Annotated in this window: 53 protein-coding genes, 4 tRNA genes, 2 pseudogenes and 1 riboswitch; of the genes and pseudogenes, 41 read left to right on the top strand and 18 right to left on the bottom strand. The window is 43.1% G+C overall.

Annotated elements, in window-relative coordinates; genetic code table 11:
- Positions 1 to 91: 91 nt before the first annotated feature.
- Entirely contained in the window at positions 92 to 2,119 is a 2,028-nt protein-coding gene (uvrB, locus tag BM329_RS07120) for an excinuclease ABC subunit UvrB (protein ID WP_092550938.1), read from the top strand.
- A 117-nt stretch (positions 2,120 to 2,236) separates the two neighbouring features.
- On the opposite strand, the gene yvcK is transcribed toward uvrB, so the two are convergent.
- A complete protein-coding gene (gene yvcK, locus BM329_RS07115) occupies positions 2,237 to 3,145 on the bottom strand; it encodes a uridine diphosphate-N-acetylglucosamine-binding protein YvcK (protein WP_092550891.1) in 909 nt (302 codons plus the stop codon).
- A 279-nt stretch (positions 3,146 to 3,424) separates the two neighbouring features.
- Positions 3,425 to 3,581, top strand: a riboswitch (molybdenum cofactor riboswitch).
- Here yvcK and moaA point away from each other — a divergent pair.
- The 5 genes from moaA (at position 3,568) to BM329_RS07090 (ending at position 6,701) form a co-directional block, all read left to right on the top strand.
- A complete protein-coding gene (gene moaA / locus BM329_RS07110) occupies positions 3,568 to 4,551 on the top strand; it encodes a GTP 3',8-cyclase MoaA (RefSeq protein WP_177216210.1) in 984 nt (327 codons plus the stop codon). Its footprint overlaps the riboswitch before it by 14 nt.
- 34 nt (positions 4,552 to 4,585) lie before the next feature.
- Positions 4,586 to 5,065 (top strand): cyclic pyranopterin monophosphate synthase MoaC, encoded by a 480-nt coding sequence (moaC, locus tag BM329_RS07105; protein WP_092550885.1) that lies wholly within the window; start codon positions 4,586 to 4,588, stop codon positions 5,063 to 5,065.
- On the top strand, positions 5,062 to 5,307 hold the full coding sequence (moaD, locus tag BM329_RS07100; RefSeq protein ID WP_092550882.1) for a molybdopterin synthase sulfur carrier subunit: 246 nt from the start codon (positions 5,062 to 5,064) through the stop codon (positions 5,305 to 5,307). Before moaC ends, moaD begins: the two co-directional genes overlap by 4 nt.
- Entirely contained in the window at positions 5,307 to 5,762 is a 456-nt protein-coding gene (moaE, locus tag BM329_RS07095) for a molybdopterin synthase catalytic subunit MoaE (RefSeq protein WP_092550879.1), read from the top strand. Before moaD ends, moaE begins: the two co-directional genes overlap by 1 nt.
- 228 nt (positions 5,763 to 5,990) lie before the next feature.
- On the top strand, positions 5,991 to 6,701 hold the full coding sequence (locus tag BM329_RS07090) for a Bax inhibitor-1/YccA family protein (RefSeq protein ID WP_092550876.1): 711 nt from the start codon (positions 5,991 to 5,993) through the stop codon (positions 6,699 to 6,701).
- A gap of 266 nt (positions 6,702 to 6,967) precedes the next feature.
- Here BM329_RS07090 and BM329_RS07085 read toward each other — a convergent pair whose 3' ends face one another.
- From BM329_RS07085 to BM329_RS07060, 6 genes are all read right to left on the bottom strand, one after another.
- The gene (locus tag BM329_RS07085; protein WP_092550873.1) at positions 6,968 to 7,657 is read right to left on the bottom strand and encodes a hypothetical protein; all 690 of its coding nucleotides are present in this window, start codon (positions 7,655 to 7,657) and stop codon (positions 6,968 to 6,970) included.
- Between the two features lie 150 nt (positions 7,658 to 7,807).
- Entirely contained in the window at positions 7,808 to 8,914 is a 1,107-nt protein-coding gene (locus tag BM329_RS07080; RefSeq protein ID WP_092550870.1) for an ABC transporter permease, read from the bottom strand.
- 12 nt (positions 8,915 to 8,926) lie between these two features.
- On the bottom strand, positions 8,927 to 10,087 hold the full coding sequence (locus BM329_RS07075; protein ID WP_092550868.1) for an ABC transporter permease: 1,161 nt from the start codon (positions 10,085 to 10,087) through the stop codon (positions 8,927 to 8,929).
- Positions 10,084 to 11,820: an ATP-binding cassette domain-containing protein gene (locus BM329_RS07070; RefSeq protein ID WP_092550865.1), complete on the bottom strand. Its 1,737-nt coding sequence runs from the start codon at positions 11,818 to 11,820 to the stop codon at positions 10,084 to 10,086. The genes BM329_RS07075 and BM329_RS07070 overlap by 4 nt, the downstream gene beginning before the upstream one ends.
- Before the next feature lie 9 nt (positions 11,821 to 11,829).
- Positions 11,830 to 12,840: a secretion protein HlyD gene (gene hlyD, locus BM329_RS07065; RefSeq protein ID WP_092550862.1), complete on the bottom strand. Its 1,011-nt coding sequence runs from the start codon at positions 12,838 to 12,840 to the stop codon at positions 11,830 to 11,832.
- 81 nt (positions 12,841 to 12,921) lie between these two features.
- Positions 12,922 to 13,599, bottom strand: coding sequence for a transcriptional regulator (locus BM329_RS07060; protein WP_092550859.1), 678 nt, complete (start codon positions 13,597 to 13,599; stop codon positions 12,922 to 12,924).
- Between the two features lie 364 nt (positions 13,600 to 13,963).
- On the opposite strand from BM329_RS07060, the gene rhlE reads away from it, so the two are divergent.
- From rhlE to BM329_RS07045, 3 genes and pseudogenes are all read left to right on the top strand, one after another.
- Positions 13,964 to 15,400 carry an ATP-dependent RNA helicase RhlE gene (rhlE, locus tag BM329_RS07055; protein WP_092550856.1) on the top strand — a complete coding sequence of 479 codons (1,437 nt, stop codon included), beginning with the start codon at positions 13,964 to 13,966 and terminating at the stop codon, positions 15,398 to 15,400.
- 3 nt (positions 15,401 to 15,403) lie between these two features.
- Positions 15,404 to 15,880: pseudogene (locus BM329_RS07050) on the top strand (tRNA-dihydrouridine synthase); the annotation flags it as partial.
- Positions 15,881 to 15,996: 116 nt separating this feature from the next.
- The gene (locus tag BM329_RS07045; RefSeq protein WP_092550853.1) at positions 15,997 to 16,248 is read left to right on the top strand and encodes a GlsB/YeaQ/YmgE family stress response membrane protein; all 252 of its coding nucleotides are present in this window, start codon (positions 15,997 to 15,999) and stop codon (positions 16,246 to 16,248) included.
- Between the two features lie 113 nt (positions 16,249 to 16,361).
- On the opposite strand, the gene sseA is transcribed toward BM329_RS07045, so the two are convergent.
- Together sseA and BM329_RS14690 are read right to left on the bottom strand one after the other, a co-directional pair.
- Positions 16,362 to 17,201: a 3-mercaptopyruvate sulfurtransferase gene (gene sseA / locus BM329_RS07040; protein ID WP_092550850.1), complete on the bottom strand. Its 840-nt coding sequence runs from the start codon at positions 17,199 to 17,201 to the stop codon at positions 16,362 to 16,364.
- A 102-nt stretch (positions 17,202 to 17,303) separates the two neighbouring features.
- Positions 17,304 to 17,459 carry a hypothetical protein gene (locus BM329_RS14690; RefSeq protein ID WP_177216207.1) on the bottom strand — a complete coding sequence of 52 codons (156 nt, stop codon included), beginning with the start codon at positions 17,457 to 17,459 and terminating at the stop codon, positions 17,304 to 17,306.
- A gap of 238 nt (positions 17,460 to 17,697) precedes the next feature.
- Between BM329_RS14690 and dinG the strand changes: the two genes are divergently transcribed.
- Positions 17,698 to 19,845 carry an ATP-dependent DNA helicase DinG gene (gene dinG, locus BM329_RS07035; RefSeq protein ID WP_092550847.1) on the top strand — a complete coding sequence of 716 codons (2,148 nt, stop codon included), beginning with the start codon at positions 17,698 to 17,700 and terminating at the stop codon, positions 19,843 to 19,845.
- Positions 19,846 to 19,899: 54 nt separating this feature from the next.
- Here the strand turns inward: dinG and BM329_RS07030 are convergent, their stop codons facing one another.
- The 3 genes from BM329_RS07030 to rhtA form a co-directional block, all read right to left on the bottom strand.
- Entirely contained in the window at positions 19,900 to 20,121 is a 222-nt protein-coding gene (locus BM329_RS07030) for an alkylphosphonate utilization protein (protein WP_092550844.1), read from the bottom strand.
- 194 nt (positions 20,122 to 20,315) lie between these two features.
- Entirely contained in the window at positions 20,316 to 20,819 is a 504-nt protein-coding gene (gene dps, locus BM329_RS07025) for a DNA starvation/stationary phase protection protein Dps (RefSeq protein ID WP_092550841.1), read from the bottom strand.
- Positions 20,820 to 21,003: 184 nt separating this feature from the next.
- Positions 21,004 to 21,900, bottom strand: coding sequence for a threonine/homoserine exporter RhtA (gene rhtA / locus BM329_RS07020; protein WP_092550838.1), 897 nt, complete (start codon positions 21,898 to 21,900; stop codon positions 21,004 to 21,006).
- Positions 21,901 to 22,095: 195 nt separating this feature from the next.
- On the opposite strand from rhtA, the gene BM329_RS07015 reads away from it, so the two are divergent.
- A complete protein-coding gene (locus BM329_RS07015; protein ID WP_092550835.1) occupies positions 22,096 to 23,691 on the top strand; it encodes an ABC-F family ATPase in 1,596 nt (531 codons plus the stop codon).
- A gap of 42 nt (positions 23,692 to 23,733) precedes the next feature.
- On the opposite strand, the gene moeB is transcribed toward BM329_RS07015, so the two are convergent.
- Together moeB and moeA are read right to left on the bottom strand one after the other, a co-directional pair.
- The gene (gene moeB / locus BM329_RS07010) at positions 23,734 to 24,489 is read right to left on the bottom strand and encodes a molybdopterin-synthase adenylyltransferase MoeB (protein WP_092550832.1); all 756 of its coding nucleotides are present in this window, start codon (positions 24,487 to 24,489) and stop codon (positions 23,734 to 23,736) included.
- Positions 24,490 to 24,497: 8 nt separating this feature from the next.
- Positions 24,498 to 25,739 carry a molybdopterin molybdotransferase MoeA gene (gene moeA / locus BM329_RS07005; RefSeq protein WP_092550829.1) on the bottom strand — a complete coding sequence of 414 codons (1,242 nt, stop codon included), beginning with the start codon at positions 25,737 to 25,739 and terminating at the stop codon, positions 24,498 to 24,500.
- On the opposite strand from moeA, the gene BM329_RS15295 reads away from it, so the two are divergent.
- The 8 genes and pseudogenes from BM329_RS15295 to BM329_RS06960 all read left to right on the top strand — a co-directional run bounded on the left by BM329_RS15295 (position 25,738) and on the right by BM329_RS06960 (position 29,197).
- Entirely contained in the window at positions 25,738 to 25,932 is a 195-nt protein-coding gene (locus BM329_RS15295; protein ID WP_422643786.1) for a hypothetical protein, read from the top strand. The two genes, moeA and BM329_RS15295, sit on opposite strands and share 2 nt — an antisense overlap.
- 288 nt (positions 25,933 to 26,220) lie before the next feature.
- A complete protein-coding gene (gene nagB / locus BM329_RS06995) occupies positions 26,221 to 27,033 on the top strand; it encodes a glucosamine-6-phosphate deaminase (protein WP_092550826.1) in 813 nt (270 codons plus the stop codon).
- Positions 27,034 to 27,055: 22 nt separating this feature from the next.
- On the top strand, positions 27,056 to 28,213 hold the full coding sequence (gene nagA / locus BM329_RS06990; protein WP_092550823.1) for an N-acetylglucosamine-6-phosphate deacetylase: 1,158 nt from the start codon (positions 27,056 to 27,058) through the stop codon (positions 28,211 to 28,213).
- A 12-nt stretch (positions 28,214 to 28,225) separates the two neighbouring features.
- Positions 28,226 to 28,420 (top strand): annotated as a pseudogene (locus BM329_RS06985) (MarR family transcriptional regulator); the annotation flags it as partial.
- Positions 28,421 to 28,726: 306 nt separating this feature from the next.
- Positions 28,727 to 28,803, top strand: a tRNA-Met gene (locus BM329_RS06975).
- Between the two features lie 5 nt (positions 28,804 to 28,808).
- Positions 28,809 to 28,893, top strand: a tRNA-Leu gene (locus tag BM329_RS06970).
- A gap of 69 nt (positions 28,894 to 28,962) precedes the next feature.
- A tRNA-Gln gene (locus BM329_RS06965) sits at positions 28,963 to 29,037 on the top strand.
- 85 nt (positions 29,038 to 29,122) lie between these two features.
- A tRNA-Gln gene (locus tag BM329_RS06960) sits at positions 29,123 to 29,197 on the top strand.
- A gap of 198 nt (positions 29,198 to 29,395) precedes the next feature.
- On the opposite strand, the gene ubiF is transcribed toward BM329_RS06960, so the two are convergent.
- Entirely contained in the window at positions 29,396 to 30,583 is a 1,188-nt protein-coding gene (ubiF, locus tag BM329_RS06950; protein WP_092550935.1) for a 3-demethoxyubiquinol 3-hydroxylase, read from the bottom strand.
- A 220-nt stretch (positions 30,584 to 30,803) separates the two neighbouring features.
- Between ubiF and miaB the strand changes: the two genes are divergently transcribed.
- From miaB to ybeD, 20 genes are all read left to right on the top strand, one after another.
- The gene (miaB, locus tag BM329_RS06945; protein WP_092550814.1) at positions 30,804 to 32,234 is read left to right on the top strand and encodes a tRNA (N6-isopentenyl adenosine(37)-C2)-methylthiotransferase MiaB; all 1,431 of its coding nucleotides are present in this window, start codon (positions 30,804 to 30,806) and stop codon (positions 32,232 to 32,234) included.
- 93 nt (positions 32,235 to 32,327) lie between these two features.
- Positions 32,328 to 33,305, top strand: coding sequence for a PhoH family protein (locus BM329_RS06940; RefSeq protein WP_092550932.1), 978 nt, complete (start codon positions 32,328 to 32,330; stop codon positions 33,303 to 33,305).
- The gene (ybeY, locus tag BM329_RS06935; RefSeq protein WP_092550811.1) at positions 33,302 to 33,769 is read left to right on the top strand and encodes an rRNA maturation RNase YbeY; all 468 of its coding nucleotides are present in this window, start codon (positions 33,302 to 33,304) and stop codon (positions 33,767 to 33,769) included. The genes BM329_RS06940 and ybeY overlap by 4 nt, the downstream gene beginning before the upstream one ends.
- Before the next feature lie 71 nt (positions 33,770 to 33,840).
- Positions 33,841 to 34,719: a CNNM family magnesium/cobalt transport protein CorC gene (gene corC / locus BM329_RS06930; protein WP_092550808.1), complete on the top strand. Its 879-nt coding sequence runs from the start codon at positions 33,841 to 33,843 to the stop codon at positions 34,717 to 34,719.
- Between the two features lie 10 nt (positions 34,720 to 34,729).
- On the top strand, positions 34,730 to 36,259 hold the full coding sequence (gene lnt / locus BM329_RS06925) for an apolipoprotein N-acyltransferase (protein ID WP_092550805.1): 1,530 nt from the start codon (positions 34,730 to 34,732) through the stop codon (positions 36,257 to 36,259).
- Between the two features lie 494 nt (positions 36,260 to 36,753).
- Positions 36,754 to 37,641, top strand: a complete 888-nt coding sequence (locus tag BM329_RS06920; protein WP_143101217.1) for a glutamate/aspartate ABC transporter substrate-binding protein — start codon at positions 36,754 to 36,756, stop codon at positions 37,639 to 37,641.
- Positions 37,642 to 37,794: 153 nt separating this feature from the next.
- The gene (locus BM329_RS06915) at positions 37,795 to 38,556 is read left to right on the top strand and encodes an amino acid ABC transporter permease (RefSeq protein WP_092550799.1); all 762 of its coding nucleotides are present in this window, start codon (positions 37,795 to 37,797) and stop codon (positions 38,554 to 38,556) included.
- Positions 38,543 to 39,217 carry a glutamate/aspartate ABC transporter permease GltK gene (gltK, locus tag BM329_RS06910; protein ID WP_092550796.1) on the top strand — a complete coding sequence of 225 codons (675 nt, stop codon included), beginning with the start codon at positions 38,543 to 38,545 and terminating at the stop codon, positions 39,215 to 39,217. The genes BM329_RS06915 and gltK overlap by 14 nt, the downstream gene beginning before the upstream one ends.
- Positions 39,217 to 39,942 (top strand): amino acid ABC transporter ATP-binding protein, encoded by a 726-nt coding sequence (locus BM329_RS06905; protein WP_092550793.1) that lies wholly within the window; start codon positions 39,217 to 39,219, stop codon positions 39,940 to 39,942. The genes gltK and BM329_RS06905 overlap by 1 nt, the downstream gene beginning before the upstream one ends.
- Before the next feature lie 200 nt (positions 39,943 to 40,142).
- Positions 40,143 to 42,725, top strand: a complete 2,583-nt coding sequence (gene leuS, locus BM329_RS06900) for a leucine--tRNA ligase (RefSeq protein WP_092550790.1) — start codon at positions 40,143 to 40,145, stop codon at positions 42,723 to 42,725.
- A 57-nt stretch (positions 42,726 to 42,782) separates the two neighbouring features.
- Positions 42,783 to 43,328, top strand: coding sequence for an LPS assembly lipoprotein LptE (lptE, locus tag BM329_RS06895; RefSeq protein WP_177216209.1), 546 nt, complete (start codon positions 42,783 to 42,785; stop codon positions 43,326 to 43,328).
- Positions 43,325 to 44,356 (top strand): DNA polymerase III subunit delta, encoded by a 1,032-nt coding sequence (holA, locus tag BM329_RS06890; RefSeq protein WP_092550787.1) that lies wholly within the window; start codon positions 43,325 to 43,327, stop codon positions 44,354 to 44,356. The genes lptE and holA overlap by 4 nt, the downstream gene beginning before the upstream one ends.
- Complete coding sequence (gene nadD, locus BM329_RS06885; RefSeq protein ID WP_092550784.1) at positions 44,349 to 45,104, top strand: nicotinate-nucleotide adenylyltransferase; 756 nt, start codon at positions 44,349 to 44,351, stop codon at positions 45,102 to 45,104. Before holA ends, nadD begins: the two co-directional genes overlap by 8 nt.
- Positions 45,105 to 45,199: 95 nt before the next feature.
- Entirely contained in the window at positions 45,200 to 45,526 is a 327-nt protein-coding gene (rsfS, locus tag BM329_RS06880) for a ribosome silencing factor (protein WP_092550926.1), read from the top strand.
- A gap of 2 nt (positions 45,527 to 45,528) precedes the next feature.
- Positions 45,529 to 45,999 carry a 23S rRNA (pseudouridine(1915)-N(3))-methyltransferase RlmH gene (gene rlmH / locus BM329_RS06875; protein WP_092550781.1) on the top strand — a complete coding sequence of 157 codons (471 nt, stop codon included), beginning with the start codon at positions 45,529 to 45,531 and terminating at the stop codon, positions 45,997 to 45,999.
- A 36-nt stretch (positions 46,000 to 46,035) separates the two neighbouring features.
- The gene (mrdA, locus tag BM329_RS06870; RefSeq protein ID WP_092550778.1) at positions 46,036 to 47,934 is read left to right on the top strand and encodes a peptidoglycan DD-transpeptidase MrdA; all 1,899 of its coding nucleotides are present in this window, start codon (positions 46,036 to 46,038) and stop codon (positions 47,932 to 47,934) included.
- 8 nt (positions 47,935 to 47,942) lie between these two features.
- The gene (gene mrdB / locus BM329_RS06865) at positions 47,943 to 49,055 is read left to right on the top strand and encodes a peptidoglycan glycosyltransferase MrdB (RefSeq protein WP_092550775.1); all 1,113 of its coding nucleotides are present in this window, start codon (positions 47,943 to 47,945) and stop codon (positions 49,053 to 49,055) included.
- A gap of 12 nt (positions 49,056 to 49,067) precedes the next feature.
- Positions 49,068 to 50,069, top strand: a complete 1,002-nt coding sequence (gene rlpA / locus BM329_RS06860) for an endolytic peptidoglycan transglycosylase RlpA (protein ID WP_092550772.1) — start codon at positions 49,068 to 49,070, stop codon at positions 50,067 to 50,069.
- Positions 50,070 to 50,169: 100 nt separating this feature from the next.
- A complete protein-coding gene (dacA, locus tag BM329_RS06855; RefSeq protein ID WP_092550769.1) occupies positions 50,170 to 51,378 on the top strand; it encodes a D-alanyl-D-alanine carboxypeptidase DacA in 1,209 nt (402 codons plus the stop codon).
- A 108-nt stretch (positions 51,379 to 51,486) separates the two neighbouring features.
- A complete protein-coding gene (gene ybeD / locus BM329_RS06850) occupies positions 51,487 to 51,750 on the top strand; it encodes a DUF493 family protein YbeD (RefSeq protein WP_092550766.1) in 264 nt (87 codons plus the stop codon).
- A gap of 241 nt (positions 51,751 to 51,991) precedes the next feature.
- Here ybeD and BM329_RS06845 read toward each other — a convergent pair whose 3' ends face one another.
- Positions 51,992 to 53,452: a TrkH family potassium uptake protein gene (locus BM329_RS06845; RefSeq protein ID WP_092550763.1), complete on the bottom strand. Its 1,461-nt coding sequence runs from the start codon at positions 53,450 to 53,452 to the stop codon at positions 51,992 to 51,994.
- Positions 53,453 to 53,620: 168 nt separating this feature from the next.
- Between BM329_RS06845 and lipB the strand changes: the two genes are divergently transcribed.
- A complete protein-coding gene (gene lipB, locus BM329_RS06840) occupies positions 53,621 to 54,268 on the top strand; it encodes a lipoyl(octanoyl) transferase LipB (RefSeq protein WP_092550923.1) in 648 nt (215 codons plus the stop codon).
- 117 nt (positions 54,269 to 54,385) lie between these two features.
- On the top strand, positions 54,386 to 55,351 hold the full coding sequence (gene lipA / locus BM329_RS06835; RefSeq protein ID WP_092550760.1) for a lipoyl synthase: 966 nt from the start codon (positions 54,386 to 54,388) through the stop codon (positions 55,349 to 55,351).
- Positions 55,352 to 55,448: 97 nt separating this feature from the next.
- Here the strand turns inward: lipA and cspE are convergent, their stop codons facing one another.
- The gene (gene cspE / locus BM329_RS06830) at positions 55,449 to 55,658 is read right to left on the bottom strand and encodes a transcription antiterminator/RNA stability regulator CspE (protein WP_092550757.1); all 210 of its coding nucleotides are present in this window, start codon (positions 55,656 to 55,658) and stop codon (positions 55,449 to 55,451) included.
- Positions 55,659 to 55,843: 185 nt separating this feature from the next.
- The gene (locus tag BM329_RS06825) at positions 55,844 to 56,329 is read right to left on the bottom strand and encodes a methylated-DNA--[protein]-cysteine S-methyltransferase (protein WP_092550754.1); all 486 of its coding nucleotides are present in this window, start codon (positions 56,327 to 56,329) and stop codon (positions 55,844 to 55,846) included.
- Positions 56,330 to 57,671: the final 1,342 nt, after the last annotated feature.

Below are 57,671 nucleotides of genomic sequence, written 5' to 3'. Positions count from 1 at the left end.
ACTTGAAGCTGGTTTTTTATCCAGTATCATAAACAGGCTTTTTGAGTGTATGGATGGCGTGGGTATTTTTGTACATGATGGCGGGAAGAAGATGAGCAAAGAAACAAACAAAGTATTTAAGTTACATTCTGATTTCGAGCCGGCAGGTGATCAACCATCGGCTATCCGACAATTGCAGGAAGGACTGGAAGATGGTCTGGCACACCAGACACTTTTGGGTGTAACAGGATCGGGTAAAACCTTCACGGTGGCCAATGTTATCGCAAACTTAAATCGACCAACTATGATCCTTGCCCCCAATAAGACATTGGCGGCACAGCTTTATAGCGAAATGAAGGCGTTCTTCCCTGAAAATGCAGTGGAATATTTTGTTTCTTACTATGATTACTATCAACCCGAAGCCTATGTGCCTAGCTCAGATACATTCATTAAAAAAGATGCTTCGGTAAATGAACATATTGAGCAGATGCGCTTATCGGCAACAAAAGCCTTGCTGGAGCGTCGGGATGTGGTTGTAGTGGCATCAGTCTCTGCTATTTATGGTCTGGGTGATCCAGATAGCTACCTGAAAATGATGCTTCACTTAACGGATGGAATGTTAATCGATCAGCGCGCTATCCTGCGCCGTTTAGCAGAATTGCAATATACCCGCAACGATCAAGCATTCCAGCGTGGAACATTTAGGGTACGTGGTGAAGTCATTGATATTTTTCCGGCAGAATCGGATGAACACGCGTTACGTGTGGAATTGTTCGATGATGAAGTCGAACGACTTTCTTTGTTTGATCCGCTGACTGGTCAGGTTCAGTACAATGTGCCGCGTTATACTGTCTATCCCAAAACTCACTATGTCACACCGCGTGAACGTATTCTTCAGTCAATGGAAGAGATTAAGGTTGAATTGGAACAACGACGCAAGGTGCTATTGGCATCAGATAAATTGCTGGAAGAACAGCGTGTCACCCAACGTACACAATTCGACCTCGAAATGATGAATGAACTGGGTTATTGCTCAGGTATTGAAAACTACTCCCGTTACTTATCTGGTCGTGCAGCAGGTGAAGCACCTCCGACGCTGTTTGACTATCTGCCGGCAGATGGTTTGTTGGTAGTGGATGAATCCCACGTTACCATTCCACAGATTAGCGGTATGTACCGGGGGGATCGCTCCCGTAAAGAGACATTGGTGGAGTACGGTTTTCGGCTGCCATCGGCCTTGGATAACCGCCCATTACGATTCGAGGAGTTTGAAGCTCTGGCACCACAAACCATTTATATTTCAGCGACTCCTGGCCGCTATGAATTGGAAAAATCCGCTAATGATGTTGTTGAACAGGTAGTGCGTCCAACCGGGCTAATTGATCCTGAGATTGAAGTTCGTCCGGTGTTGACCCAGGTAGATGACCTGCTGTCTGAAATTCGTATCCGTGCAGTCAAAAATGAGCGGGTGCTGGTAACGACCTTAACTAAACGAATGGCGGAAGATTTGACTGAATATCTGGAAGAGCATGGAGAACGAGTGCGCTATCTCCATTCAGATATTGATACCGTTGAGCGTGTGGAAATTATCCGTGATCTGCGCTTGGGTGAGTTTGATGTCTTGGTTGGTATCAACTTGCTGCGGGAAGGGTTGGATATGCCAGAAGTTTCTCTTGTGGCGATTTTAGATGCAGACAAAGAGGGATTCCTCCGTTCGGAGCGCTCCTTGATCCAGACTATCGGTCGTGCCGCACGTAACCTGCATGGTAAGGCTATTTTGTATGGTGACAGAATTACCGACTCCATGACAAAAGCCATTGGCGAAACAGAACGTCGCCGCGCCAAACAGCAAGCGTTTAACGATGAACATGGTATTGTGCCGAAAGGGTTAAACAAAAAAATTGGCGACATACTGAAAATTGGTCAGCCGGTTAACGGCAAAGGGAAGACCAAAGGCAAAGGTAAAGTTGCTTTGGGTACCGATGATTACCAGAAGCTGTCCGCAAAAGAACTGGAGATTAAAATCCGTGAACTGGAAGACAAAATGTACCAGCATGCACGGGATCTTGAATTTGAACAGGCAGCTAACGTTCGTGATCAAGTACAGGCATTGCGGACGCAATTTATTTCCAATTCCTAAACAATATGAATGACAGATATATACAATGAATTTTCGGGATGCAGCCGATAAAACTGTAACTTTAAAGATGAAGGTATAGAGAGTGAATAATTTCACTCTCTATCAATACTATTTGAGCTAACCCAATTTTTGCAGGGTATTTTCTATTGCTTGCCGTAATAACTCACGATCATGGCGATAGGGAATATCCTGAGCTTCTAACACTTGCTGGCTGACAATTCGATCATGGAAAAGGCTGATATCGGTGCGAGGGCCGACAATAAGCGCATTAATCATTTTACGCCCAATCTTATTTTCCATTATCTCCAGCTTGTCTTTTAACGATAATTCGGCAGCAGAATGGCTGAGTTCTTTCCCCAGATTACCAATATAAATCATATTTGCGTTGCTACGGCGCAGTGATTGAGTTAAATCCTCCAGCAATAACAATGGCATTAGGCTGGTAAAAAAACTACCGGGACCGATTAAAATCAAATCGGCTTGTTCAATGGCATCCAATGCTTCTTTAGTGGCATTAACATGGGGATAGAGAAATAACTCCTGTGGTACACAATTAAGCTGGTCAACATTTACTTCGCCATATACGGTATTGCCTAGATCATCCACAGCCATTAAATCAACTGCTTGTTCTGACATAGGGATCAAGTGTGCATTTACTTTCAGCAGATTACGGAGCAGGTTAATCGCCTCCAGAGGGCGAACACTTAAATGATCCAGCGCCTTCAACATTAAATTACCCAAATTATGGCCAGCCAGTTCGCCATTACCACCAAATCGATACTCAAACATGGCAGAGGCAATGGTAGGTTCTGTGATTAGCTGATTGAGGCAATTACGCATATCTCCCCAAGCGATCCCACCTTCTGAACGTCGTATTCTTCCGGTCGAACCCCCATTGTCGGTTGTTGTGACAATGCCGGTCAGACGGGCACCGAGAGAAGAAAGAGAAGACATAACACGTCCGAGTCCATGACCGCCACCAAGGGCGACAACACGATCCAAATCAGCTAATGTGCGATTACGCATAAGTTCCTGTTACTGGCTAAAGTTGGTGGGTCTAATAAATCTCGTGTAATTTATCATAACAAATGATGCTTTTAGCAATTGCTGTGATTTCATGCGGTTTTTTGTCTGATATTTTTTAACGGCGGCATAAAAATATTATAGAAATCAAGTGTTATGGTTTTTGGTTAACTCGTTGTATATTAAGATATATACCGGATGTAGCATTCGCTTTTTATTATTTTAAGCGGTAAAATCTTGGACGAGCACATCGTTACTCACGTAATTATTCGCATAAAAGTTTAATTGATTTAACTCCTGGCCTCTGTGTCTAAGCCGTTGCTCTATCAAATGGACAACACATTGATATGATACTTTGGTCGTGGCTCCTGAGTTACCAAGGTGCAAGGTAGAAATACCCGCATCTCCCGTACTTGGAAGGTGTTATTGTGGAACAACTTGTAGACGCATTTTTGCGTAAATTTTATTACCTGAGATTATCAATTACTGATGTGTGTAACTTTCGTTGCACATATTGTTTGCCTGATGGATACCGCTCTCATGGCCATAAATCATTTCTTTCCCTGCCCGAAATTCGCCGCGTCAGCCGCGCCTTTGCCGAACTTGGTACAGAAAAAATCCGTCTGACAGGGGGAGAACCAACCATGCGCCGTGATTTCTGCGATATTATTGCCGCAGTTCACGAAAACCCACAGATCAAAAAAATTGCAGTGACAACCAATGGTTACCGGATGGAACGGGATGTATCCAAATGGAAAGAGGCAGGGCTGACAGCCATTAACGTCAGTGTTGATAGTCTCGATCCTCGTCAATTTCAAGCCATCACGGGGCAGGATAAATTTTTTCAGGTTATGCGTGGTATTGATGCTGCGTTTGACGCAGGATTTAACACAGTAAAAGTTAACGCTGTGCTGATGAAAAAGGTGAATGATATTGACTTACCCGCTTTTCTTGACTGGGTTAAATCGCGTTCAATCCAGTTGCGCTTTATTGAATTGATGGAAACGGGTGAAGGTCATGACATTTTTCATCGTCACCACCTTTCTGGTGAGGTTATCCGCAGCCGGCTGTTGCAACAAGGTTGGCAACAACAACAGAGAACCCGCAGCGACGGGCCGGCTCAGGTCTTCCGCCATCCCGATTATCAGGGCGAGATAGGCCTTATCATGCCGTATGAAAAAAATTTTTGCCAAAGCTGCAACCGCTTGAGAGTCTCTGCGATTGGTAACCTTCATTTGTGTCTGTTTGGTGAACAAGGCATCCCATTGCGCGATTTATTATATGACGGCGCGTCACTTGAAGCACTAAAACTACGGATTCAAGGTGGGTTGCGGCATAAACGTGAGACTCACTTTTTACATCAGGGTGACAGTGGAATCACCCCCAATCTGTCTTTTATTGGTGGTTAATTTAACTTAAAGACCCATTTTTTAGGAGTAAAGAATGTCCCAACTGACCCATATCAATACTGCGGGTGAAGCTCATATGGTGGATATTTCTGCCAAATCAGAAACTGTGCGTGAGGCAAGGGCAGAAGCATTTGTTGAAATGCAGGCTGAAACATTGGCAATGATCATTGCCGGTGATCATCATAAAGGAGATGTCTTTGCGACTGCTCGTATTGCGGGTATTCAGGCGGCTAAAAGGACTTGGGAATTAATCCCACTTTGCCATCCGCTGCTGCTCAGTAAAGTGGAAGTTCAGCTGGAAGCACAAATAGAGCATAACCGTGTCAGAATTGAATCTTGCTGTCGCTTAACCGGGAAAACAGGTGTAGAAATGGAAGCCTTGACCGCAGCATCGATAGCCGCATTGACGATTTATGACATGTGTAAAGCGGTGCAAAAAAATATGGTTATTGGGCCTGTTCGTTTGCTGGAAAAAAGCGGTGGAAAATCAGGAAATTTTAAGGTGAAAGCATGATCAAGGTACTGTTTTTTGCTCAAGTGCGTGAATTGGCAGGCACAGACTCACTGGAATTGCCGAATGATTACCCAACAGTAGCCCGTCTTCGTCATGCATTGATTGAAAAAGGCGAACGATGGGGATTTGCCTTAGAGGAAGATAAATTGCTGGTGGCTGTCAATCAATCCTTTGTCCATGCTGAACACCCGTTGAATGATGGTGATGAAGTGGCTTTCTTCCCACCTGTCACGGGAGGTTGATGATGGAAAATACCCGAATCAGTGTTCAGCGGGAAATATTCAGTGTGGGCGATGAATACCAATGGCTTTCACTATGTGATGAAGACGGTGCTGTTGTAACTTTTACGGGCAAGGTTCGTAACCATAATCTGGGTAATAACATTAACACATTGATGCTTGAGCATTATCCTGGCATGACAGAAAAGATGTTGCAGGAAATTACTGATGAAGCCCGCCAACGTTGGTCTTTGCAACGTATTAGTATTATTCATCGAATTGGAGAACTGTATCCGGGAGATGAAATTGTATTTGTTGGCATCACAAGTTCTCATCGCAGCCTAGCTTTTACGGCAGCAGAATTTATCATGGACTATCTGAAAACCAAAGCACCATTCTGGAAAAAAGAGTCTCTTGCAGAAGGTGAACGCTGGGTTGAAACGAGACAAAGTGATCAGGAAGCGGCAAATCGCTGGTAGCAACCCACTGGTAACGAAAGAGTTGAAACAAAGACATTCAAATAAACGATTAGCGGATCATTTTGTGAACTACCATGAAAACCGGACAGATAAATAATATGTCACTGAAATTGTCGTTAATTAGCGGATGGCTTTGTTAATATTCTATGCTAGTGTATAATTTTTGAATAGATTGTTTATTTTTAAACAGTCCTAATCCTTAAACACTGTCATGAAAAGGTAATCGTCATGGACCGATATCAACGTTCTAATGGTTCGATTGTTCAGAAAACCAGTTCTGGTATACAAACTTATATGGCTCAAGTCTACGGTTGGATGACTTGTGGTTTGTTGTTAACCGCATTTGTTGCATGGTATGTAGCAAATACTCCTGAAATTTTAGATGCCATTTTTAGCAGTTCCATTGTTTTTTATGGTTTGATCATTGCACAACTTGCCTTGGTGTTTGTGCTGTCTGGTCTGGTTCATAAAATGAGCGGGGCGTTAGCGACAGGGTTGTTCATGTTCTACTCCATGCTGACGGGTCTGACGCTTTCTAGTATTTTCGTGATTTATACCAGCAGCTCGATTGCCAGTACACTCGTGGTTTCAGCGGGTATGTTTGGTGCATTGAGCGTTTATGGTTATACCACCAAACGCAGTCTGAGTGGTCTGGGTAGTTTCCTGTTTATGGCGCTTATCGGCATCATTCTGGCTTCTTTGGTAAACATCTGGCTGAAAAGCCCGGCATTAATGTGGGCAATCACCTATATCGGTGTTGTGGTTTTTGCTGGTTTGACTGCATATGACACTCAGAAACTGAAAGAAATGGGTGAACAAATGGATGTCAATGATAAAGAGAACCTACGCAGATATTCTATCACTGGCGCTCTGACTCTGTATCTGGACTTCATTAACCTGTTCTTGATGTTGCTGCGTATTTTGGGTGATCGTCGATAATCACTGACATGATAATCACTGACATATAGTGTTACTCTTCCATATAAAAACCCTGTTTTTGGCAGGGTTTTTATATGGAAGAGTAATTACTATTAAAGAGTTGTATTTCAGGATCAGTTGCCATTTGTAAATAGGCGCGACATCTGCCTGTGAATGCAACCCAGGTAAATGATGATACGAAGTATCCTTCCGCACCCAGAATTTTTATTATTTTGGGTGTTCCATAAAATCTTCTCATGGAACTGTTCGTTCGGAATAGTAGTATATTATTGTGATGAAAGAGGTGTGAAATCTACATGTTGATTAAAACTTACTTTTAGAGAATTGATATGGTTATCAAAAAGTTGGAAAATGTCCGGCTCATTAGCGTAACAGATACGGGAAGAGGTGCTCAATAATTTTCCTTTAGAATACCATTTTAACATTTTACTTTTCCATTCTTGAGGGTAGTTATATGACAGACAAGCTATATTCGCCCAAGGATCACATATCCATATTTCTGAGTTATAATGTCGTTTGAATAATTCTATTAATGGAAGTTCAAAATTAACCGATAATTTCACAAAATTGTGTTCAAAAATACCTGAAGGGCATTCGATCTCTAATATTGTAATATCAAATGGTTTTTTATATATTTCCCAAATTAATTTTGACTTTTCAATTAAATATTCTAATGCGATATCAGAATATTCACCACAATTACCCACTCTGTGATCAGGTTGTATTCTATTTCGGATATTATTTTTTTCATATATATTATTTACTCTTGCTGTATCATTTCGCTGGTTTTGTAATAAATCCACTCTGTGATTAATAGATTGTAATGAATAATATTCTTTTTTAGATGCTGATAATCGATGAAATTCTTCTTCCGTGTATAATTTATTAGTAGATTTCAACTTAAAAAAATCCCTTGTATGATATAAAGCATCTAATATAATATTTTCTATAGCCATTTTATTTCCCTTCAATGAGTTGTATGCTGTGATTAATTCATTTAATGGATTTCAATAACGTTAAATAGAATTCCAAAATTGTAGATAACTTCTTTACTCCTTGCGCAGCCAACAAAGAAGCAGTTTGAAAGACGAAGTGTATAATTGTTATCAAGCAATTTTGCTTCGGAACAATCGGTAGGCAATCCCGCCTGTTGTTACTGTAATAGCCAGCAATGGCCATAAATTTGGCCAGATCACTGATAAATCAGCCCCTTTCAAATAAATCTGCTTGGTAATATCTGTAAAATGTCGGATTGGGTTAATCCATGTGATGTCTTGTAGCCAGACAGGCATATTCTCAACCGGAGAAATATATCCAGAAAGCAAGATGGCAGGCATCATAAACACAAACACGCCGATAAAAGCCTGTTGCTGGGTGGAACAGACCGCAGAAATCAGCAAACCGAAACCAACCAGAGATAACCCATAAATCAACATGCAGCCATAAAATAGCAGCAACGAACCCGCAAAGGGGATTTGGTAAAATAATGTTCCAATCAGTAAAACAATAGTTGCCTGCATAGTCGCCACGACCAACGCCGGAATCGCTTTGCCGAGGAAAATCTGCCATGTTGCCAGTGGAGAAACCAGTAATTGATCCAGTGTTCCCTGTTCCCGTTCACGGGCAACAGACAGCGCCGTCACAATCAGGACACCAATGGTGGTAATCATGGCAACCAATGAGGGTACGACAAACCATTTATAATCCAGATTGGCGTTATACCAGTTGCGGATGATTAATTCGCTGTTATTGGCTTTCGGTGCATTTACCAATAATTGTTTCTGGTAATCCATCACTATTTGCTGAATATAGTTGGCAGCTATCTGAGCACTGTTGGAGTTACGTCCATCCAGCAAGACCTGAATTGCCGTAGGATTCTGGCTGGCGATATTGGCGCTGAAATTTTGTGGGAAGCGTACCAATAGCAACGCCTTGCGATCATCCAAGGTAGGCCGGATTTCTTGTGAACTTGTCAGTAAAATAACATCAGGAAATGCTTTCGATTTTGCCAGCCGTTGGGTTAATTCAATTGAGGCTTGTCCTTTGTCTTCATTATAAATCGCAATGGTGGCATTTTTGACTTCCAGCGTTGCGGCCCACGGAAACAGGATCATTTGCAAAATGACCGGCAAAATCAAAATATTTCGTGTTTGCGGCTCCCTTAGCAGAGACTGCAACTCTTTCATGATTAACGTATATAAACGATAAAACATGCTCTTTCCTTTTTAATCCAAATGCCGACGAGTTTTCCACGCAGTCAGGCCAATAAAGACGATGGAGCTGGCAATCAGCAGGAGAAGATTGGTGATCAATACTGTACCGATATTTCCGGCCAGAAAGAGTGTTTGTAGGCTACTGACAAAATAACGTGCGGGCACGACATAAGTAGAAGCCTGAATAAGCGCGGGCATACTGTCTATCTCGAAAACAAAACCAGACAACATAATAGCGGGCAAAAAAGCCGCATTGAGAGAAATCATCGCTGCATTGAACTGATTTCGCGTCAGAGTAGAGATGAGTAGCCCCATGCCTAAAGCGGTAGCAAGATAGAGGCTGGAAACCAATGCCAGTATCCAGAGTGAACCACGATAGGGAACACCCAGCACAAAAACCGTAAATACCATGCACAGTACCATGACAAAAGAGCCGAGCACTTGATAGGGCAGTAACTTGGCAAGCAATAATTCGGTTCGGGTGACTTGAGTGGAGAGCAGTGCTTCCATCGTTCCGCGTTCCCATTCGCGGGCAACCACGAGCGAGGTGAGGATTGCACCGACGACGGTCATGATAATTGAGACTGCACCGGGGATAAGAAAATGTTGGCTAATGGCGGCGGAGTTAAACCAATAACGGATTTGTATATCAATCAACGGCATAGTAGAAACGCCTTGATTTTGCCCCCGCTGCTGGAGCCAGATTTGCCAGATGCCTTTAGCATAACCCTGAACAAAATTAGCAGTATTGGGTTCGCTGCCATCAGTAATGACTTGAATAGGAGCATGGCTATCGACGCGGGCAAGCTGAGCATCAAAATTGACCGGAATTACGATGATGCCTCGAATTTGGTTCTCCTGCATTTTATTGATTAAGAACTGGCGATTATCGCTGATAGTGGCATCAATATAGGGCGATCCCGTAAAGGCATGCACTAATTCGCGGGCATCTTCGCTTTGTTGCTCCATCAGAATACCGAGGCGAAGTTTACTTGAATCAAGGTTAATACCATAGCCAAAAATAAAGAGCAGCATCAAAGGAATAACCACCGCAATTAAAGCACTGCTGGGATCACGGATAATCTGCTTAGCCTCCTTGACGCAAAGTGCTTTCAATCGGCGCCATGAGAAACTAACTGCTTTCTGGGATGCTGTATGTTCAGAATGATTCATTGCGGCTCCTTATCGTAATTCACCACGAGATCGATAAACGCATCTTCCATAGAAGGGTTAGGGTGTTCATCCGTAGCGACCAATTGTTTCAGCTCGTCAGGTGTGCCCGTTGCGATCAATTGTTCTCGGAACACCAACCCGATACGGTCACAGTATTCGGCTTCATCCATAAAGTGAGTGGTTACCATTACCGTAACGCCTTTATCAACCATCCCGTTAATATGCAACCAAAATTCTCGCCGGGTCAGCGGATCGACACCGGAAGTGGGTTCATCCAAAAACAAAATATCAGGCTCGTGCATCAATGCGCAGGAAAGGGCAAGACGTTGTTTAAAACCGAGTGGGAGACTATCCGTCTTTTGATGCAAGATGGGTTCGAGATTGAAGGCGCTGATCATATCAGACATTTTTTCTCGCTGATGCCGGCCTTTCAGCCCGTAAACACCGGAAAAAAATTTAAGATTTTGCTCAACCGTCAAATTGCTATACAAGGAAAATTTCTGAGCCATATAACCAAGGCGTTGACGTGCCTTGCCTGAACTGGTTTTTAAATCCATATCCAGAACCAGAGCCTTGCCGGACGTAGGGATCATCAGTCCACACATCATTTTGAACGTGGTGGATTTTCCGGCACCATTCGGCCCCAGCAGGCCAAAAATTTCTCCACGCTTCACTGCGAAATCTACATTGTCAGTAGCGGCAAAATCCCCGAATTTTTTGGTCAGATTACAGGCTTCTATTACGGTTTCTGTCGGATTTGATGGGATTTGCGGCATAATTTCAGCCAATTCTGAACGATGAGATGGGCCGCCGCCCAACAAATCGATAAAGGCATCTTCGAAACGTGGTTCAGCATCGAAAATATTATCTTCAGGTAATCCTATTTGCCGGAGTAATACATTTTTATCCGCTTTCTCTTTTAAGATCAGACGAACATATCTTCCTTGAATAACACCGTCCGTGACTTGAGGCAGGGTAAGGGCATGTTGCAGCATTTTGCGACGTGCTTCCTGTTTGACATCAAGCAAAAAAGAGCGGCCTGCAATATTTTGGGTTAAATTTTGGGGTTGACCACGATAGAGCAATTCACCGTGGTTCAGCAGCAAAACATCGCGGCACAATTCGGCTTCATCCAGATACGAAGTGCTCCACAGGATCAACATACCGTCGGAAGCGAGTTCATGCACCATTTGCCATAATTCACGGCGAGCGATAGGGTCAACGCCCACGCCCGGTTCGTCAAGCAGCAAAACTTTCGGGCTACCCAAGAGCGTACAAGCCAGCCCCAGTTTCTGTTTCATGCCGCCAGATAATTTCCCGGCCAACCGTTCGGTAAAGCGGGTTAACTCGGTGAAAGTCAGTAACTTTTGAAATGTTGCCTTGCGTTCTTCACCCATCACGCCGCGTAAATCGGCATATAAAGTCAGATTTTCCATTACGGTTAAATCTTCATACAGGCCGAATTTCTGTGGCATATAGCCGAGTTCAGAACGAACTTGAACACTATTCTTGATGGGATCAAGTCCCATGATTTCTATGTTGCCGCTATCAGGCTTCAATAAACCAGCCAGCATGCGTATCAACGTGGTTTTTCCAGCACCATCCGGGCCGACAAGACCTGTAACTGAGCCACCCTGAATTTCTGCCTGTAGACGAGATACAGCAGGGGTGTCCAATCCTGGAAAGGTTTTTTCCACGCCGTTCAGTTTTATTCTATAAGCTGAACTGGTCATGTCATCACCTTACTTATCTTTTGCTTCAGTGAAATTCGAATCAGTAAAGCGCAAAGTGGCTGGCATTCCCTGTTTTATTCCCTCATCGGGGTCAAGGACAATGATCCGCAGGCGATAGACCAAATCCGTTCTTAAATCCGGTGTTTCAACATTTTTAGGTGTAAATTCGGCCGTTGGAGATACAAAGCCGATTTTGCCATGATAAGGTTGATTTTTGCGTCCATCGGTATAAATCAAAATTTCTCGTCCTGCGGTAGCCTGATTCAGATTAGGCTCATCAATATATGCTCTGATCCAGACAGGATTGGTCAGTGAAAGGGTAAAGACCGTGTTTCCGGCCGCTAACATAGTGCCCGGTTCAATGGCTCTGGTCAGGATAACACCGGCTGATGGAGCAGTAAGTTGAGTATCTTTCAGATTGAGTTCCGCCTGTGCGACAGTTGCTTGCGCTTGAGCAAGTTGCGCCTTGGCAGCCGCAATTTCCTCTATTCGATAACCGGTTTCGAACTGGCGTAATTTATCTTTTGCGGCCTGATGGGCAGCGAATGCCTGATTGCGCCCGGTTTTGGCGTTTTCCAGCTCATTGGCTGAGATAGTTTTACTCTGCCACAATCCTTGCTGACGTTTCAAGAAGCTATCGGCAAAGTGAAATGCTGACTCTTTTTGAGCAACTTCAGCGCGGACTTGAGCGATTTCTTCAGTACGATAACCCGCTTCAGCTTTGGCAAGGTTAGCTTTGGCAACATCTTGGGCGGCTTTGGCTTGGTTCAAGGCATGAATAAAGGGAGCATTATCAAGATGACCGAGAGTCTGACCTGCCGTAATGGCATCACCTTCATCGACTTGCAGGCTTGACAGTTTACCGGCAACCCGAAAACCAAGATTGACAGTTCTGACATCGACATTGCCATATAAGGTTAACTCTTTGCTATTTTGTTCCTGATAATAATAAATGCCAGCAATGGCTCCGATAACAACAATGAGTGCCAATAGGGCAAGAGCAAACTTTTTATTGTTCATACTATCCCTTATGTCTTGTTCAATTTAAACCTGAGATTTTGCAATTGGTTGAAAGATCTTAGGGTATATAAGGTTGTTGCGTTATCTATTCCGTAACCCATCAAGCAATAAATTGATGTGTTGAGTTAAAACCTGATTGATTAATGCATACTCTTTGGTGCCAATGTTGTCCCAACCTGTTTGGCGCAATAAGGCCTCCCGTGCCAGACGGAAAGAAAGAATTTCGCCCAATAGGGCGTGAGTATGGATTTGGGTTGAAATTTGGTCTTCATCAGCCCCGATATAATTAGCGATTAATTTATTCAAACGTGAATAAATTGGAGCCAGACCTTGCTCATGCATGACGTTGTAAGCCTCTGTTGGCGTTAATTGTTCATGTGACATAATGCGGCTGATATTAATACTGCTTTTCTCGAAAATCAGGCGGTTATAGCTAACCATCCCTTGATGAATGAATTCCAGTATTTGTTCTTGTGGATAAGGTTTCGGAGTTTCGGCAAAGAAACGGTCAATAACCTCAACCAGTGGGGTAAATTCTGATTTTAGTCTATCTGCGATATGCTGCACGACAGCGAGATATAATCCCTCTTTGGAACCAAAATAGTAAGCAATGGCTGCGATATTTTGTTGTGCGTGCTGAGCAATATTGCGGGTAGTTGCGCCTTCCAGACCAGATCTGCCAAAAATTTCTATTGCCGCTTCAAGAAGTTGCTGTTTGGCTTGTTCGCCTCGTGAAGTTTGAGCCGTCTTCTCTGCCATGTTTAAAGAGTTCCTGTTACAAAAAATTTTCGGGAGTGTCATAAATATATCAATCGTATGATTAACTTTAAAACTAAAGTAAGTCGATGTAAAGCTGGCACAAATTGCCTTTTTAATAGACGTTTATAAAAAAGAATTTTTCTGTTTTTGAAAAATTATCGTAGTCGCTTGTCTGCAATTAGTATCTTCGCGCTAATTAATTGGTTTATGTGGTCTGATTGGGAACATATATCTGTTATAATGCTGCACTTAGGTGCATGGCAGTTTGTGTTATTTCTTTGCGTTTTATCGCGTCTATTTTCTTCCCATAAAACTGCCCCTGAATTGATGTCAGGAATGGTGAAGTCTGGAGTATTTCTTATTTATGAATTTTGAGTCACTCGGCTTGAAGGCTGATATTTTGCGTGCTGTTGAAGAACAAGGCTACGCGGAACCTACCCCTATTCAGCAACAGGCTATTCCTGTTGTACTTTCCGGTAAAGATCTTCTGGCTAGCGCCCAGACAGGAACGGGAAAAACAGCAGGGTTTACTTTACCTATTTTGCAGCGCTTAAGTGAATCTCCCACTCAGGGAAAAGGTCGTCGTCCGATCAGGGCGTTGATTTTGACACCAACTCGGGAGCTGGCGGCTCAGGTGGGTGAAAATGTACGTAATTACAGCAAATATCTCAGTTTGCGTTCATTTGTCGTGTTTGGTGGCGTCAGCATCAATCCACAAATGATGAAATTGCGTGGTGGTGTCGATATTCTGGTGGCAACACCGGGGCGCTTGCTGGATTTAGAACACCAAAATGCGGTGGATCTCTCACGCGTTGAAATTCTGATTCTGGATGAAGCTGACCGTATGCTGGATATGGGCTTTATTCATGATATCCGTCGAGTATTGAGCAAACTACCCGCAAAACGCCAGAATCTACTGTTTTCTGCAACGTTTTCTGATGAGATTAAAAATCTGGCCAATAAATTGCTGCATAGTCCGGTGAGTGTAGAAGTGGCACGCCGTAACTCAGCATCTGAGCAGATTGAACAATCAATCCACTTTGTAGACAAAAAACGCAAGAGTGAATTGCTTTCTTATATGATAGGCAATCAGAATTGGCAGCAGGTACTGGTATTCACCCGCACCAAACATGGGGCCAACCGACTGGCGGAACAACTGAATAAAGATGGTGTGACTGCGGCTGCGATCCACGGCAATAAAAGTCAGGGTGCAAGAACGCGCGCACTGGCTGATTTCAAAACCGGACAAATTCGTGTGTTGGTAGCAACGGATATCGCTGCACGTGGGTTGGATATCGATCAATTGCCGCATGTGATCAACTATGAACTGCCAAACGTCGCAGAAGATTATGTTCACCGCATTGGGCGTACTGGCCGTGCGGATGCAACTGGCCAGGCAATATCGTTGGTGTGCGTAGATGAACACAAACTCCTGAGAGATATTGAGCGGTTATTAAAGCGGGAAATTCCACGTATTGCCATTTCGGGGTATGAACCTGATCCTTCCATTAAGGCGGAGCCTATTCAGAACGGACGCAATTCTCGTGGCAGTGACTCCCGTAACAGCAGTTCACGTGGTAGCCGTTCTCATGGAAACAGTCCCTGGGGCAGCGATCCTCGCGGTAACGATTCACGTAGTGAACAACCTCGAAGCCAAAGTAGCAATGGTAAGCAAGGTTATTCCAAACAAGATAATGTGAAGCAAAATGGTGAGCGTCCACGCAATCAAGATAAATTTTCTCGTCAACGTCGCCAGAGAACCACAATCAAAGTGCCACGAGTGATAGCTTCGGGAGAGTAATCCATACGCGTTTTGCTGGCTCCGATGGAAGGTGTTTTGGATTCATTGGTCAGGGAGTTGTTGAGTGAGATCAAAGAGTACGATCTCTGTATTACAGAATTCCTGCGCGTGGTTGATAGCTTACTGCCGGTAAAATCGTTTTATCGGTTGTGCCCTGAATTGCATAACCAGAGCCGGACTCCATCGGGAACAGCGGTTAGAGCGGTTAAACTGGGATCCTGGGGTGTTGATTTAAATTGTTGCTGTCCCTCCAAAACTGTGAATGGCAGTGGTGGTGGGGCATCATTACTGAAAAATCCCGACCTTATCTATCGTGGTGCCAAAACCATGCGTGAAGCTGTGCCTGCCGGCTTTCCAGTGACGGTAAAAGTCCGTATGGGCTGGGATTCTGGCGGGTGTCAGTTTGAGATTGCGGATGTTGTCCAGCAGGCTGGAGCAACAGAACTGGTTATGCATGGTCGAACAAATATTTCTAATTACTTGTGAGTGTGTTTCCTTTTGTGATTTGCAATTCTTTATGCCAAAGTCTTAAATTAAGGCGTAGAAACTTAATTGAATTCGTAATCAAATAATCTAATTAATTCTGGAGGTTGTATATGGGTATATTATCTTGGATTATCTTTGGCTTGATTGCCGGGATCCTTGCTAAGTGGATTATGCCGGGAAATAATAGCAGCGGTATCATTATGACAGTGATTTTAGCTATTGTGGGTGCTGTTGTTGGCGGGTATATCAGCACGTTCTTTGGAATGGGAAAAGTTGATGGTTTTAATTTCGGAAGTTTTATCATTGCTGTTGTGGGAGCGATAATTTTCTTATTTGTATACCATAAAATTTCCAATCAGTAATTTTTTATAAAACGGTTTTGTAAAGTGGTTTATGAGTTTCATCATGAATATGATTAATAAAAAAAAGGGCATATTATTCAAATGCCCTTTGTGATTATTTATTTTCCTAATATTTATTTTCCTAACGGAAGTGAGTCATCCGCTCCCCATTCAGCCCAAGAGCCATCATATAATTTCACTTCTTTGTGACCAATCATATCAAGACTCAATACTAAAACGGCGGCTGTCATGCCAGAGCCACAACTGGTAATAATCGGCTGGTCTAAATTAACGCCTTGTTTTCGGAATATCGCCGTAATTTCTTCTACTGACTTATAAAGTCCATTATCAATCAAGGCTGTCCACGGAACATTTTTAGCGCCGGGGAGATGCCCCATTCTCAAGCCTGGGCGGGGTTCAGGTACTTTTGCTTGAAAGCGGTCTTCTGCTCTGGCATCAATAAACTGTACTGGCACATTGTTATGGAGAGCAACAAGGATCTGCGCCTGAGAACAGACTTTTTCAGGAGTAAACTGTACATTGAAAACTTCGGGTGAACGGGCAACTTTTCCCGATTCGGTTGGATAACCAGACTGCTGCCAGCCTTGTAATCCCCCCTCAAGAATACGGATATGATGGGCACCAAAGATTTTGAATGTCCACCATGCTCGTGGGGCGGAGAACATATTTCCTTGATCGTAAATCACCACCAGATGATTTTCACTGATACCCATTTTGTTGACCGCTTGACGGAAAATTTCCGGTTCCGGCAGCATGTGTGGCAGGTTGGTCTGTAGATTGGCAACTTTATCAAGGTCAAAAAACTGAGCACCCGGAATGTGTTCCTCCAACCAGAGCTGGTAGTAATCAATGGATTGGGTGGGCATTGGGGCACTAGCATCAACGATAACGACATTCTCATCATGGAGATGCTCGTTTAACCATTGTGGGCTGACAAAATATTCGTTTTTCATGAGATTATTCACCTGATGTCATAATACCGTATGGTGCAAGGCGATACGTTATTAACACTAGATATGTTGTAATATCTAGTGTTGTGCTAAAACCAGATGTATTTATTGTTGCCCTGTCGGGATATTTTCCTGCTGGCTCTGTTGCGGCTCTTCTGTTGGGGTGGTTGAGCGTGTGTACATATTCAATCCTGCCAGAAAGACACCGCCAATAGAGCCGATAGAAAATAATATGATGATAATGAGCAGGATTTTTTTCATCTTTGTATCCAGTAAGATTTTAATAAAAATTTTTGATAAAGAGTGTTATCAGCCATAAAAAGCCAAAAGATAGAAAGTCAAAAGTATATCGGCTTATACAATCCAGACAAGCAATAACCAATTTTCCTGTATTGATAATAAAGAAGCTGGAAACTGTTTCCCAGTAATGAGCATATAAAGCTGATTTGATATCAACTCTATGGGAGAATAGCCCTCCAATTTTTAAGCAGCAAAACTCATGGCACTTTCCAGTTCAATAAAAAATCAGATTAGCCAATGGTATAAGGCATTATCCACCCATATTGATGGTTTCATTCCGCGTGCTCCGCAACGTCAGATGATTGCAGAGGTTGCAAAAACGCTGGCGGATGAAGAAGGACGGCATTTAGTGATAGAAGCACCTACGGGAGTAGGAAAAACTTTGTCATATCTGATCCCAGGCATTGCTGTCAGTAGAGCAGAGCAGAAGCCGTTGATAGTCAGTACGGCGAATGTTGCGTTGCAAGATCAAATCTATAGCAAGGACCTGCCTTTATTGCACAAGATCATTCCTGACCTGAAATTCACCGGTGCTTTTGGCCGCTCACGTTATGTCTGTCCACGTAATCTGGAGGCAATTTGTGCCGCAGAAGGCGAACAAATTGATCTAATGTTTCTGGTGGAAGACCGGACTGATATCACTAACAGTGAAGAACGGGAATTGTGTCGTCGGTTGCGCAGTGAATACACGACATTTGCATGGGACGGTTTGCGTGATCACCATCAACTGGCATTGTCGGATTCACTGTGGGCAAAAATCAGTACAGATAAGATGAACTGTCTGGCTCGGAATTGCCAGTTTTATCATCGCTGCCCATTTTTTCTCGCTCGTCGGGAAATTGAAGATGCGGATGTCGTTGTTGCCAACCACTCTTTGGTGATGGCTGCACTGGAAAGTGAATCTGTTTTACCGGAGGCAAAAAATCTGCTGCTGGTATTAGATGAAGGGCACCATATACCGGATGTAGCCAGAGATTCGCTGGAAGTTGAAGGAGAAATTACGTTATTCCAGCTAAATGGGCAGTTAGATACATTTGTCCGTCATGTGGAGCAATATCTGGTTCAATTTCGTCCGGTAAAACCACCTGCATTGGCAAATATTCCTCGGTTGAAAACTCATTGTGAAAGAATTAGCGAATGCTTTAAAGAATTGGCAGCCATTACACAAGCTTTATTGCCTGAGCGGGGCGAAGCAGAAGAATACTTATTCGAACTGGGAAAATTACCGGATAGTTTACTGTTATGTTGCCAGCAATTATTTAAGCTCACTGATGGATTACGTAGCTTAGCAGAAGCAATTTTAAATGATTTAACGGATCAGACGGCGAAGCAAGATCTTGTCCGATTGCATCGCACGATTTTACAAACCAGCCGAACATTGGGCTATTTTGAGAATATGGCAAAATTGTGGCGTTTGGCTTCGCAGGAAGAATCTTCCCATGCGCCGATATCCAAATGGTTGACGCGTCGCTATGAAAAAAATCAGTCGCACCTTTATTTTCACTGTGCCGGGATTCGGGTCAGTGAACAATTAACCCATCTATTATGGCACAATATTCCTCATGTTGTGGTGACATCCGCAACATTGCGTTCGTTAAATAGCTTCTCTCGTATTCAGGAACTGACGGGTTTAAGTGAAAACCATGATGATCGTTTCGTGGCTTTGTCATCGCCTTTCGAACATGTACGGCAGGGGCGTTTGCTAATTCCGCAAATGACACAGGAACCGACAATCCAGAATGAAATGCTACACCTTGAGGAAATGGCGCGTTTTTTCCGTTCTCAGGTGATAGAAGGGAAACATCGGGGAATGTTGATACTATTTAGCAGCCAGCGTGCAATGGAAGGATTTCTGACTTTCGTGCCCGACTTACGTTTGATGTTATTGGTACAGGGCGATCAACCTCGTTATCGATTGGTAGAAACTCATTGCAGACGTATTGATGAAGGACAAGCCAGCGTTTTGATTGGATTGCAGTCATTCGCCGAAGGGTTGGATTTAAAAGGTGATTATCTTTCACAAGTACATATCCATAAAATTGCATTTCCGCCTGTGGCCAACCCTGTCATTATCACCGAAAGCGAATGGCTGAAATCTTTGAAACGCTATCCGTTCGAAGTACAAAGTTTGCCAAGTGCTTCTTTTAGCCTGATTCAACAGGTAGGAAGATTGATCCGCAGTCATGAATGCTATGGTGATGTGGTGATTTATGACAATCGATTATTGACCAAACGGTATGGGCCACGTTTATTGGGTTCTTTACCTGTATTTCCAATTGAACGACCTGAGATACCATCGTTAAAGGAATTGGAAGTAATGAAAAAGGATAAGAAAAAGGATAAATAGTATAAAAGTTAATATTATTTATCCTTTAAGCAAAAACGGATGTATAACTGTTATTTATCCTACTTTTTTCAGGAAACAGGTTTTCAGTACTAACCCTTTGATTTTATCTGCATTACACTCAATTTCATCTTCGCGATTAGTCAGTCGGATGTTTTTGATCAGGGTGCCACGTTTCAACGTCTTAGAAGTCCCTTTGACTTTCAGATCCTTGATTACCTGAACTGAATCACCGTCATTCAACAGAGTGCCGTTAGAATCTTTGACTTCGATATCCATCGTATAGAATCCTTATGTTTATTTTTAAATAAAACAGGGATTATAGAGAGAAAAATGATTTTTTTAAAGTTTAGTCTTGTTTGTTAGATCATAACTTCCATTTCTTAATTTTTTCTGTATTTGATGATATTCCTCAATGCAAAAAAGGTCACAAATGTGACCTTAATTTTTTGAAAAATAATGTTTTTATTTTATTACTCAATATTTGCTTCGATAAACCATAAAATTTTATCGAGATCACGGGATGCAGCAGTAAACATATCCGCAGTGTCTTCATCTTCAGCATCAATAATTGCCTGACGGATATCATTGGCAACGATGGCGTAGCTATCTGCCAGTGCTTTCAGGTGATCCTGCACATTATGGATATCTGTTGGGTAGCTTTTCAGCGTTGTGTGTTTACTTACTTCCTGAACGGTTCCCAAAGCTGTACCACCGAGTTGAGCTGTACGTTCGGCGAATGTATCAAGGTGCTCCACGAGAGCGCTGCGAAAAGTATCCAGCATTTCATGAATAGAAATGAAATTTCGGCCTCGTATGTTCCAGTGGGCTTGTTTAGTCAGCATTGACAGATCGATAAATTGAGCCAACATATGATTCAGGGCAGTAATTGATCTCTTTTTAATTCCGTTATCAATATTATTGCGTGTATAAATCAGAGCAGAAGGCTGGGTTCTGATTAATTTTGCAGTAGTCATAATAATGTCCTCTTAATTCCAAGTAATGAATTATCCCATCAGATGGAATAAATTTAGTAGACAATTTATCAAAAGTCACATCGCTTGTTGCTATTGCATTGATAGCCAATAAAAACGAAAAAACCGGAGAATGTTGAATTTCTCCGGATTAGGTAATATTAATCAATGTATTGTGGAAAATTAACTATTCAATTTCAATTTTTTCGATTTTAGTTTTTCGCTTAATGCTAAAGGTTGAACCTATAGAAGCACATATAATGCAGAAAAGCGCAATCCACTGGGTCGTGGTCAAATTCTCATTAAGGAAGATAATGCCCGATAATGCGCCCAATGCAGGTTCAAGGCTCATTAATGTCCCAAACGTTTTGACAGGTAAACGGGTAAGGGCAATCATTTCCAGTGTGTAAGGAAAGGCTGTTGATAAAATCGCTATCCCGAGTGCGATAGGTAGTAGTGAAATATCAAACAGTATTTCGGGGCCAGTCTGTATCAATCCGACCGGGAAGAAAATTAAGGCAGCGATTAGTGAACCAATAGAAGCTGTTGCCGCGCCATAGCCTGCTCCAGCACGTTGCCCGAAGATAATATAAAGTGCCCAGAAAACACCAGCCCCGAGTGCATATAAAATACCAATGGGATCAAGTGCACTGACACTATCTCCTATAGGTAATAAAAATCCTAGTCCAGCAATGACCAAGGCTATCCAGAGAAAATCCAATGGACGTCTGGAGGAGAACATTGCCACAGCCAAAGGCCCTGTGAACTCAAGTGCGACAGCAACACCAAGGGGAATACGGGAAAGTGCCATATAAAACAGGTAATTCATCGCCCCGAGTGAGATGCCATAGGCAAAAAGGGGGATCAGAGAATTTCGCTGAAATTTCAGACGCCACGGTTTGAAAATCAGAAATAGAATAATCGTTCCTAATGCAAGTCTCAGTGCTGTTACTCCAGGAGCACCAATGACATGAAATACTGTTTTAGCCAGTGAAGCCCCGGCCTGAATAGATGTCATTGACAGTAACAATAAAATCACAGGAAGCAGTGGAAAAGATGCTGCCCGATGTTCGGAAAGAGACATTTACAGAAAACCTCAGTTACAACGTATTATTTAAGAAGAATCATCTTCGCAGTGAAAGAGAGATAACTCAACTCTGTTATCAATTGAATAGGCATTAAGGGAGCGATTACGGTGAAAAATCCTTACTTTTTTCTTGTTATGTCATAATATGCGGCTATCGTTTTTTAACTTCCTTTTATTTTAAGAGCAAAAGTTGTGTTAAGTACAAACAATATCACTATGCAGTTTGGCAGCAAGCCATTGTTTGAAAACATCTCTGTTAAATTCGGCAACGGCAACCGTTATGGCCTGATTGGGGCGAATGGGGCTGGTAAATCTACTTTCATGAAAATTCTGGGCGGCGATTTAACGCCTACTTCTGGTAATGTCAGCCTTGATCCGAATGAACGCTTGGGTAAATTGCGTCAGGATCAGTTTGCTTTCGAAGAATATACTGTTATGGACACCGTTATTATGGGGTATACAGAACTGTGGAAAGTCAAGCAGGAACGTGACCGCATTTATGCTATAGCAGAAATGAGCGAAGAAGATGGCTATCGTGTGGCCGATCTGGAAGTCGCTTATGGTGAAATGGATGGTTACAGTGCCGAAGCTCGTGCCGGTGAATTACTGATGGGCGTGGGTATTCCTGTAGAACAACACTATGGTTTGATGAGTGCCGTGGCTCCGGGTTGGAAATTGCGTGTATTGTTGGCACAGGCGCTGTTTTCTAACCCTGACGTTCTGCTGCTCGATGAGCCAACCAACAACTTGGATATTGATACTATCCGTTGGTTGGAACAAGTGCTCAATGACCGTAATAGCACCATGATCATTATTTCCCATGACCGCCATTTCCTGAATACTGTATGTACTCATATGGCTGATTTGGATTATGGCGAACTGCATCTGTTCCCTGGCAACTATGATGAATACATGGTGGCAGCAACACAGGCGCGTGAACGTCTGATGGCAGATAATGCGAAGAAAAAAGCACAGATTGCTGAATTACAATCATTTGTTAGCCGTTTTAGCGCTAATGCTTCTAAATCCAAACAGGCGACTTCCCGCGCCCGTCAGATTGATAAGATCCAGCTAGCGGAAGTAAAGGCTTCCAGCCGTCAGAACCCTTATATCCGCTTTGAGCAGGATAAAAAACTGTTCCGTAATGCATTGGAATTGGAAAGTTTGACTAAGGGTTACGATAACGGGCCACTATTCAAAAATCTGAATTTACTGATGGAAGTCGGTGAGAAGATGGCGGTAATTGGTGAAAATGGTATCGGTAAAACGACATTCCTGAAAACTCTGATTGGTGAAGAAAATCCAAATAGTGGCACGGTTAAATGGTCTGAAAATAGTTCGATTGGTTACTATGCACAGGATCATGCCAGTGATTTTGATTGTGATATGACGGTCTTTGAGTGGATGGGCCAGTGGAGGCGCGAAGGGGATGATGAGCAGGCAGTACGCAGCATTCTCGGTCGCTTGCTGTTCAGTCAGGATGATATCAAAAAGAAAGTAGGTGTGCTTTCTGGTGGTGAACAAGGCCGGATGCTGTTTGGTAAGCTGATGATGCAAAATCCAAATATTTTGGTGATGGATGAACCAACCAACCACTTGGATATGGAATCTATCGAATCTTTGAACCTTGCGCTGGAACTCTATCAAGGAACGCTGGTTTTCGTCTCCCATGACCGCGCATTTGTAAGCTCACTGGCCAGCCGTATTCTGGAAATTAAATCCGATAAGATTATTGATTTTAAAGGTACTTATGATGAGTATCTCGGAAGTCAGAGTATTGTTCAGTAATTTTGCCTGATGGTTATGGCCCCGATGATTTTCGGGGCTATGTCAATGACCCTGACAAACTTCACACTGAGGATCTTTAGGCAATTTTATCTCACGAAATTGCATCGTCATGGCATCAAACAGTAATACTTTTCCATGACAGCTTTTTCCATATTGAGTCAGCAGCTTAATTGCCTCCATTGCCTGTAAGGAGCCGATGGTTCCTACCAGTGGAGCCATAACGCCAGTTTCAACACAGGTCAGGCTGTTTTCACCAAATAATCGGCTCAGGCAGCGATAACAAGGTTCTTCCGGTTGATAAGTAAAGACGGAAAGTTGGCCTTCCATACGAATGGCTGCGCCGGAAACCAACGATATTTTGCGCCCGTGGCACAGGCGATTGAGTTGCTCACGAATAGCAACGTTATCGGTGCAATCAAGTACAATTTCGTGTTGACTGATTAACTCATCTAACGCCGGATCATCCAATAATCCTTCAATGGGATTGAGAGTGATATGTGGATTGATCTCCCGCAAGGTCAATGCCGCAGAATGCACTTTGGGCATACCAATGCGTTCATCGCGATGAAGAATTTGCCTTTGCAGATTGGAAAGGGAAACCGTATCAAAATCCAACAGGGTGATTGTTCCTGCGCCAGCCGCAGTAAGATATTGGGAAGCCGCGCAACCGAGGCCTCCCGCACCAACTATCAGCACTTTGGCAGATTTCAATCTCTCCTGCCCGTCGAAATCAAAACCACGTAAGACAATTTGTCGGTTATAACGTAAGATTTCTTCATCGGTCAGTTCGATAGTCATTTTTTATCTTATTGATTTTTTAGCAGATGGTTGAAAAATTCAATGTGTACTGTTTCGCCGGCAGCAACGTGCTCACGTTCCCGTTCCAAGACGATAAAACAGTTGCCAAGGCTATATGAACTAAAGATATGGGAACCTTGATGTCCTGTAGTTTGTACTTCTAATTCGCCATTTTCATTGATGCCAGCAATACCGCGTTGGAAATCCAATCTTCCGGGGGATTTTTTCAGTGGTATTATTGTCTTGGCTGTGAGGCGCATCGGTGATTGCCATGTGGTAAAACCGGATAAACGGGCAATCAGCGGTTGTACCAGCTGGTAAAACGTTAGCACAGCAGAGACAGGGTTGCCCGGCAAACCACAGAACCACGTATTTTCCAGCTTGCCAAATGCGAAAGGCTTACCGGGTTTTATGGCAAGTTTCCAGAAGCTGACTTTTCCGACTTCATCTAAAATTTGTTTGGTGTAATCCGCTTCACCCACGGAAACTCCGCCGCTGCTGATCACTAGATCTGCTTGTTTATCCGCTTCGATAAAGGCCTGGCGCAATGTATCAGGATTATCGCGGATCACACCCAGATCAATAACTTCACAGTCTAGTTTTGCCAACATCAGGCGAATGGCAAATCGATTGGTATCGTAAATCTGGCCTGTCTGCAATGGTTCTCCGATGGCTTGTAATTCATCACCGGTAGAGAAAGTGGCAACTTTCAGCTTACGGATCACTTCCACTTTTGCAATACCCAGTGAAGCAATCAGCGGTAATTGCGCAGTGGAGAGTCTGATGCCTTTGGGAAATACGATTGCATTTTGAGTGATATCTTCCCCAATGGTGCGAATGTTTTGTCCCTGTTTTACCGGATGAGTGAACCGAATACCCGTTTCAGTGACCTCAGCCTGTTCCTGCATCACTACGGAATCAGCACCAGAGGGAATAGGGGCACCAGTCATAATGCGAATGCAGCTACCAGTCGGCCATTCTCCCTGAAACGGCACACCAGCCAGCGCCTTGCCTGCCACTGGCAAGGTTTGGTTTTCATTAAAATCCGCAAGACGAATGGCGTAACCATCCATTGCTGAGTTATCAAATGGGGGAACGTTGATGGGGGAAATGATATCGGTGGCGGTAATGCGACCAGCAGATTCGGTCAGATTAATGGTTTCTGTGGAAGTCAGGGGGACGGTTTGTGCCAATAATTTTTCTAGTGCCTGTTCAAGTGAAATTAAGCCTGAGGTATGACAGTGGTCCATGAGGAACTCCCTATTAATTACCATGAGCAATATCATACCGTTCTTTGAAGGCGCCCGCGATATCACAGGTGGTCATTCCTCTGGCGTACAAGGCCAGTATCTGACTGACCATGCCAGTAATCCGCGTTTGATTTTTCCTGACCATTTAGGGTTCATTTTTCTCTTCCATCTTTTCACCTGTTTTAGTTGGTAAATTAAACATACCAAAAACAGGCAATTACACAAATTCAGGTACAGGGTCGGGTAAGAAAAAAGGTTATGTATTAAATAGTTAGTTGCTATGATATGCTTCCGGCTTTTTAAGGATGAAGCATGGCCAAAGTTGACGACTATTGCCGTTTCTATTGCCGTTATTGCCACTTCAGCTTATCTGCGAAATTTACCCTACAGCTATCGCACATGACATTGATATCTCGGATATCGCGTATATCGTGCATAGCCCTCATAATTAAATTAATGAATAAATTTTTAAGAGGTAATCATGAGGCTTATTCCCCTAACTACGGCAAGTGATGTTGGTCGATGGTCTGCTCACTATATCGCATCTAAAATCAATGAATTTAATCCAACGGCAGAGCGCCCTTTTATACTGGGGCTACCCACGGGCAGTACACCACTGGCTACCTATAGGGAATTGATTTCTCTGTACCAGGCTGGAAAAGTGAGCTTCAAGCACGTTGTGACTTTTAATATGGATGAATATATCGGCCTGCCGGAAGATCACCCTCAAAGCTATCACTCGTTTATGCACCAAAATTTCTTTAGTCATATTGATATCCCAAAAGAAAATATCAATTTGTTAAACGGAAATGCGACAGATATTGATGTTGAATGCCAGCGTTATGAAAATAAGATCAAAGCATATGGCAAAATCCATTTATTCATGGGCGGTGTAGGTAATGATGGGCATATTGCCTTTAATGAACCTGCATCTTCTCTTTCTTCGCGCACACGCATCAAAACCCTGACTATTGAAACTCGAACAGCAAATTCCCGTTTCTTTGATAATGACGTAAAACAAGTTCCCAAATATGCTTTGACCGTTGGCGTAGGAACTCTGATGGATGCCGAAGAAATTATGATTCTGGCAACCGGAATAAATAAAGCACAAGCTCTGCAAGCCGCAATAGAAGGGCATATCAACCATATGTGGACAATCAGTTGTCTCCAAATGCATCCCAAATCACTTATTGTCTGTGATGAACCAGCAACCATGGAATTGAAGGTGAAAACAGTTAAGTATTTCCGTCAGTTAGAAGCTGACATTATCAATGAATTCGCCAGCCAGAACTGATTTCAGGAGTTAATAAACTAATATGTACGCATTAACCAACGGTATTATCTATACCGGATATGACAGGCTTGATAAGCATGCGGTTATCATTGCGGATGGTTTGATTAAGCAGGTTTGTCCAGTCAATGAGTTGCCAAAAAAGATTGAGAAGCACGATTTACATGGCGCGAACCTCGCTCCCGGATTTATTGATCTGCAAATCAACGGTTGTGGTGGTGTCCAATTTAATGAACGGTTGGAAGATATCTCCGAAGATACTCTGCATGTCATGCAGACAACCAACCAGCTCTACGGATGCACCAGTTTTCTTCCTACCCTTATTACCGGTCCCGATGAATTAATAATTAAAGCCATCGAAGTGATGCGCTCTTACATCAAAAATAACCCTAATCAGGCTTTAGGACTACATCTCGAAGGGCCTTATATTAATCCGGTCAAAAAAGGGACTCACAATCCTGCTTATATCAGCAAGCCAACACCAGAAATGGTGAACTACTTGTGTCTTAATGCTGATGTGATTACTAAGATCACTCTTGCCCCTGAAATGGTGGAAGACAAGTATATTCAACAATTAGTCGAAGCTGGTATTGTTGTTTCTGCGGGTCATTCCAATGCCACTTATGAAGAAGCACGCCATGGTTTCCAAAACGGCATTACTTTTTCTACCCACTTATATAATGCAATGCCTGCAATTTCCGGCCGTCAGCCCGGCCTAATCAGTGCCATTTATGATTCACCAGAAATCTATGCCGGCATTATCTGTGATGGAATGCATGTATCATGGCCAAATATCCGTAATTCCAAGAAATTGAAAAATGAAAAACTGATTTTGGTAACGGATGCTATCGTCCCTGCCGGACTCGCTTCTGACGCAATGGAGCAATTTACCTTTGCCAACAAAACAATATATTATCGAAATGGTTTATGTGTCGACGAAAATGGAACGCTAAGCGGCTCATCAATCACAATGATTGGTAGCATCAAAAATAGTGTTGAACACGTTGGTATTGCTTTAGATGAAACGTTGCGGATGGCGACGCTGTATCCTGCCCGAGCTATCGGTGTTGATAAACATTTCGGCACAATTGAATCTGGCAAGGTAGCGAATCTGACTGCATTTACTCACGATTTCAAAATCTGCAAGACCATTGTTAACGGAAATGAAATCAAACTATCGTGAGTATAAAAACTGATGGATAATGAGAATACACAGAAGCAAATCGGTAATATTGATCTGATTAAACAGCTAAATGGAGCGATGGTCTATCGAGTGATTGATCAGCATGGCCCCATATCACGTATTCAAATTGCAGAAAAAAGCCAGCTTGCTCCCGCCAGTGTAACCAAAATTACTCGTCATCTCTTGGAACGTGGCCTGATTAAAGAAGGGTTGACCCAGATGAAGGCATTATCCGTTATATGCCACATATCAAAGTGAATGACTGGCTAAATCACTGCTCTGCAATTGGAGCATTCGCACTCACGAAACGCGCCATGCTTAATGGTGTACTGTTGCAACATCTACTTGGAGAATAATTTCAACCAATTCTGTCGGCTTTGTCGGCAAAGTGATTGCAAGACAAACAAACAAACGATTTAGTGCATATTTCTTTAAAAAAGCAGTTGACGCATCTGTCTGATATACGCATAATGCGCCCCGCACAGCCGATGAAGGCAAAGCAAAAAAAAAGATGGCTACGTAGCTCAGCTGGTTAGAGCACAGCACTCATAATGCTGGGGTCACAGGTTCGATTCCCGTCGTAGCCACCATCTTTGCGGGAGTGGCGAAATTGGTAGACGCACCAGATTTAGGTTCTGGCGCCGCAAGGTGTGCGAGTTCAAGTCTCGCCTCCCGCACCATTCTCTTTATCGGGTTGTATTTAGAATTTACCATTCGTAACGTTTTAAGTTTTAGTATGTTGTTTCAGGTGGGGTATCGCCAAGCGGTAAGGCACCAGGTTTTGATCCTGGCATACCCTGGTTCGAATCCAGGTACCCCAGCCATTCTTAAGTGAAACAGTTGATTTAAAAAATATGTTACTGGGTTAAAAATCTAAGCATAATAAAGATTGTAGTGATGACACTCAGATGGGGTATCGCCAAGCGGTAAGGCACCAGGTTTTGATCCTGGCATGCCCTGGTTCGAATCCAGGTACCCCAGCCATAAAAGATCTCTGCTCAATCATCTATCTTTTTTATCGTTGTTTCTGTCGCTAATTTCAAGTTTCCTGTCAAACACAAGGTAAACTTTTATCGAAGCTTTTCCCTGTTTTAAAAACCCCCAAATGCAACGTGGATGAGCTTGCACATCATGGCTCCGATTATTAACTTTGGCGTCTTTCCGACCGGGAGGAAATATCAATCACAATCCCAATGCATATTTCAGTGCGTAATTTTTTATTGAACCTGAACGCTGAGCCGCCATCAATACTAAATTACGCACTGTTTTCAATCCTGGTAGATCACTGCTGAATGTAGTATGAAAGAGATCCATTCCCGCTTGCATCACCAAATTATCCGGCATCCTGCGGCGTTGATAACGCATCAAAACTGCCAATGAATCCCACTCTTCCAGCAATTCCTTAGCCTTAGTCAGTTCCTTAAGCAAAACATCAACGTCCCGATATCCCAAATTCACTCCCTGCCCTGCTAGTGGATTAATGGTATGAGCCGCATCACCCAATAAGACCAATCCTTCTTGAACATAATGGCTGGCATGATGACGGGACAGAGGAAATGAACCTGCTGCAATTGGTATGACTTTACCCAAACGGCTGGGAAATGCCTGAAAAATTTCTAGCTCAAGCTGTGCCATTGTCATTGATTGCAATTGGCGAATACGCGATGGAGAATCGTACCAAACCAATGAAGCCCATTGATCAAACAATGGCAAAAAAGCTCTGGGACCAGAAGGAAAAAACTGCTGCCATGTTATATCTTGTTGAGGTTGCGCAGTTTTGACAGTTATCAGCATACATGACTGACGATATTGCCATCCCCTGCTGCCAATGCCTGCGAATTGACGAACCTGAGAACGGGCACCATCGGCACCAATAATCAGACGAGTACCAATTTCCGTTCCATCCGCCAATGCCACCAGCCATGATTTAGTTTCATGCTGGCGCTGCATCGATTTCAGGGTGGTGGGACAAAACAATGTCAGGTTTGGATAACGCTCAAACTCCTGCCACAATGCCAATTGCAAGATCCGGTTTTCCACCATGTGACCCAATTCTGGCAACCCCAGGTTCTTAGCCTCAAAAATAACATTGGAATCATTTTGTTCCCACGTTTCCAGCTTCCGATAAAGAGCACTGCGAATGTTCAATACATTTTCCCATGCCCCCACTTGCTTCAATAAATCCACGGAAGTACAGCTAATTGCAGATACACGAATATCAGGCTCACTGCCAGCAATATAAGGTTCCGGTGGCTGATGTTCCAATAATGCAACTCGCCACCCTTCCTGCGCTAATCCCAATGCAGTTGCGGCACCAATCATGCCCGCCCCCACGACAACGATATCGAATTTTTGTTGTGGATTATTCATATTCATCACGTTATTAACTTATTGATTAAAGCAGTGTACCGGAATTTTCCCTTTCTGGCTGTGAATATCCAGTGTTACAGTCTGGTCACTGGTATCTCAAATGACTACAATAGCCAACAAAATTATGCTAAATACACTGTGTGCAATAAATACACTATGTGCAATACATTGCGCTTTTCAGTGTTGAAGCATCATTCCACTGGAAACACCGGAACATAAAATGTCGACGATAAAAAAACTGTATATTAAAACCTGGGGCTGTCAGATGAACGAATACGATTCATCCAAGATGGCCGACCTACTGGAAACCACTCACGGTTATCAGTTAACCAATGTCGCCGAAGAAGCAGATATCTTACTCCTGAATACTTGTTCAATCCGTGAAAAGGCGCAGGAAAAAGTCTTTCACCAGCTTGGTCGCTGGAAAGGTCTGAAAGACAAAAATCCTGAAGTCATTATAGGTGTTGGTGGCTGCGTAGCCTCTCAGGAAGGGGATTTTATTCGTCAGCGCGCACCTAGCGTCGATATTATCTTTGGGCCGCAAACCCTGCACCGTCTGCCTGAAATGATTAATCATGTTAAAGGCACTCGCAGCCCCGTTGTTGATATCAGCTTCCCGGAAATCGAAAAATTTGACCGTCTGCCGGAACCTCGTGCTGAAGGCCCGAGCGCATTCGTCTCCATCATGGAAGGCTGCAATAAATACTGCACATTCTGCGTTGTTCCTTACACGCGCGGGGAAGAAGTCAGCCGTCCTTCTGATGATATCCTGTTTGAAATTGCCCAGCTTGCGGCACAAGGAGTACGTGAAGTTAACTTGCTCGGTCAAAACGTAAATGCCTACCGAGGCGCGACGTTTGATGGTGATATCTGCACATTTGCAGAACTGCTGCGTTTGGTTGCAGCCATTGATGGTATCGACCGTGTCCGTTTCACCACCAGCCATCCGATTGAGTTTACTGACGATATCATCTCTGTTTATGAAGATACACCGGAATTGGTAAGTTACCTGCATTTACCTGTCCAGAGTGGTTCTGACCGCATTCTGACGTTGATGAAGCGTGCCCATACTGCGCTGGAATACAAAGGAATCATTCGCCGTCTGCGCAAGGCTCGTCCTGATATTCTCATCAGTTCTGACTTCATCATCGGTTTCCCGGGAGAAACACAGGATGATTTCGAAAAAACGATGAAGCTGATTGCTGACGTTAATTTCGACATGAGTTTTAGCTTTGTCTACTCAGCACGTCCGGGAACACCTGCCGCTGATTTGCCGGATGATGTAAGTGAAGAAGAGAAAAAACAGCGCCTATACTTGTTACAACAACGTATTAATCAACAAGCCATGAGCTTCAGCCGCGCAATGCACGGCAGCACACAGCGTATTCTGGTTGAAGGGCCATCCCGTAAAAATATCATGGAACTTTCTGGTCGTACTGAAAATAACCGTGTGGTTAATTTTGAAGGTACACCTGACATGATTGGCAAATTCGTTGATGTCGAAATTGTTGATGTATACGCCAACTCTCTGCGTGGTCAAGTCATTCGAACTGAAGATGAAATGGATCTACGTGTTCACGAATCCCCTGAATCAGTCATTGCCCGTACTCGTAAGGAAGATGAACTCGGCGTCGGCCTTTACCAGCCTTAATAGTCCCTAATATAGAGATAATCAGTGACACAAATAAACCCACAAACAACAACACAAGAAATCTTTCTGGACCCCTTAGACAATCAACGTTTGATGAGTCTGTGCGGACCGCTTGATGATAACCTGAAACAAATTGAGCGTCGTTTGAGCATCGGAATTAACCGTCGTGACAATCGCTTCAAACTGGTAGGTAAGCCTTTGTGCATTAGTGCGGCAACCGAAATTCTGCGTCACCTTTACGTCGAAACCGCTCCTGTGCGTGGCGTGATACCTGATCTTGAGCCTGAGCAGGTTCATTTGGCTATCACCGAAAGCCGCATACTGGAGCAAGTAGCAGAAAGCGTATCTGAATATGGCAAGGCCGTGAATATCAAAACCAAACGGGGGGTTATTAAACCCCGTACTCCCAATCAGGCGCAGTATATTTCCAACATCCTGACTCATGATATTACGTTCGGAGTCGGGCCTGCGGGAACAGGGAAAACCTATCTGGCCGTTGCTGCTGCGGTTGATGCACTGGAACGTCAGGAAATCCGTCGTATTTTGCTGACACGGCCTGCGGTTGAAGCCGGTGAAAAATTGGGTTTCTTGCCGGGCGATCTGAGCCAGAAAGTCGATCCTTATCTACGCCCGCTTTATGATGCGCTGTTCGAAATGCTGGGATTTGAAAAAGTTGAGAAACTGATCGAAAGAAATGTTATTGAAGTAGCTCCACTGGCTTATATGCGTGGACGCACCCTGAATGATGCCTTTATTATTCTCGACGAAAGCCAGAATACCACCATCGAACAGATGAAAATGTTCCTGACACGTATTGGCTTTAATTCTAAAGCTGTCATTACGGGAGACGTAACTCAGATTGACTTGCCAAGGGGGCAAAAATCAGGCTTAAGCCACGCAGTAGAAGTTTTGTCTGATGTTGATGAACTGAGCTTTAACTTCTTGCATAGCGAAGATGTTGTCCGCCATCCAGTGGTTGCAAAAGTTGTTATCGCTTATGAAGCATGGGAAGCAACAGAGCAGAAGCGCAAACAAGCGCTAAATGAAAAGCGCAGACGGGAAGCACAATGAGTTCAGTCATATTAGATTTGCAAATTGCATGTGAAAATCCAGAAGGGCTTCCAGAAGAAGCCCTGTTCCAGCGCTGGCTGGAAGGTGTTTTGCCACAATTTCAGACGGAAAGTGAAGTCACAATCCGTTTGGTTGATGAGGCAGAAAGCCACGATCTAAACCTCACTTATCGTGGGAAAGATAAACCAACCAATGTGTTATCCTTCCCATTTGAAGCACCACCTGAAATTGAATTACCGTTACTGGGTGATTTAATTATCTGCCGGCAGGTTGTTGAAAAAGAGGCAGAAGAGCAACAAAAAACTGTCGAAGAACACTGGGCACATATGGTCGTTCACGGCAGCCTCCATCTTCTGGGATATGATCATATCGAAGATAATGAAGCTCAGGAAATGGAGTCTCTGGAAACAGAAATTCTAAAAATAATGGGTTATCCTGATCCTTATCTGACGGAAAAAGAATAACCATTGACAGCATTTTTATGTTAAATATTACAATCTACGATTTTATTAATGGGAATTTTCATTAAAACGCCATGAGCGACGACCATCCTTCAAGTAACGATAGCCCTGGCCCTAAGAAAGGCTTCTTTGCGCTTCTTAATCAGCTTTTTCACGGCGAACCGAAAAACCGTGATGATTTGGTTGAGCTGATCCGTGATTCTGAACAGAACGACCTGATCGATCCTGACACCCGAGAAATGCTCGAAGGAGTAATGGATATTGCTGACCAACGCGTGCGTGACATTATGATCCCACGCTCACAGATCGTTACCTTAAAAAGCAATCAATCTCTGGACGAATGTCTGGATGTTATTATTGATTCGGCACACTCACGCTTTCCTGTGATCAGTGAAGATAAAGATCACATCGAAGGTATATTAATGGCGAAAGATCTGCTGCCGTTTATGCGTACGAATGCAGAACCTTTCAGCATTGATAAAGTACTTCGTCAAGCTGTTGTAGTGCCAGAGAGTAAACGTGTTGACCGTCTACTAAAAGAATTCCGTTCTCAACGCTATCATATGGCGATTGTGATTGATGAATTTGGCGGTGTTTCCGGCTTGGTCACAATAGAGGATATCCTTGAACTGATTGTGGGTGAAATAGAAGACGAATACGATGATGATGATGATAACGATATTCGTGCTCTCAACCGCCATTCCTATTCAGTGCGAGCATTAACTCAAATTGAGGATTTCAACGACGTTTTCGCAACCAATTTCAGCGATGAAGAGGTTGATACTATTGGAGGGTTAGTTATGCAGGCATTTGGTCATCTGCCTTCCCGTGGAGAATCCATCACCATCAATGGCTATCTTTTCAAAGTAGCAATGTCTGATAGCCGTAAAATCATTCAGGTTCATGTAAAAATACCGGATGATGCTGAAGTTCCTGGCATTGACAAACAATAATAGGATCTAGATGAACAAAGTCTCATTACTGAGTTACCAGCGGCTACGTGTTTTGCTGGCACTTTTATTCGGAGCCAGTGGAACGCTGGCTTTTTCACCTTTTGATTTCTGGCCTGCTGCACTTATTTCTCTTTTTGGTCTGCAAATCCTTACCTTAAACAGAACCACCCGTCAGGCTTTCTTTATTGGCTTATGCTGGGGGCTTGGTTTATTTGGCAGTGGAGCAAACTGGGTTTATGTCAGCATCGCCAACTTTGGTGGAATGCCGACAGCCATTAATATCTTTTTGGTGATCCTGTTATCTGTTTATCTTGCCCTTTATCCCGCCTTATTCGCAGGTATTCTGAATCGGTTTTTTCCGGCTTCCAGCGGCATCAGGCTTATTATTGCCAGCCCGGCAATATGGCAGTTAACAGAATTCTTACGTGGTTGGGTATTAACTGGATTTCCGTGGTTACAGTTCGGATACAGCCAGATTGACGGTCCAATGAAAGCTGTTGCCCCTATTCTGGGTGTGGAAGGCATTACTTTCATACTTATGATGATAAGTGGGCTGCTGGTTTTTGCTGCCGTTTACAAAAAGCTATCATCAGCCATCATTGCCACTATCCTATTGCTGTTAGCATGGCCAATGAGAGACTATCAGTGGTATACCCTACAGCCGGAAAAAGCCACCGATATCGCTCTGATTCAAGGCAATATTCCCCAGGAAATAAAATGGGACCCCGCTGTACTTGAAAAAACGCTAGATACTTATCTAGATAATAGTCGACCTTTTCTTGGCAAGGCACCTATCATCATCTGGCCGGAATCAGCGATTCCTGATTACGAATACAACCAGAAAGATTTCCTCATCAAATTGGATACCTTACTGAGACAGCACAATACCAGTCTGATTACTGGTGTTGTTGATGCCCGAGCAACTCTGGAAGGTTATAAATTCTATAACAGTATTATTGTATTAGGAGATAAAACTCCTTACCAATATCCAGCCTCTACCCGTTACGACAAACATCATCTTGTACCGTTTGGCGAGTTTGTTCCGCTGGAATCAATATTGCGTCCATTAGCCCCTTTATTCAATTTGCCGATGTCCTCCTTTAGCCGTGGTAATTATATTCAACCCCAGCTTTCTGTTGCCGGACATAATATTACTGCGGCTATTTGCTATGAAATTATTTTGGGTGAACAAGTGCGTGATAACTTCAAATCTGACACAGAATTTTTACTGACTGTTTCTAATGACGCCTGGTTCGGACGTTCCATTGGCCCTTGGCAACACTTCCAAATGGCCAGAATGCGCTCTCTTGAACTAGGTCGCCCCCTGCTAAGAGGAACGAATAACGGTGTTACAGCGGTAGTCAATCCTGATGGCTCCATTCAGGCTGAAATTCCACAATTTACCCGGCAGGTGCTGGAAGCCAAAGTCATTCCCGCCACAGGCGTAACGCCTTATTTCCGTATTGGTAATGGGCCAGTATGGGGAACTACGGTATTGTTTCTCGTCTTTGCTTTTATAAAAAAACGCCGCAAAACTTAATTTTCTCTATTGACCTTAGCGAATATCTCTAAAAGAAATCAGAGTATATTATTAATACCCTGATTTTATATGCTTTTTATGTAATTCAAGCAAAAAAACCACAGATAATTCCAACAAATCCCCCTCTAAATTATTACATTTAAATTCCGTGAAAAATAAAAATAACGGGATATAAAATCACAAAAACAAACAAAATTAAAAGAAGAAACCAAATGGAACAAAATGTGAACAAGATTCAATATTATTCGATTTTTACTATGCATAAGTTAAATTGTTTATTTATAGTGCGAGGTAGGTCGCGAAACTGAAACATTACAGTTTCAAAAAAACAACATTATGAATTACTTTTTTACAGTATATAAACAAAACAATTTAGAACAACGTTCCTACTAAAACGTTCCTGCTAAATAGTTTTATGCATAAACGTAGAAACACAACTATCTGTAAGAAAACCCGATTTTGTAAAAAATCATTAAATTATAAAGGAGTTGTATATGCGTAAGTTGATGTTAACTATAATGTTGCTTAGCGCGGTAGGTGCTACCCATGCTGAGGCGTTAACTGGAACACTGAAAAAAATTAAAGATAATGGCATTATCGTTGTTGGGCACAGAGAATCTTCCATTCCATTTTCTTACTACGATAATCAGCAAAATGTCGTTGGTTACTCTCAAGATTATTCCAACTTGATTGTCGATGCCGTGAAGAAAAAACTGGATATGCCTAACCTGCAAGTCAAACTGATCCCCATTACTTCCCAGAATCGCATCCCTCTGCTGCAAAACGGTATATTTGATTTTGAATGCGGTTCTACTACTAATAACCTTGAAAGACAAAAACAAGCGGCATTCTCCAATACAATTTTTTCCGTTGGTACTCGCCTGTTGACCAACAAAGATCTAGATGTTAAAGGGTTTGACGATCTGGCCGGAAAAAATGTCGTTGTAACTTCTGGCACCACTTCTGAAATTCTGTTGAATAAACTCAATGATGAAAAGCAGATGAAAATGCGCATCATCAGTGCAAAAGATCATGGTGATTCATTCCGTACACTAGAATCAGGCCGTGCTGTTGCGTTTATGATGGATGATGCGCTACTCGCGGGTGAACGTGCAAAAGCGAAAAAACCAGATCAGTGGATCATTGTCGGCAAACCACAATCAGAAGAAGCCTATGGTTGTATGCTGCGTAAAAATGATCCTCAATTTAAAAAGCTGATAGATGATGTCATTGCGAAAGCACAAACCTCCGGTGAAGCAGAAAAAATGTTTAATCGTTGGTTCAAAGAACCGATTCCACCCAAAAATCTGAACATGAACTTCTCCATATCTGATGAAATGAAGGCGTTGTTTAAGTCTCCAAATGATAAGGCGTTGAATTAACGAACTAACTGAGAGATCCCGATTTTATTGGCGCGACGGGTATGAGGTAGTCGTTCCCTACCTCATTTTTTAGCTCATTTTTTGACTCCATAAATTACAACGAATAGATCGTTTTTAGGCATTACAGCCAACCCCACTTCAGGGAGCACGATTATGTCTGTTGATTGGAATTGGGGCATCTTCTTACAAGCTGCCCCTTTTGGTAATACCACCTATCTGGGGTGGCTTATTTCTGGATTGCAGGTAACGCTTACTCTTTCTATCTGTGCTTGGATCATTGCATTTATTGTCGGATCACTATTTGGTATCCTCCGCACCGTCCCGAATAAATTCCTTTCCGGGATTGGAACCTGTTATGTTGAGTTATTTCGCAACGTCCCTCTTATTGTCCAGTTTTTTACGTGGTATCTGGTAGTACCCGAATTTCTGCCCCAAAATTTGAGTAATTGGTTCAAAATGGAATTAGATCCCAATATTCAATTTTTTATTTCTTCTGTCATTTGTCTGGGATTATTTACGGCCGCTCGTGTATGTGAGCAGGTTCGAGCCGCAATTCAGTCTCTCCCAAGAGGTCAGCGGGCCGCAGGACTGGCAGTGGGTTTGACCTTGCCACAAACCTACCGTTATGTTCTGTTGCCAAACGCCTATCGAGTGATAATTCCTCCAATGACTTCGGAAATGCTCAATCTGGTAAAAAACTCTGCCATTGCTTCTACAATCGGGTTAGTTGATATGGCAGCTCAGGCTGGTAAGTTACTGGACTATTCCGCTCATGCCTATGAGTCATTTACAGCGATCACACTGGCTTACGTAGGTATCAACCTCGTTATCATGCTGCTCATGAGTATACTTGAGAAAAAAGTGCGTTTACCGGGCAATATGGGGGGGGGGACGATAAAAAATGTATCAGTTTGACTGGAGTTCGATTATTCCCAGCCTGCCCTTTCTCCTCAATGGGTTGGTGATCACACTTAAAATCACCGGAATTGCGGTTATCGTTGGCATTCTATGGGGAACTATTCTGGCGATGATGCGTCTCTCATCCATCAAAGCTCTGAGTTGGTTTGCTGCCCTGTATGTTAACCTTTTCCGTTCAATTCCGTTGGTGATGGTACTGTTATGGTTTTATCTGATTGTGCCTAACTTATTACAAGATGTTCTGGGCATATCGCCGAAAAACGATATTCGTTTGATTTCTGCAATGGTAGCTTTCTCGCTCTTTGAAGCTGCTTATTATTCAGAGATTATTCGGGCGGGTATTCAGAGCATTTCCTGTGGGCAATCTTCTGCGGCGCTGGCACTGGGGATGACGCATCTGCAAAACATGCGTCTGGTTATTCTGCCGCAAGCATTCCGAGCGATGACCCCATTACTATTAACGCAAGGCATTGTATTATTTCAAGATACTTCTTTAGTATATGTGCTGAGTCTGGCGGATTTTTTCCGTACAGCAACGAATATTGGTGAACGAGACGGTACTCAGGTTGAAATGGTTCTGTTTGCCGGCATTGTTTATTTTGTGTTTAGTTTTGCCGCTTCCATGCTGGTTAACTATTTGAAGAAAAGGACTGTGTGATGATTTCCCTGAAAAATGTATCCAAATGGTATGGCCAATTTCAGGTTCTTACTGACTGCTCGACTGAAGTCAAAAAAGGCGAAGTAGTCGTAGTCTGTGGGCCTTCTGGCTCTGGCAAATCCACATTAATAAAAACGATCAATGGCCTTGAACCTGTCCAGCAAGGTGAAATTCTGGTAAACAGCACGAAAGTCAATGACACTAAAACCAACTTAGCCCAATTACGTTCTAAAGTGGGTATGGTATTTCAACACTTTGAACTATTCCCTCACTTATCCATCATTGAAAACCTGACATTGGCTCAGGTTAAGGTGTTAAAACGCGATAAGAAAGCGGCTACCGAAAAAGCCTTAAAATTGTTGGATCGCGTTGGATTATGTAGCCATGCCAATAAGTTCCCGGCCCAACTTTCCGGTGGTCAACAACAGCGGGTTGCTATCGCCCGGGCACTCTGCATGGATCCGATTGCCATGTTGTTTGATGAGCCGACTTCAGCACTCGATCCTGAAATGATCAATGAAGTGCTGGATGTCATGGTTGAGCTGGCAAATGAAGGCATGACCATGATGGTCGTAACCCATGAAATGGGATTTGCCAAAAAAGTGGCACACCGTGTTATTTTCATGGATGAAGGCAAAATTGTCGAAGACAGCAAGAAAGAAGATTTCTTCGCTAACCCTAAATCAGAACGCGCCCGTGATTTTCTGGCGAAAATTTTGCACTGATCTTTTCCTGTCGGCGGATGGCAACAGCTACCGCCGATTTTAAATTTCCCCTCAAAAATAAGTCATTTTCAGCATTCCTCCTTTAACAAGAGTTGTTGCATCTATCCCTTATCAGCTATGCTATGGAATCTCAGATTTCATAAACAAACCATACACTCTAAAGTGTAGCTTTATATACTCACCACAGGATTATCGGTGCCATGCAAGAACAATATCGTCCAGAAGACATAGAGCAACAAGTCCAGCTTCATTGGCAAGAGAAGCAAACATTCAAAGTGACAGAAGACAATAACAAAGAAAAATACTATTGCCTGTCCATGCTACCTTATCCTTCTGGCCGACTACACATGGGCCATGTTCGTAATTACACCATTGGTGATGTGATTTCCCGCTATCAGCGCATGCTGGGCAAAAACGTGCTACAACCTATCGGTTGGGATGCATTCGGCCTGCCGGCAGAAGGGGCTGCGATCAAGAATAATACCGCTCCGGCTCCATGGACTTATTCCAACATTGATTACATGAAAAACCAGCTGAAAATGCTGGGTTTTGGTTATGACTGGGATCGTGAAGTCACAACTTGTACGCCAGAATATTATCGCTGGGAACAGTGGTTCTTCACCAAGCTGTACGAAAAAGGCTTAGTGTACAAGAAAACTTCCGCCGTTAACTGGTGCCCGCATGATATGACTGTTCTGGCAAATGAGCAGGTGATTGACGGCTGCTGCTGGCGTTGTGATAGTCAGGTTGAGCGTAAAGAGATCCCACAGTGGTTCATCAAGATCACTGCCTACGCAGAGGAGCTGCTGAACGATCTGGATAAGCTGGAAGATTGGCCTGAGCAAGTTAAAATCATGCAGCGTAACTGGATTGGGCGCTCTGAAGGTGTTGAAATCACGTTTGATGTTGCTGACAGTCAGGAAAAACTCACTGTTTACACTACCCGTCCAGATACCTTTATGGGGGCGACCTATGTTGCTGTCGCTGCGGGCCATCCTCTGGCTAAACAAGCCTCTGAAAATAACCCAAAACTGACTGAGTTCATCGATGAGTGCCGCAATACCAAAGTTGCTGAAGCTGATATGGCAACAATGGAGAAAAAAGGCATGTCAACCGGCATGTTTGCCATCCATCCATTGACCAACGAAAAAATCGCTATCTGGGTTGCTAACTTTGTTCTGATGGAATACGGAACCGGCGCTGTTATGGCGGTTCCCGCCCATGATCAGCGCGACTGGGAATTTGCTACCAAATATAATCTGCCAATGAAAGCCGTTATTCTGGACAATGAAGGCAATGAGCCAAATATTCAGGATGCAGCAGCGACAGACAAGAATGCCTTGGTTAATTCTTTAGAATTCAGCGGCTTGAGCAACGAAGACGGCTTCAATGCCATCGCGGACAAACTGGTTTTGATGGGTGTTGGCCAACGCAAAATCAATTATCGCCTGCGTGACTGGGGTGTTTCTCGCCAACGTTACTGGGGTGCACCAATTCCGATGGCGACACTGGAAGATGGCACTGTTGTTCCTGTCCCAGAAGATCAACTGCCGGTGATCCTGCCAGAAGATGTTGTGATGAATGGTATCACCAGCCCAATCAAAGCCGATCCAGAATGGGCAAAAACAACCATCAATGGTCAACCTGCACTGCGTGAAACGGATACCTTTGATACCTTTATGGAATCTTCATGGTATTACGCACGCTATACCTGCCCAGATTATGATAAAGGTATGCTGGATCCGGCTGCGGCTAACTACTGGCTGCCAGTAGATCAATACATCGGCGGCATTGAACACGCCATCATGCATCTGATGTATTTCCGTTTCTTCCACAAGCTGATGCGCGATTCCGGCATGGTCAATTCCGATGAACCGGCCAAACACCTGCTGTGTCAAGGTATGGTTCTGGCTGATGCCTTCTACTACACAGGTAACAGCGGAGAAAAAGTCTGGGTATCCCCAGCTGACACCATTGTTGAGCGTGATGAGAAAAGCCGTATCGTAAAAGCGACAGATAAAGAAGGCCATGAACTGGTTTACACCGGCATGAGTAAAATGTCGAAGTCCAAAAATAACGGTATCGACCCGCAGGTTATGGTTGATAAATACGGTGCTGACACCGTTCGTCTGTTCATGATGTTTGCTGCTCCACCAGAATTAACTCTGGAATGGCAAGAATCTGGCGTAGAAGGGGCTAACCGCTTCCTGAAGCGCGTTTGGCGTCTGGTTCACGAGCACAGCAACAAAGGGTCAACCCAGCCTCTGGATGCCAGCAACCTGACCACTGAGCAGAAAGATCTGCGCCGTGATCTGCACAAAACTATTGCAAAAGTTACCGATGACATTGGTCGCCGCCAGGCATTCAATACTGCCGTTGCCGCTATCATGGAATTGATGAACAAATTGACTCGTGCACCACAGGAAACTGAGCAAGATCGGGCGCTAATGCAAGAAGCATTGACCGCCGTTGTACGCATGCTTTCACCAATCACTCCACACGCTTGTTTCGTCATGTGGAAAGCGCTGGGTAACGAAAACGATATTGATATTGCACAATGGCCACAATCAGATGAACAAGCCATGGTAGACAATATTAAACTGGTAATCATCCAGATTAACGGTAAAGTTCGTGGTCGTATTACTGTACCAGCAGATGCAACAAAAGAGTTCGTTCAAGAAATGGCGACACAGGAATATAGCGTGACGAAATATCTTGAAGGTGTCAGCATTCGTAAAGTCATTTATGTTCCAGGTAAGTTACTGAATCTGGTCGTTGGTTGATAACAGGAGACCATGTTTGTGCTAAAAAATTTAGTAAAAAGCGTGGTGGAAAATAATCTGCGGCTTCGTATTCTTACGTTGTTGCTCGGGTTGGCGGTGCTGGTCACCGCTGGCTGCGGTTTCCACCTTCGTGGTACAACACAAGTGCCAAAAAAGCTTCAAACATTACAGTTAAGTACCAGTGATCCATACGGGCCTCTGGCACGGGCAGTGCGCCAGCAACTTCGTTTGAATGATGTCAAAATCATTGACTATGGAGATGCTTCAATACCTATCTTGAAACTTTTAAGCTCTAATGAAAATAAAGAGACTGTTTCAATCTTTCAGGATGGTAAATCAGCTGAACGTTTGTTAGTGCTGAATGTTGATGCTCAAATTCTGATGCCGGATGGCAGCATCTATCCATTACAGGCGAGGGTTGACCGCTCTTTCTTTGATAACCCTTTGGAAGCACTAGCAAAAGATGCTGAAAATGAACTGGTTCAGCAGGAAATGCGCGAACAAGCAGCCCATCAGCTTATGCGTCAATTGTTGACCGTTCATAGTGCAGAACTCCTGAAAGCCAAAGAAAAACAGAAAATGGCGGCTACACAGAAGCCATGATCCGACTGTATCCTGAACAACTCCTTTCGCAGCTCAATGAAGGGCTGCGAAATAGCTATCTGCTATGGGGTAACGAACCGTTGCTATTGCAGGAAAGTCAGGACAGCATCCGCAGAGTGGCTGAACAGCATGGTTTTATGGAACATTTTACTTTCTCATTGGATAACCATACCGATTGGGATGAAATCTTCAGCTTATGTCAGTCACTCAGCTTATTTGCCAGCCGTCAGTCTCTTACTCTGCTGCTTCCGGAAAATGGCCCTAATGCCACAATGGCAGAACGGCTGACCAAGCTTACGGAATTGCTGCATACAGATATCCTGCTGATACTATGTGGGCATAAACTCACCAAAGCACAGGAAAATAGCCCGTGGTTTAAGTCTATCGGGCAAAATGGTGTATACATCAGTTGCCTGACACCAGAACAAAATCGTCTGCCTCAATGGGTATCACAACGAGCCAAAAGCATGGGGCTGGCACTGGAGGAGGAAGCCAACCAACTATTGTGCTATTGCTATGAAGGAAATTTATTAGCGCTGGCTCAAGCACTGGAACGTCTTTCCCTACTCTACCCCGATAATCGGCTGACCCTGCATCGCGTTGAAGAGACAGTCAATGATGCGGCCCATTTTTCACCCTATCATTGGGTCGATGCCTTATTGGCAAGCAAAATCAAACGGGCATGGCATATACTGAAACAACTGCGACAGGAAGATACAGAGAGTGTCATTCTGATCCGTACTATACAGCGGGAACTAATGTTGCTGCTGGTAATTAAACGTCAAAGCAGAACCGTCCCCCTGAGAACATTGCTTGATCAGCACAAAGTGTGGCAAAACCGTCGGCCATTACTGACAGCCGCATTACAGCGTCTATCGCAACAAGATCTGCAATCTGCCATACATTTGTTGACCCAGATGGAACTGCGCGTCAAAAAGGATTATAGCCAATCCATTTGGGCTGACCTGGAAACACTTTCCATGCTGTTATGCGGAAAACCATTACCAGAGAGCTTTTTGAATGCTTGATTCTATTGATTCGCAACTTATTGATTTACAAAATATTGATTCACAAGACATCGGGCATCAGCACGCTGTTTTTAAAAAGACTCATTCAATACCCCATACGGATTCCCCTGTTATTCAAGCTCTATTTGGCGGTACATTCGATCCCATCCATTATGGTCATTTACGTCCTGTAAAGGCATTGGCAAAACAAGTCGGACTCAAACAGGTTATTTTATTGCCTAATCATGTTCCGCCACATCGTCCTCAGCCAGAGGCGACACCACAGCAACGGCTGGAAATGGTTCGTTTGGCTGTGCAAGACAATCCTCTTTTTACTGTAGATGCCCGCGAACTGGAGCGTCAAACCCCCTCTTATACGATAGAAACATTGAAATCCTTTCGTCAGGAAGTCGGTGAACAACGCCCATTGGCATTCATCATTGGACAGGATTCATTACAAGCTATCCATACATGGTATAAATGGGAAGAGCTGCTCGATATCTGTCATTTACTGGTCTGTTCCCGTCCGGGTTATCAACGCCAGCTTTCAGCCGCAGACATGCAAAAATGGCTTGAAAGGCATCAAATTGAAACTCCATCTCCATTGAGCCAAAAACCAAATGGTTATATTTACTTGGCTGCTACTCCATTATTAAACATCTCGGCAACTGATATTCGTCAACGCCACCAGCAAGGGTTAAGCTGTGATGACCTGCTTCCTCCAGAGATACAAAATTATATCGATTCACAAGGGCTATACATACAATAACAAAATCATGCGTTGATTTGCCGCTAAGTTGCTTACTTTTACAGATATTGGCATGTTATTATGCTGTGTTACTCAACCAATTTTACAAAATAAAGGTGATCCTTTTGCAAGGCACAGAACTACGACAATTTGTTGTTGATAAACTTGAAGATTCCAAAGCACAGGATATTGTTTCTATAGACGTTCGTAGAAAATCCAGTATTACTGACTGCATGGTTATCTGTACCGGAACATCGAGCCGCCACCTGATGTCTGTGGCAGACAATCTGGTTGATGATTGCCGCCAAGCTGGGATCATGCCCCTGGGTGTTGAAGGGCAAGGCATTTCAGACTGGATTGTTGTCGATCTTGGCGAGATCATAGTGCATGTTATGCAAGAAGACAGCCGTCGCATGTACGAATTGGAAAAACTCTGGAGCTGAGTTTGAAGTTACAACTGGTCGCTGTAGGAACAAAAATGCCGGACTGGATTCAGACCGGCTTTATAGATTATCTGAACCGTTTTCCTAAGGATATGCCTTTTGAACTGATTGAAATTCCGGCGGGAAAACGGGGCAAAAATGCTGACATCAAACGCATTCTGGAAAAAGAAGGTGAACAAATGCTGGCCGCTGTCGGTAAAGGCAACCGTATTGTGACACTGGATATTCCCGGCTCTCGTTGGGATACCTCACAATTGGCGCAACAACTTGAGCGCTGGAAGCTGGATGGCAGGAATGTCAGCTTGCTGATTGGCGGCCCTGAAGGTTTGGCTCCTGCCTGTAAAGCAGCAGCGGAACAAAGCTGGTCACTATCTCCTCTGACCATGCCACATCCTCTTGTGCGGATTCTGGTTGCAGAGAGCCTCTATCGAGCTTGGAGCATAACAACTAACCACCCTTATCACCGGGAATAAATTGAGTAATCTATCACCGTGAATTCTGGCAATGGGATGAAGAATAAACGAACCCCTTTTCGAGATCATTCGGCTGAATCAGCCCTGTTTATACGCCGCGCACTCGTGGCGTTCACTGGTATGATTATTTTAATAGGGATACTGGTCGCCAATCTCTATAACCTCCAGATTACTCGCCACGAAGATTACCAAACCCGATCAAATGGGAACCGCATTAAGCTCGTTCCCATCGCTCCAAGCCGGGGTATTATTTATGACCGCAATGGCATACCACTGGCAGCAAACCGAACTATTTACCAATTGGAAATTGTGCCTCAAAAAGTTTCCGATCTTGATAAGACATTAGAGGAATTGCGTTCTGTCATCGGGCTGACTGATGAAGATATCGAAACATTCAGAAAAGAGCGCCAACGCGCACGTCGGTTTACCTCTATTCCTCTGAAAACGCCTCTGACTCAAGTTCAAGTTGCCCGGTTTTCAGTCAACCAATATCGCTTTCCGGGACTCGAAATCAAGGGATACCAGCGGCGTTATTATCCGTATGGTTCAGCCCTGACCCATGTCATCGGCTATGTCGCCAAAATAAATGATAAAGATGTAGAACGGCTCGACAAAGAAGATCTTTTGCCAGATTACGCGGCTACTCATGATATCGGGAAACTGGGCATTGAGCGTTATTATGAGTCCACGCTGCATGGCAGACCGGGTTATGAAGAAGTGGAAGTCAACAACCGTGGCAGAGTCATTCGTCAGTTGCATGAACAACCTCCACAAGCCGGTAAAGATATTTACCTGTCAATCGATTTAGAGCTACAAACCTATATTGAAGAGATATTGACAACCAGTCGGGCGGGTGTTGTTGTTACCGATCCCCGTACAGGGGACATTTTAGCCATGGTATCCAACCCAAGCTATGATCCGAATCTATTTGTCGATGGTATTTCCAGCAAGGACTATAAGTCTCTGCTTAACGATCCCAACCGCCCGTTGATTAACCGGGCAACACAAGGGGCTTATCCGCCCGCGTCCACAGTGAAACCTTTTATTGCCGTTGCAGCCCTTAGCAGTGATGTCATCACAAAGAATACGACGATAAATGATCCCGGCTGGTGGCAACTACCGGGATCAGAAAAACGTTACCGCGACTGGAAGCGTTGGGGGCATGGTAAACTGAATGTACATAAATCAATTGTCGAATCTGCGGATACTTTTTTCTATCAGGTTGCCTATGATATGGGTATTGATAGGATGTCCGAGTGGATGTCAAAATTCGGTTATGGCCAATTTACAGGCATTGATTTGAAAGAAGAAAGCCCAGGCAATATGCCAACTCGTGAATGGAAGCTCAAGCGCTATAAAAAACCGTGGTATCAAGGTGATACCATTTCTGTTGGTATCGGTCAGGGATACTGGACAGCGACACCTATGCAGATGGTAAAAGCCCTGATGATGCTGATCAATGATGGTGAGGTCAAAACACCGCATTTCTTGATGAACACACGCGTAAATGGCGAAATGCAACCTTACCAACCTCCGATCAGTGTACCAATTGGAGATATTCACTCTGGATACTGGGAAATTGCCAAAGATGGCATGTATGGTGTTGCCAATGCCCCGAATGGCACTGCCCGCAGATTCTTTGCTGACACACCTTACAAAGCGGCAGTTAAGTCAGGTACTGCCCAAGTTTTCAGTTATGAAACCTATAATGCAAACAAACTTGCTGAACACCTGCGTGACCATAAACTGATGATAGCCTTTGCACCCTATGACAACCCGACAGTTGCTATCTCTATCATTCTGGAAAACGGCGGCTCTGGGCCACCTGTCGGTACTATTGTGCGTCAAATCCTGGATCATATTTTACTCAGGGATAAAAATACCACCTCTTCTGCCGCAACAAGAAAACAGGCGACCAGAACACAAGCTAATTGAGCAAAGCCATGACAGACTCTGAAAACAAAGTTCCTTTCTGGACTCGCATACATATAGATATTCCATTATTACTATTTGTCCTGGCATTACTGGCCTACAGCCTTTTTATTATGTGGAGCGCCAGTGGGCAGGATGTCGACATGATGGAACGTAAAGTCGGGCAAGTTCTCATAGGCCTCATAGTCATGCTCTTTATGGCACAAATCCCTCCGCGTATGTACGAGAATTGGGCACCTTATCTCTATATTGGGTGTGTAATATTGCTCATTCTGGTTGATGTTTTCGGTCAGATAAGTAAAGGGGCACAACGTTGGTTAGATCTCGGTATTGTGCGTTTCCAACCGTCAGAAATTGCTAAAATCGCCGTTCCTTTGATGGTCGCGCGTTTTATGAACCGAGATATCTGCCCTCCTTCATTGAAAAATACGGGCATTGCATTGGTTTTGATCTTTGTTCCTACTCTGCTGGTAGCAGCACAACCCGATTTGGGGACATCAATCCTGATTGCCGCCTCTGGGTTATTCATTCTGTTTCTGGCAGGAATGAATTGGAAGCTAATCGGTATCGCTGTTTTACTGCTTGCCTGCTTCATTCCAATACTGTGGTTCTTCCTGATGCACGACTATCAGCGTGCCCGCGTTATGATGCTGCTTGATCCCGAAAGTGATCCATTAGGCAAAGGTTACCATATCATTCAGTCTAAAATTGCTATTGGTTCAGGTGGATTATTTGGGAAAGGTTGGCTGCAAGGCACACAATCACAATTGGAATTCCTGCCTGAAAGACATACAGACTTCATTTTCGCTGTTCTATCTGAGGAACTGGGGATGATAGGTGTTCTTGTTTTGCTCGGACTCTATATGCTGATCATTATGCGTGGCCTGGTTATTGCTGCTAAGGCACAGAATACTTTCGGCCAAGTGATAGTCGGAGGGTTAATACTGATTTTATTTGTCTATGTCTTCGTAAATATCGGCATGGTAAGCGGCATCCTGCCCGTGGTCGGTGTTCCCTTGCCGCTGATTAGTTATGGAGGCTCTGCATTAATTGTCCTAATGGCAGGGTTTGGCATTATTATGTCGATACATACGCATCGTAAGTTATTGTCCAAAAGTTTATGAGGAAAAAGTTTCATGCGTCAACAATGGCTTATATTTAGCATCGTAGCGGTACTGATATCAGGCTGTACAATAACAGGCAATAATCGGGCACCTTCTCTGCCCCCGGTTCCAACCCGTGATGTCTTGGGAGCTGAGCCTCAATATGAGCCTTATCATCCAAGCGCCAATCAGGATTATCAACGGGATGGACAAACATATCGCATCGTGCAAGATCTTGCTCACTTTACCCAAACTGGTTATGCCAGTTGGTTCGGGGAAGAAGCCAATGGCAAACTGACAGCTATTGGTGAACAAGCCAGCCCTTATTCGCTGACGGCATCTCATCCAACATTGCCTATTCCAAGTTATGTACGTATCACTAATTTAAGCAACGGACGCATGATGATTGTCAGGATCAATGATAGAGGCCCTTACAATAAATCAGGTAAGATCATTGAATTATCACGTTCAGCGGCAGAACGCTTGAATTTAATGCCACAAAGCAGAGTAAAGCTGGATGGTATTCAGGTCGCTCCAGATAGCTCACTATCTGGCTTGGGAACAGAAGGCTCAACAATCATCAAACAGAGTTATGCTTTGCCTGACCGCCCCATTATTAGCTCTCAGCTATCAAATAAACCATCCGCGACAGGCAATCCCCCTGAACAAGATATCGTGGAGCAACCGGCTACCGGACAAAATCTATCTGGAAATACCGTAGAGCAGCCCGTTACTTCAACTCCTGCGGCAACATTACCTGCTTCAAGTACATCATCTACATCAACTCCAAGTACCCCGGGTTCAGTATTAACGGGCAATTATATGGTACAGATAGGTGCTGTCAGCGTTGAACAAAAAGCCAAAGAGTGGCAACAATCGTTGAGTCAACGCTTTAATGTACAAGGCCGCATTATTCAATTTGGCAATATTTATCGCGTCCAACTAGGACCATTCAATAGCCGACAAAAAGCTTTGGAGCTACAAAAGCAATTAACCGATCAGATGCATCAATCCTCTTTTATTATTGTGCCCTGATTTGCTATTCACTGAATTTTGTTTAATGTCAGCCTTTTTTCCATTTGTTATTATATAGCTTATTATTAATCCTTTTCTCACGGATGTTATCTAATCAATCATGAAATACATAGTTACCTCCCGCTTTATTAAAAGTGCCACCTTAGGCATCGCTCTGGCTGCCAGCGTTTCTGCGTTCGCCAACACGGATGATAATTTCAAAACCATGATCCCCGGTGTTCCCGAACTGGATTCAGAAGCCTATATTCTGATTGATTACAACTCAGGAAAGGTATTAGCTGAAAAAAATGCAGATGTTCGTCGTGATCCAGCCAGTCTAACCAAAATGATGACCAGCTATGTGATAGGTCAAGCCATTAAATCAGGAAAAATCGGCCCGAATGACATCGTTACTGTCGGCAGGGACGCTTGGGCAACGGGTAATCCGATATTTAAAGGCTCTTCCTTAATGTTCTTAAAGCCCGGTGATCAGGTGTCTGTTGCTATGCTTTCCCGTGGTATCAACCTGCAATCCGGCAATGATGCCTGTGTTGCAATGGCTGATTACGTAGCAGGCAGCCAGGACGCATTCGTTAGTTTAATGAACAAATACGCACAAAGTCTGGGGCTGCAAAACACACGCTTTCAAACTGTGCATGGTTTGGATGCTGCCGGTCAGCACAGTTCTGCCCGTGATATGGCACTGATTGGTCAGGCTTTAATCCGCGATGTGCCGGATGAATATGCCGTCTACAAAGAGAAAGAATTTACTTATAACAACATTCACCAGCCCAACCGTAATGGCTTGTTATGGGATAAGAGCCTGAATGTCGATGGAATTAAAACAGGCCACACTAATGGCGCAGGGTATAACCTTGTTTCCTCTGCGACTGAAGGCAATATGCGCCTGATTTCTGCCGTAATGGGTAGTCCAACCTTTAAAGGCCGCGAGACTGATAGTAAAAAATTGCTGACTTGGGGTTTCCGTTTCTTCGAAACCGTTTCACCGCTGCAAGTAGGTAAAGAATTTGCCTCAGAACCAATTTGGTTTGGTGATACTGATAAAGTCCAATTAGGTGTTGATAAAAATGTTTACCTGACGATCCCTCGTGGCCGTTTGAAAGATCTGAAAGCCAGCTATGTATTAAACAATACTGAACTGCATGCGCCACTTGCTAAACATCAAGTGGTTGGCACCATCAACTTCCAGCTTGATGGCAAAACAATTGAGCAACGTCCATTAGTCGTGATGCAAGAAGTGAAAGAAGGTGGCTTCTTCAGCCGCATGATCGACTATATCAGACTGATGTTCCATCATTGGTTTGGTTAATTTCTTGAAAATCAAGCATTGAGCTTTATATTAGTTACACATTGTTAGAAAATTATCATGCCACAGTGAATTAACCATTCAGCTGTGGCAAATACATGAGGAACGCCCATGAAAACAAAATTAAACGAACTGCTTGAGTTCCCTTGCTCATTCACTTACAAAGTAATGGGCTTAGCTCAACCTGAGCTGGTGGATCAAGTTATTGAAGTGGTTCAGCGCCATGCGCCGGGTGATTACTCTCCAATCGTGAAACCAAGCAGCAAAGGCAATTACCACTCCGTTTCTATTACCATCAACGCGACTCATATTGAGCAGGTTGAGATATTGTATGAAGAATTAGGAGCATTGGAACTGGTGCGCGTTGTACTGTAATTATACTTATGATTAACGCTGATTTTTAGTCAGCGTTTTATTAATGATTAATTCAGGTAACTAATATATACCCAATGGATTTCAAGATGCAGCGACGGCAAGGGAATAAATCCCCCAGGAGCATAGCTAACTATGTGACTGGGGTGAGTGAGCGCAGCCAACAAAGCTGCAACTTGAAAGACGACGGGTATAGATGAACAGTCAAATATGGATACATCATATTCAACTATCTGTTATTCGGTTAAAAGCGCCAGAATGCTTTCGAACACAGGATCAGGATTGGATAGATCTCCAGCCTTCCCAATAACATTGCCGCACACATCATCCATTTTGCTACCGCATCAAGGTTACCAAAACCTTGTGCTGTAGTCCCATATCCTATCCCCATGTTATTGATACAAGCTGCGACAGTGGCAAATGAGGTTACCAAATCATAGCCAAGTAAATTCAATGCCCAGATAAAGAAACAACTGAAAAAGACATAAAGGAAGAAAAAGCCCCAGACAGAGCGCAACACCCTATCCTGAACCACAGATTTACCAATTTTAATCGTTGAAATGGAATTCGGATGAATGAGTTGATTAATTTCGCTGAAACTCTGTTTTGCCAAAATCATAAAGCGAAGCGCTTTGATGCCACCACAAGTGGAACCCACACAGCCACCAAAAAAACTGATCGCCAGCAGCAGCAGGATAGTATGGGGGGGCCACTGAGCATAGTCAGAGGTTGCCAAACCGTTATCAGTCATCATAGAGCTGGCCATGAAAAAACCGTGAACAAAGGCATCTTTCACGTTATACATTCCTGAACGGTATAATTCCAACCAGATAATGCCAACTATTATTGCAAGTACCAGCAAGAAAAATTGCAATTCTGCATTCTTTAATAACGGTTTAAAGCTCCTGCGCGTCAGAGCAACAAAATAAAGGGTAAAGTTGACGGCTGACAGTATCGAAAAAATACCACCCACCATTTCAATGGCCGCACTGTCATAATAACCAAGGCTTTCATTGCGGGTTGAAAACCCTCCTAACGAAACAGTTGAAATTCCGTGACAGATGGCATCAAACCACGACATGCCCGCGGCCCAGAAGCTGACCGAACACAGGCCTCCCAGCAAAAGATAAACAACCCACAGACTTTTAGCACTGTCAGCAAGACGTGGGGTTAAGCGCTCCTCTTTAAAAGGGCCGGGCATTTCTGATTGATACAATTTGACTCCACCAATACCCAATAATGGCAAGACAGCAACAGCAAGAACGATCACTCCCAATCCACCGATAAAATTAAGCTGAGCACGATAATAGAGAATGGAATTAGGCAACGCGGAGACATCATTCAGTACCGTTGCCCCTGTAGTAGTAATACCTGATATTCCCTCAAATATTGCGTCGACCAGATTGATATTCAGACTTTTGTCGAGAACAAAAGGTAACGCACTGAGCAACGAGAACAGCAGCCAAAATAACACGATGATAAGAAATCCATCTTGCGTACTGGGCTGTGCTTTAGTTTTGCGAGTTAAATACCAGCCTCCGCCTCCAACAACTAACCCTATGATAAATGTTTCAAAAAAAGCAAAGACACTTTTTTCTTTATAAAATAGAGCCACAAAAATAGGCAGCAACATTGAGAAACTGTATAGAAGCACCAGAAAGCTGCAAAGATGCCCAACAATCAGGAATTGGTTTTTTTTGACCATCTGTAACTCAAACAGAGATTAAAGGGAAATCATCAAAATATATAACCATAATAATATAAAATAAAAATATATTCGTCTAATTAACAATATTATTGAATTGAAGCATTCTCAAACTGGTGGGAATCATCTTAGGGCGTTATACTGGCGGACACTTTTTGTTAACAAATGATGAAGTTCCAATTGCAACATAACACCGTTATTTTACGCCAGTTAGGTATTCAGCCTTACGAGCCAGTTTCTGATGCCATGCATCAGTTCACCGAGCAGCGTACTGCGGAAACACCTAATGAAATCTGGCTTGTCCAACATGAAAAAGTGTTTACGCAAGGTCAGGCTGGTAAAACCGAGCATGTACTTGCAGCAGGTGATATTCCCGTTATCCAATCGGACAGGGGTGGTCAAGTCACCTATCATGGCCCCGGACAGCAGGTCATGTACGTTTTGATTGATTTGAAACGGTCAAAAATTGGGGTTCGCCAGTTGGTGACTACAATTGAGAATACCGTGATCGAAACTCTGGCTCATTTTGGCGTGGAAGCATATGCCCGCCCTGATGCTCCCGGAGTTTATGTCTCAGGTAACAAAATATGTTCGCTTGGGTTGCGTATCCGCAAAGGGTGCTCTTTCCATGGTCTGGCACTAAATATTGCAATGGACTTGCAGCCGTTTTTACGTATTAATCCATGTGGTTATGCAGGTATGCAAATGATCCAACTCAGTGACTTCGTCACCGGCGTGACCATTGAAGATGTACAACCTGTTCTGGTAGAAAAATTCTGTCAGATCTTGGGATTCCAACTCATCGATGAAAGATGATATAATTTTTAACATTTTTCAAAAAAATTTGAATGGATTTATTGCCCCAATATTGCTGTGATGAGCATCGGGCGGTAAGTCACAATCTGAAGAATATCACTGGAACCGGCAACGATTATGAGTAAACCAATTCAGATGGAACGTGGTGTCAAATACCGCGACGCAGACAAGATGGCTTTGATCCCTGTGAAGACAGTCACCACAGAACGCGAAGCACTCTTGCGTAAACCTGAGTGGATGAAAATCAAACTTCCTGCAGACTCCAGCCGCATTCAGGGCATTAAAGCTGCAATGCGCAAAAATGGGTTGCATTCGGTCTGTGAAGAAGCCTCTTGCCCTAACCTTGCTGAGTGTTTTAACCACGGAACCGCCACCTTTATGATCCTCGGTGCCATCTGTACCCGTCGCTGTCCATTCTGCGACGTAGCACATGGCCGTCCGAATGCACCTGATGCCAATGAACCCATCAAGCTTGCGCAAACTATTCAGGATATGGGGCTACGTTATGTCGTTATCACTTCTGTTGACCGTGATGACCTGCGTGATGGCGGTGCACAGCATTTTGCTGACTGTATCGCTGCCATTCGTGAAAAAAATCCATCGATTAAGATCGAGACTCTGGTGCCGGATTTCCGTGGTCGCATGGATCGTGCGCTGGAAATTCTGACTGCTACACCTCCTGATGTGTTTAATCACAATCTAGAAAACGTACCACGGGTTTATCGTCAAGTTCGTCCAGGTGCTAACTACGACTGGTCATTGAAACTACTGAAGAAATTCAAGGAAGTTCACCCAGATATCCCAACCAAATCCGGCTTGATGGTGGGATTGGGCGAGACTAACGAAGAAATTTTAGAAGTCATGCGTGATTTGCGTCACCACGGCGTTACTATGCTGACACTTGGTCAATACTTGCAACCAAGCCGCCATCATCTACCAGTTCAGCGTTATGTTAGCCCAGATGAATTTGAAGAAATGAAAGAAGCCGCGCTAGAGATGGGCTTTACCCATGCTGCGTGTGGCCCATTTGTCCGCTCTTCCTATCATGCTGACTTGCAGGCTAAAGGTGTAGAAGTTAAATAATCTGTCGCACCGCCATCATAATGAATATTATGTTCGCTGTATTTATACGAAAAAAACCCGTCTTCTATGACGGGTTTTAAAAATACGTGATTTGAAATTAGATTGCGACAACGTTCGCAGCTGATGGACCTTTTTCACCCTCAGTAATTTCAAACTCTACTTTTTGGCCTTCAGCCAACGTTTTGAATCCGTCAGCTTTGATGGCGGAAAAGTGAACAAAAACATCTTTACTACCATCTTCCGGAGTGATAAAACCGAATCCTTTGGATTCATTAAACCACTTAACATTACCTTTAATTTTTGACATCAAACTTACCTTTAATAAAAAGACACAAACTTAGCGTCACCTACAGTACAACAAATAATATAGTTCACTGTCTGCAACATAGATCACGAAATAATAACAAAATGTAAAAAACGAAAATTTCGCTTAATCACACTGATTGATTTTATACACCAATAGTGATTTCACAAATAAATTAGCGTCTTATTTTAATTTTGTTTACTTTTCGCCTTCTTTCCCTTTTCATGTTCCAGCAACCATCCTTTGATGTCCAGCCCGCCAGTATAGCCAACTAATTTACCATCATGACCAATTACTCTATGGCAGGGCACAATCAATGAAATGGGATTACGTGAATTTGCCATACCAACCGCACGACAATAATTTACCGACCCCAGCGTTAATGCTAATTGTTTATAGCTCCACATTTCACCATAAGGGATGGTGCAGAGCTGCTGCCAAACGCGTTTTTGGAATTCAGTTCCCTGCATGTTTAAAGGAACTGTAAATGTCAGCCTCTTTCCTTTGAAATATTCCTGTAACTCTTTTACACACTGTTTCATAATCGTGTTTTTAGATTCCGATTCTTTCTTTTCATTAACAAAATAAATACTGGTTACTCCTTCATCATCCGCAGTGATATGTACATAAGGCTTAGGAAATCCTTCTGGAGTATTTAGGTAATGATGGTACATAAACTGCCTCCATTTAATTTATTGTTAAAAATTTCTGTACTAGCCTAGATCTCTCTTTCATCAGTTTGCAATGATGAATTCGGTTACACATCTGACAATTTTATAAAGAAACCATACCGCCCTCTGATAATTAAAATTATGGCTCTGCCAATAAGATATGACACCTTATTTTTAATGCTGCTCATTTAAAAAATGCAAAAATACCATATATAGACAAAAAAACACCAATAATAACCATATATAGCGTTTATTTCATAAAATGATTATCTCGATATAATACACAAATGTTAGTTTTTATTATTATTAAGCTTCTATACCACTAAGAATTTTTACCAGATCTGTGATTATTTATGGCAAACACAATCATATGTATCCAATAGATTTCAAATTTCAGGGTATCTCTATGTGTATAACCCCCCTATAATCGAGTGACTAGAATTAGAATCATCAGTCTGAAAGATAAAAGGTATACACTACTGTCAATTAATCAATGACATGAAAAGAAACCAGTTATCGTTGTTAATCATCGAATTTCATAGTAAGCAGTGATAAAAACCGCCTATTAAGGATGGCAAGCATATATCTTTTGTCATTATTATTAGCATTTACTATATTGCTTAATATAAATAAAGTTTTTTTATATTAAGCAACATAGTAAAATCCATTCATTGTTCTAAAAATATATTTGAAAAATAAAATAACAGATAAAAATAAATTTTTTAGTTTATTAATTTTCAATAACGTTTAATAAAAATAATCTAACTGGTCATTTTAAAATTACATAACAATAAACCCTGTCATTCAGAAACAAATGAAATTTAATTTACATTTATTTTCAACTAATTAAGATAAAAATAGTGAAAGTTAATTTATGCCACCCAGAAAAACACAAAATAATAATAAAATATTAATTTCTCAGAAACCATCCTTAAATTAAAAAATAACTTTATTATTTCGACTGGTTGCGATTATTTAAAAAATAAAAGTGTTCTTTGGTATTCAAAGATATCAATTTGAATATTGAAGAAAAAGATTTTTTTACTAATATAATTATCTGATGCAGGTAAACCAACCCCAGAATTTCATTTCAATCGTGTTATAAATAACATTCTAAAATTGTAATTCACTTCCTTACTCCTCGCTGTGCGAGGAGTAAGGAATCCTCATAATTTGAGTGTATCACTATTATGAAAACCTATTTATGCCCAATGGATTTAGAGTTGCCTCAAGGTGGCAAGAAAGTGAATCCCCGGTCACATATAGCAGAATCAATATAATCAGACATAAGTCACATGCTCTGTAAACAGCTCATCAATAGAGCATCTTTCTCGTCTTCTTGTTG

The sequence above is a fragment of the Xenorhabdus koppenhoeferi genome, from assembly GCF_900116635.1.
GTDB classification, from domain to species: domain Bacteria; phylum Pseudomonadota; class Gammaproteobacteria; order Enterobacterales; family Enterobacteriaceae; genus Xenorhabdus; species Xenorhabdus koppenhoeferi.
The sequence above is the reverse complement of the archived record's forward strand: the minus strand, read 5'-3'. Positions and strand labels throughout refer to the sequence as shown.

What these genes read in the sequence shown, in the direction of transcription:
- BM329_RS06825 (WP_092550754.1), bottom strand. Translation starts at nt 56,329, where the DNA reads ATGTACCATCATTACCTAAATACTCCAGAAGGATTTCCTAAGCCTTAT.
- sseA (WP_092550850.1), bottom strand. Translation starts at nt 17,201, where the DNA reads ATGAAAAACGAATATTTTGTCAGCCCACAATGGTTAAACGAGCATCTC.
- cspE (WP_092550757.1), bottom strand. Translation starts at nt 55,658, where the DNA reads ATGTCAAAAATTAAAGGTAATGTTAAGTGGTTTAATGAATCCAAAGGA.
- gltK (WP_092550796.1), top strand. Translation starts at nt 38,543, where the DNA reads ATGTATCAGTTTGACTGGAGTTCGATTATTCCCAGCCTGCCCTTTCTC.
- rhlE (WP_092550856.1), top strand. Translation starts at nt 13,964, where the DNA reads ATGAATTTTGAGTCACTCGGCTTGAAGGCTGATATTTTGCGTGCTGTT.
- holA (WP_092550787.1), top strand. Translation starts at nt 43,325, where the DNA reads ATGATCCGACTGTATCCTGAACAACTCCTTTCGCAGCTCAATGAAGGG.
- BM329_RS06940 (WP_092550932.1), top strand. Translation starts at nt 32,328, where the DNA reads ATGAGTCTGTGCGGACCGCTTGATGATAACCTGAAACAAATTGAGCGT.
- lnt (WP_092550805.1), top strand. Translation starts at nt 34,730, where the DNA reads ATGAACAAAGTCTCATTACTGAGTTACCAGCGGCTACGTGTTTTGCTG.
- dinG (WP_092550847.1), top strand. Translation starts at nt 17,698, where the DNA reads ATGGCACTTTCCAGTTCAATAAAAAATCAGATTAGCCAATGGTATAAG.
- BM329_RS06905 (WP_092550793.1), top strand. Translation starts at nt 39,217, where the DNA reads ATGATTTCCCTGAAAAATGTATCCAAATGGTATGGCCAATTTCAGGTT.
- BM329_RS07075 (WP_092550868.1), bottom strand. Translation starts at nt 10,087, where the DNA reads ATGAATCATTCTGAACATACAGCATCCCAGAAAGCAGTTAGTTTCTCA.
- dacA (WP_092550769.1), top strand. Translation starts at nt 50,170, where the DNA reads ATGAAATACATAGTTACCTCCCGCTTTATTAAAAGTGCCACCTTAGGC.
- moaD (WP_092550882.1), top strand. Translation starts at nt 5,062, where the DNA reads ATGATCAAGGTACTGTTTTTTGCTCAAGTGCGTGAATTGGCAGGCACA.
- BM329_RS07070 (WP_092550865.1), bottom strand. Translation starts at nt 11,820, where the DNA reads ATGACCAGTTCAGCTTATAGAATAAAACTGAACGGCGTGGAAAAAACC.
- mrdB (WP_092550775.1), top strand. Translation starts at nt 47,943, where the DNA reads ATGACAGACTCTGAAAACAAAGTTCCTTTCTGGACTCGCATACATATA.
- dps (WP_092550841.1), bottom strand. Translation starts at nt 20,819, where the DNA reads ATGACTACTGCAAAATTAATCAGAACCCAGCCTTCTGCTCTGATTTAT.
- BM329_RS14690 (WP_177216207.1), bottom strand. Translation starts at nt 17,459, where the DNA reads ATGAAAAAAATCCTGCTCATTATCATCATATTATTTTCTATCGGCTCT.
- corC (WP_092550808.1), top strand. Translation starts at nt 33,841, where the DNA reads ATGAGCGACGACCATCCTTCAAGTAACGATAGCCCTGGCCCTAAGAAA.
- miaB (WP_092550814.1), top strand. Translation starts at nt 30,804, where the DNA reads ATGTCGACGATAAAAAAACTGTATATTAAAACCTGGGGCTGTCAGATG.
- lipA (WP_092550760.1), top strand. Translation starts at nt 54,386, where the DNA reads ATGAGTAAACCAATTCAGATGGAACGTGGTGTCAAATACCGCGACGCA.
- moeA (WP_092550829.1), bottom strand. Translation starts at nt 25,739, where the DNA reads ATGGACCACTGTCATACCTCAGGCTTAATTTCACTTGAACAGGCACTA.
- nagB (WP_092550826.1), top strand. Translation starts at nt 26,221, where the DNA reads ATGAGGCTTATTCCCCTAACTACGGCAAGTGATGTTGGTCGATGGTCT.
- BM329_RS15295 (WP_422643786.1), top strand. Translation starts at nt 25,738, where the DNA reads ATGAGGAACTCCCTATTAATTACCATGAGCAATATCATACCGTTCTTT.
- lipB (WP_092550923.1), top strand. Translation starts at nt 53,621, where the DNA reads ATGAAGTTCCAATTGCAACATAACACCGTTATTTTACGCCAGTTAGGT.
- leuS (WP_092550790.1), top strand. Translation starts at nt 40,143, where the DNA reads ATGCAAGAACAATATCGTCCAGAAGACATAGAGCAACAAGTCCAGCTT.
- nadD (WP_092550784.1), top strand. Translation starts at nt 44,349, where the DNA reads ATGCTTGATTCTATTGATTCGCAACTTATTGATTTACAAAATATTGAT.
- hlyD (WP_092550862.1), bottom strand. Translation starts at nt 12,840, where the DNA reads ATGAACAATAAAAAGTTTGCTCTTGCCCTATTGGCACTCATTGTTGTT.
- yvcK (WP_092550891.1), bottom strand. Translation starts at nt 3,145, where the DNA reads ATGCGTAATCGCACATTAGCTGATTTGGATCGTGTTGTCGCCCTTGGT.
- ubiF (WP_092550935.1), bottom strand. Translation starts at nt 30,583, where the DNA reads ATGAATAATCCACAACAAAAATTCGATATCGTTGTCGTGGGGGCGGGC.
- BM329_RS06920 (WP_143101217.1), top strand. Translation starts at nt 36,754, where the DNA reads ATGCGTAAGTTGATGTTAACTATAATGTTGCTTAGCGCGGTAGGTGCT.
- rhtA (WP_092550838.1), bottom strand. Translation starts at nt 21,900, where the DNA reads ATGTCTCTTTCCGAACATCGGGCAGCATCTTTTCCACTGCTTCCTGTG.
- moeB (WP_092550832.1), bottom strand. Translation starts at nt 24,489, where the DNA reads ATGACTATCGAACTGACCGATGAAGAAATCTTACGTTATAACCGACAA.
- ybeD (WP_092550766.1), top strand. Translation starts at nt 51,487, where the DNA reads ATGAAAACAAAATTAAACGAACTGCTTGAGTTCCCTTGCTCATTCACT.
- moaE (WP_092550879.1), top strand. Translation starts at nt 5,307, where the DNA reads ATGATGGAAAATACCCGAATCAGTGTTCAGCGGGAAATATTCAGTGTG.
- ybeY (WP_092550811.1), top strand. Translation starts at nt 33,302, where the DNA reads ATGAGTTCAGTCATATTAGATTTGCAAATTGCATGTGAAAATCCAGAA.
- BM329_RS07085 (WP_092550873.1), bottom strand. Translation starts at nt 7,657, where the DNA reads ATGGCTATAGAAAATATTATATTAGATGCTTTATATCATACAAGGGAT.
- BM329_RS07045 (WP_092550853.1), top strand. Translation starts at nt 15,997, where the DNA reads ATGGGTATATTATCTTGGATTATCTTTGGCTTGATTGCCGGGATCCTT.
- BM329_RS07030 (WP_092550844.1), bottom strand. Translation starts at nt 20,121, where the DNA reads ATGGATATCGAAGTCAAAGATTCTAACGGCACTCTGTTGAATGACGGT.
- BM329_RS07090 (WP_092550876.1), top strand. Translation starts at nt 5,991, where the DNA reads ATGGACCGATATCAACGTTCTAATGGTTCGATTGTTCAGAAAACCAGT.
- BM329_RS07080 (WP_092550870.1), bottom strand. Translation starts at nt 8,914, where the DNA reads ATGTTTTATCGTTTATATACGTTAATCATGAAAGAGTTGCAGTCTCTG.
- mrdA (WP_092550778.1), top strand. Translation starts at nt 46,036, where the DNA reads ATGAAGAATAAACGAACCCCTTTTCGAGATCATTCGGCTGAATCAGCC.
- BM329_RS06845 (WP_092550763.1), bottom strand. Translation starts at nt 53,452, where the DNA reads ATGGTCAAAAAAAACCAATTCCTGATTGTTGGGCATCTTTGCAGCTTT.
- nagA (WP_092550823.1), top strand. Translation starts at nt 27,056, where the DNA reads ATGTACGCATTAACCAACGGTATTATCTATACCGGATATGACAGGCTT.
- rlpA (WP_092550772.1), top strand. Translation starts at nt 49,068, where the DNA reads ATGCGTCAACAATGGCTTATATTTAGCATCGTAGCGGTACTGATATCA.
- BM329_RS07060 (WP_092550859.1), bottom strand. Translation starts at nt 13,599, where the DNA reads ATGGCAGAGAAGACGGCTCAAACTTCACGAGGCGAACAAGCCAAACAG.
- moaC (WP_092550885.1), top strand. Translation starts at nt 4,586, where the DNA reads ATGTCCCAACTGACCCATATCAATACTGCGGGTGAAGCTCATATGGTG.
- uvrB (WP_092550938.1), top strand. Translation starts at nt 92, where the DNA reads ATGAGCAAAGAAACAAACAAAGTATTTAAGTTACATTCTGATTTCGAG.
- BM329_RS06915 (WP_092550799.1), top strand. Translation starts at nt 37,795, where the DNA reads ATGTCTGTTGATTGGAATTGGGGCATCTTCTTACAAGCTGCCCCTTTT.